The sequence below is a fragment of the Flavobacterium sp. CSZ genome (assembly GCF_015350725.1).
Classification (GTDB): Bacteria; Bacteroidota; Bacteroidia; order Flavobacteriales; family Flavobacteriaceae; genus Flavobacterium.
In genome coordinates this window covers 57,672-115,342 of the sequence record NZ_JADKPQ010000006.1, presented here as the reverse complement: position 1 = coordinate 115,342, position 57,671 = coordinate 57,672, and the positions used below count along the sequence as shown (strand labels likewise).

General features: G+C 35.8%; 42 protein-coding genes (2 of these 42 cut by a window edge). 25 read left to right on the top strand and 17 right to left on the bottom strand.

What is annotated here, in order from left to right:
- The 4 genes from IRZ78_RS08800 to IRZ78_RS08785 form a co-directional block, all read left to right on the top strand.
- Positions 1 to 312, top strand: the 3' end of a protein-coding gene (locus IRZ78_RS08800; RefSeq protein ID WP_194616166.1) for a TonB-dependent receptor. Its footprint begins 1,947 nt before the window's first position; the window shows 312 of its 2,259 coding nt (coding positions 1,948–2,259); the start codon falls outside the window, past its left edge; it ends in the stop codon at positions 310 to 312.
- Between the two features lie 12 nt (positions 313 to 324).
- Positions 325 to 2,637, top strand: a complete 2,313-nt coding sequence (locus IRZ78_RS08795) for a glycoside hydrolase family 3 N-terminal domain-containing protein (RefSeq protein WP_194616165.1) — start codon at positions 325 to 327, stop codon at positions 2,635 to 2,637.
- 233 nt (positions 2,638 to 2,870) lie between these two features.
- Positions 2,871 to 3,758, top strand: coding sequence for an alpha/beta hydrolase (locus IRZ78_RS08790; protein WP_228520414.1), 888 nt, complete (start codon positions 2,871 to 2,873; stop codon positions 3,756 to 3,758).
- Positions 3,759 to 3,785: 27 nt separating this feature from the next.
- Positions 3,786 to 6,236 carry a glycoside hydrolase family 3 C-terminal domain-containing protein gene (locus IRZ78_RS08785; RefSeq protein ID WP_194616164.1) on the top strand — a complete coding sequence of 817 codons (2,451 nt, stop codon included), beginning with the start codon at positions 3,786 to 3,788 and terminating at the stop codon, positions 6,234 to 6,236.
- Positions 6,237 to 6,297: 61 nt separating this feature from the next.
- Here IRZ78_RS08785 and IRZ78_RS08780 read toward each other — a convergent pair whose 3' ends face one another.
- The gene (locus tag IRZ78_RS08780) at positions 6,298 to 7,170 is read right to left on the bottom strand and encodes a LysR substrate-binding domain-containing protein (RefSeq protein ID WP_194616163.1); all 873 of its coding nucleotides are present in this window, start codon (positions 7,168 to 7,170) and stop codon (positions 6,298 to 6,300) included.
- A 97-nt stretch (positions 7,171 to 7,267) separates the two neighbouring features.
- On the opposite strand from IRZ78_RS08780, the gene IRZ78_RS08775 reads away from it, so the two are divergent.
- A complete protein-coding gene (locus tag IRZ78_RS08775) occupies positions 7,268 to 7,987 on the top strand; it encodes an MBL fold metallo-hydrolase (RefSeq protein ID WP_194616162.1) in 720 nt (239 codons plus the stop codon).
- A gap of 213 nt (positions 7,988 to 8,200) precedes the next feature.
- On the opposite strand, the gene IRZ78_RS08770 is transcribed toward IRZ78_RS08775, so the two are convergent.
- Positions 8,201 to 8,803 (bottom strand): RNA polymerase sigma-70 factor, encoded by a 603-nt coding sequence (locus IRZ78_RS08770; RefSeq protein ID WP_194616161.1) that lies wholly within the window; start codon positions 8,801 to 8,803, stop codon positions 8,201 to 8,203.
- 280 nt (positions 8,804 to 9,083) lie between these two features.
- Here IRZ78_RS08770 and IRZ78_RS08765 point away from each other — a divergent pair, with 280 nt between their 5' ends.
- The 8 genes from IRZ78_RS08765 to IRZ78_RS08730 all read left to right on the top strand — a co-directional run bounded on the left by IRZ78_RS08765 (position 9,084) and on the right by IRZ78_RS08730 (position 24,602).
- Positions 9,084 to 10,241: a FecR family protein gene (locus IRZ78_RS08765; protein WP_194616160.1), complete on the top strand. Its 1,158-nt coding sequence runs from the start codon at positions 9,084 to 9,086 to the stop codon at positions 10,239 to 10,241.
- A gap of 202 nt (positions 10,242 to 10,443) precedes the next feature.
- Entirely contained in the window at positions 10,444 to 14,019 is a 3,576-nt protein-coding gene (locus tag IRZ78_RS08760; RefSeq protein ID WP_194616159.1) for a SusC/RagA family TonB-linked outer membrane protein, read from the top strand.
- Positions 14,020 to 14,036: 17 nt separating this feature from the next.
- The gene (locus IRZ78_RS08755; protein WP_194616158.1) at positions 14,037 to 15,443 is read left to right on the top strand and encodes a RagB/SusD family nutrient uptake outer membrane protein; all 1,407 of its coding nucleotides are present in this window, start codon (positions 14,037 to 14,039) and stop codon (positions 15,441 to 15,443) included.
- Between the two features lie 65 nt (positions 15,444 to 15,508).
- A complete protein-coding gene (locus tag IRZ78_RS08750) occupies positions 15,509 to 16,702 on the top strand; it encodes a TlpA disulfide reductase family protein (RefSeq protein WP_194616157.1) in 1,194 nt (397 codons plus the stop codon).
- Positions 16,703 to 16,840: 138 nt separating this feature from the next.
- Entirely contained in the window at positions 16,841 to 17,977 is a 1,137-nt protein-coding gene (locus IRZ78_RS08745) for a TlpA disulfide reductase family protein (protein ID WP_194616156.1), read from the top strand.
- A gap of 88 nt (positions 17,978 to 18,065) precedes the next feature.
- The gene (locus IRZ78_RS08740; protein WP_194616155.1) at positions 18,066 to 20,855 is read left to right on the top strand and encodes a pitrilysin family protein; all 2,790 of its coding nucleotides are present in this window, start codon (positions 18,066 to 18,068) and stop codon (positions 20,853 to 20,855) included.
- Between the two features lie 222 nt (positions 20,856 to 21,077).
- The gene (locus IRZ78_RS08735) at positions 21,078 to 23,078 is read left to right on the top strand and encodes a cytochrome c biogenesis protein CcdA (protein ID WP_194616154.1); all 2,001 of its coding nucleotides are present in this window, start codon (positions 21,078 to 21,080) and stop codon (positions 23,076 to 23,078) included.
- Between the two features lie 24 nt (positions 23,079 to 23,102).
- The gene (locus tag IRZ78_RS08730; RefSeq protein ID WP_194616153.1) at positions 23,103 to 24,602 is read left to right on the top strand and encodes an aminotransferase class V-fold PLP-dependent enzyme; all 1,500 of its coding nucleotides are present in this window, start codon (positions 23,103 to 23,105) and stop codon (positions 24,600 to 24,602) included.
- Positions 24,603 to 24,679: 77 nt separating this feature from the next.
- Here IRZ78_RS08730 and IRZ78_RS08725 read toward each other — a convergent pair whose 3' ends face one another.
- Positions 24,680 to 26,368: a glycoside hydrolase family 28 protein gene (locus IRZ78_RS08725; protein ID WP_194616152.1), complete on the bottom strand. Its 1,689-nt coding sequence runs from the start codon at positions 26,366 to 26,368 to the stop codon at positions 24,680 to 24,682.
- Between the two features lie 572 nt (positions 26,369 to 26,940).
- On the opposite strand from IRZ78_RS08725, the gene IRZ78_RS08720 reads away from it, so the two are divergent.
- Positions 26,941 to 28,164 (top strand): DUF4272 domain-containing protein, encoded by a 1,224-nt coding sequence (locus IRZ78_RS08720; RefSeq protein ID WP_194616151.1) that lies wholly within the window; start codon positions 26,941 to 26,943, stop codon positions 28,162 to 28,164.
- 416 nt (positions 28,165 to 28,580) lie between these two features.
- Here IRZ78_RS08720 and IRZ78_RS08715 read toward each other — a convergent pair whose 3' ends face one another.
- Entirely contained in the window at positions 28,581 to 29,915 is a 1,335-nt protein-coding gene (locus IRZ78_RS08715; protein WP_194616150.1) for a hypothetical protein, read from the bottom strand.
- Between the two features lie 34 nt (positions 29,916 to 29,949).
- Positions 29,950 to 32,352, bottom strand: a complete 2,403-nt coding sequence (locus IRZ78_RS08710) for a TonB-dependent receptor (RefSeq protein WP_194616149.1) — start codon at positions 32,350 to 32,352, stop codon at positions 29,950 to 29,952.
- A gap of 324 nt (positions 32,353 to 32,676) precedes the next feature.
- On the opposite strand from IRZ78_RS08710, the gene IRZ78_RS08705 reads away from it, so the two are divergent.
- Together IRZ78_RS08705 and IRZ78_RS08700 are read left to right on the top strand one after the other, a co-directional pair.
- Positions 32,677 to 33,507: a helix-turn-helix domain-containing protein gene (locus IRZ78_RS08705; RefSeq protein ID WP_194616148.1), complete on the top strand. Its 831-nt coding sequence runs from the start codon at positions 32,677 to 32,679 to the stop codon at positions 33,505 to 33,507.
- Positions 33,508 to 33,547: 40 nt separating this feature from the next.
- Positions 33,548 to 34,765, top strand: a complete 1,218-nt coding sequence (locus IRZ78_RS08700; protein WP_194616147.1) for an MFS transporter — start codon at positions 33,548 to 33,550, stop codon at positions 34,763 to 34,765.
- A 16-nt stretch (positions 34,766 to 34,781) separates the two neighbouring features.
- On the opposite strand, the gene IRZ78_RS08695 is transcribed toward IRZ78_RS08700, so the two are convergent.
- From IRZ78_RS08695 to IRZ78_RS08675, 5 genes are all read right to left on the bottom strand, one after another.
- The gene (locus IRZ78_RS08695) at positions 34,782 to 35,789 is read right to left on the bottom strand and encodes an FAD:protein FMN transferase (protein ID WP_194616146.1); all 1,008 of its coding nucleotides are present in this window, start codon (positions 35,787 to 35,789) and stop codon (positions 34,782 to 34,784) included.
- A gap of 62 nt (positions 35,790 to 35,851) precedes the next feature.
- Entirely contained in the window at positions 35,852 to 38,041 is a 2,190-nt protein-coding gene (locus IRZ78_RS08690; protein ID WP_194616145.1) for a PepSY domain-containing protein, read from the bottom strand.
- 120 nt (positions 38,042 to 38,161) lie between these two features.
- Positions 38,162 to 38,644, bottom strand: a complete 483-nt coding sequence (locus IRZ78_RS08685) for a DUF2271 domain-containing protein (RefSeq protein ID WP_194616144.1) — start codon at positions 38,642 to 38,644, stop codon at positions 38,162 to 38,164.
- A gap of 59 nt (positions 38,645 to 38,703) precedes the next feature.
- Positions 38,704 to 40,194: an ankyrin repeat domain-containing protein gene (locus IRZ78_RS08680; protein WP_194616143.1), complete on the bottom strand. Its 1,491-nt coding sequence runs from the start codon at positions 40,192 to 40,194 to the stop codon at positions 38,704 to 38,706.
- Between the two features lie 333 nt (positions 40,195 to 40,527).
- Complete coding sequence (locus IRZ78_RS08675) at positions 40,528 to 40,908, bottom strand: helix-turn-helix domain-containing protein (protein ID WP_194616142.1); 381 nt, start codon at positions 40,906 to 40,908, stop codon at positions 40,528 to 40,530.
- A gap of 92 nt (positions 40,909 to 41,000) precedes the next feature.
- Between IRZ78_RS08675 and IRZ78_RS08670 the strand changes: the two genes are divergently transcribed.
- From IRZ78_RS08670 to metQ, 6 genes are all read left to right on the top strand, one after another.
- On the top strand, positions 41,001 to 41,999 hold the full coding sequence (locus IRZ78_RS08670) for an NADP-dependent oxidoreductase (RefSeq protein ID WP_194616141.1): 999 nt from the start codon (positions 41,001 to 41,003) through the stop codon (positions 41,997 to 41,999).
- Positions 41,996 to 42,475: a cupin domain-containing protein gene (locus IRZ78_RS08665; RefSeq protein ID WP_194616140.1), complete on the top strand. Its 480-nt coding sequence runs from the start codon at positions 41,996 to 41,998 to the stop codon at positions 42,473 to 42,475. Before IRZ78_RS08670 ends, IRZ78_RS08665 begins: the two co-directional genes overlap by 4 nt.
- 48 nt (positions 42,476 to 42,523) lie before the next feature.
- A complete protein-coding gene (locus IRZ78_RS08660; RefSeq protein ID WP_194616139.1) occupies positions 42,524 to 42,865 on the top strand; it encodes a hypothetical protein in 342 nt (113 codons plus the stop codon).
- Between the two features lie 289 nt (positions 42,866 to 43,154).
- The gene (metN, locus tag IRZ78_RS08655; protein WP_194616138.1) at positions 43,155 to 44,186 is read left to right on the top strand and encodes a methionine ABC transporter ATP-binding protein MetN; all 1,032 of its coding nucleotides are present in this window, start codon (positions 43,155 to 43,157) and stop codon (positions 44,184 to 44,186) included.
- Positions 44,179 to 44,832: a methionine ABC transporter permease MetI gene (locus IRZ78_RS08650; RefSeq protein ID WP_194616137.1), complete on the top strand. Its 654-nt coding sequence runs from the start codon at positions 44,179 to 44,181 to the stop codon at positions 44,830 to 44,832. Before metN ends, IRZ78_RS08650 begins: the two co-directional genes overlap by 8 nt.
- Before the next feature lie 53 nt (positions 44,833 to 44,885).
- Positions 44,886 to 45,704 carry a methionine ABC transporter substrate-binding lipoprotein MetQ gene (gene metQ, locus IRZ78_RS08645; RefSeq protein ID WP_194616136.1) on the top strand — a complete coding sequence of 273 codons (819 nt, stop codon included), beginning with the start codon at positions 44,886 to 44,888 and terminating at the stop codon, positions 45,702 to 45,704.
- A 95-nt stretch (positions 45,705 to 45,799) separates the two neighbouring features.
- On the opposite strand, the gene IRZ78_RS08640 is transcribed toward metQ, so the two are convergent.
- Together IRZ78_RS08640 and IRZ78_RS08635 are read right to left on the bottom strand one after the other, a co-directional pair.
- Complete coding sequence (locus tag IRZ78_RS08640; RefSeq protein ID WP_194616135.1) at positions 45,800 to 47,029, bottom strand: MFS transporter; 1,230 nt, start codon at positions 47,027 to 47,029, stop codon at positions 45,800 to 45,802.
- Between the two features lie 47 nt (positions 47,030 to 47,076).
- Positions 47,077 to 47,739 (bottom strand): FadR/GntR family transcriptional regulator, encoded by a 663-nt coding sequence (locus IRZ78_RS08635; RefSeq protein WP_194616134.1) that lies wholly within the window; start codon positions 47,737 to 47,739, stop codon positions 47,077 to 47,079.
- 435 nt (positions 47,740 to 48,174) lie between these two features.
- Between IRZ78_RS08635 and IRZ78_RS08630 the strand changes: the two genes are divergently transcribed.
- From IRZ78_RS08630 to IRZ78_RS08620, 3 genes are all read left to right on the top strand, one after another.
- The gene (locus IRZ78_RS08630; RefSeq protein ID WP_194616133.1) at positions 48,175 to 49,401 is read left to right on the top strand and encodes a PQQ-dependent sugar dehydrogenase; all 1,227 of its coding nucleotides are present in this window, start codon (positions 48,175 to 48,177) and stop codon (positions 49,399 to 49,401) included.
- A 140-nt stretch (positions 49,402 to 49,541) separates the two neighbouring features.
- Positions 49,542 to 50,402, top strand: a complete 861-nt coding sequence (locus IRZ78_RS08625) for a helix-turn-helix domain-containing protein (RefSeq protein ID WP_194616132.1) — start codon at positions 49,542 to 49,544, stop codon at positions 50,400 to 50,402.
- A 262-nt stretch (positions 50,403 to 50,664) separates the two neighbouring features.
- A complete protein-coding gene (locus IRZ78_RS08620) occupies positions 50,665 to 51,171 on the top strand; it encodes a hypothetical protein (protein WP_194616131.1) in 507 nt (168 codons plus the stop codon).
- Here the strand turns inward: IRZ78_RS08620 and pdeM are convergent.
- From pdeM to IRZ78_RS08595, 5 genes are all read right to left on the bottom strand, one after another.
- Positions 51,163 to 51,798 carry a ligase-associated DNA damage response endonuclease PdeM gene (pdeM, locus tag IRZ78_RS08615; RefSeq protein WP_194616130.1) on the bottom strand — a complete coding sequence of 212 codons (636 nt, stop codon included), beginning with the start codon at positions 51,796 to 51,798 and terminating at the stop codon, positions 51,163 to 51,165. The genes IRZ78_RS08620 and pdeM overlap by 9 nt on opposite strands.
- A 6-nt stretch (positions 51,799 to 51,804) precedes the next feature.
- Positions 51,805 to 54,264, bottom strand: a complete 2,460-nt coding sequence (locus IRZ78_RS08610) for a ligase-associated DNA damage response DEXH box helicase (protein ID WP_194616129.1) — start codon at positions 54,262 to 54,264, stop codon at positions 51,805 to 51,807.
- A gap of 303 nt (positions 54,265 to 54,567) precedes the next feature.
- Positions 54,568 to 56,169: an ATP-dependent DNA ligase gene (locus IRZ78_RS08605; RefSeq protein ID WP_194616128.1), complete on the bottom strand. Its 1,602-nt coding sequence runs from the start codon at positions 56,167 to 56,169 to the stop codon at positions 54,568 to 54,570.
- A gap of 137 nt (positions 56,170 to 56,306) precedes the next feature.
- On the bottom strand, positions 56,307 to 57,350 hold the full coding sequence (locus tag IRZ78_RS08600) for a ligase-associated DNA damage response exonuclease (protein WP_194616127.1): 1,044 nt from the start codon (positions 57,348 to 57,350) through the stop codon (positions 56,307 to 56,309).
- Between the two features lie 7 nt (positions 57,351 to 57,357).
- Positions 57,358 to 57,671, bottom strand: partial view of a hypothetical protein gene (locus IRZ78_RS08595; protein WP_194616126.1) — the 3' portion only. Its footprint extends 292 nt past the window's final position; only the last 314 of its 606 coding nucleotides appear in the window; its start codon lies off the right edge, out of view; it ends in the stop codon at positions 57,358 to 57,360.

The following is a 57,671-nucleotide window of genomic DNA, read 5'->3' as shown; positions in this document are numbered from 1 at the left end:
GATCCAAGTTATACCTACAAAGATTTCAAGGTTTGGGCGAGTTTCCGTTATTTCAGTAAACAATATGCCAACTTAACAAACGCGTTATTCTTTGCGCCAAGATGGGAAACTTTTGGAGGTGTAAACTACAAAATAAACGATCATTTTGATATTGGTTTAACAGCTGTGAACTTCTTAAACCAAACAGGTGCAAAAGGAGCGATTAGTGGTGCGGAGCTGATTACAGATGCTTCAGCTTATTACGACCAGCTTTTGGTAGGATCTTATATTCGTCCGTTTACATTAGAAGCTTCTCTTAATTTCAGGTTCTAAATTTTATCTAAAATGAAAAAAACAATCATAACTGTCGGTTTCGCTTTTTTTATAAGCCTTACAGTACAAGCTCAGCAGGAAAACTTTACCATTATTAAAAATAATAAAGGTGCCGATTTGGGATATTCTCCTGAATCAGGTATTAAAATTTTAACCGTCAACGGAAAGAAATTTAAAGATTTAAATAAAAACGGAAAACTGGATAAATACGAAGACTGGCGACTTTCGGCAGATGAAAGAGCTAAAGATTTAGCTTCTCAAATGTCAGTGGAACAAATTGCAGGATTAATGTTATACAGTCGTCATCAGGCTTTACCGGCAGGAATAGCGGGTTATAATGCAGGAACTTATAACGGAAAAGTATTTCCGGAAAGCAATGCTAAAGCGTACGATTTAACAGATCAGCAAAAGGCTTTTTTGAAAGAAGATAATCTTCGCCATGTTTTGATCACAAATGTAGAAAGTCCTGAAGTAGCTGCTTTATGGAACAACCAAATGCAGGCTTTTGTAGAAGGAATTGGTCTGGGAATTCCGAGTAATACCAGTACAGATCCGCGTCATAATGCAACTGTTACCGCAGAGTTTAATGCAGGAGCAGGAGGAACAATCTCAATGTGGCCGGATGGTTTGGGAATGGCATCAACTTTCGACCCTAAAATTGTAGAACAGTTTGGTCAAATTGCTGCTAAAGAATATCGTGCGTTAGGAATTGCAACGGCCTTATCTCCACAAATCGACTTAGGATCAGAACCAAGATGGTACAGGATTTCGATGACCTTCGGAGAAAGCCCGACTTTAACCAGAGATATGGGACGTGCTTATATTGACGGTTTTCAAACTTCGTACGGAAAGGACGAAATTAAAGACGGTTGGGGTTACAAAAGTGTGAACGCTATGGTAAAACACTGGCCTAGCGGAGGAGCTGAAGAAGGTGGTCGCGATGGACATTGGGCTTACGGAAAATTTGCTGTTTATCCGGGAAATAATTTGCAGCAACATATTGATCCTTTTGTAAATGGAGCTTTCAAACTAAAAGGAAAAACGAGCAAAGCCTCGGCAGTTATGCCCTATTATACAATCACTTTTGATCAGGATAAAAAATACAATGAAAATGTAGCCAACGGGTACAGCAAATACATCATTACTGATTTATTAAGAGATAAATATGGTTACGATGGAGTAGTTTGTACAGATTGGCTGGTAACTGGCGATGAAGGCAAAACACCCAATCTTTTTGCAGGAAAACCGTGGGGAGTTGAGAATCTTTCGATTGTAGAAAGACACTATAAAGCTATTGTTGCCGGAGTAGATCAGTTTGGAGGAAACAATGATAAAAAGCCAGTTCTGGAAGCGTACCAAATGGGAATCAAAGAATTTGGAGAACCTTTTATGAGGGCTCGTTTTGAAAGATCTGCTGTTCGATTATTAAAGAATATTTTCAGGGTTGGAATTTTTGAAAATCCGTATTTGAATGTTGCTGAGACAAAAGCAATTGTTGGAAATCCTGAGTTTATGAAAGCGGGTTATGAGGCTCAGTTAAAATCGGTTGTAATGTTAAAAAACAAAGCTTCATTTCTTCCATTAAAAGAAAAGAAAACCGTTTTTATTCCCAAGATTTATACCGCTTCAACCAAAGACTGGTGGGGCGTTGCGAGTCAGCCAAAATTAGATTATCCTGTAAATTTAGATTTGGTTAAGAAGTATTACAATGTAACCGAAGATCCATCAAAAGCTGATTTTGCTATTGTTTTTGTTACGAGTCCACAGAGTTTAGAAGGTGGTTATGATTTAAAAGACAGAACAAGCGGAAGCAATGGTTATGTGCCAATTTCGCTTCAGTACGGAACCTATACAGCAACCGATGCAAGGGCAAAAAGTATCGCTGCTGGAGATCAGGTTATCGACCCAACCATAACAGACAGAACCTATAAAAACAAAACCGTTACCGTTGCCAACACAATGGATTTGAGAACAATTCTCGATACCAAAGATATGATGAACGGAAAACCGGTAATTGTTTCGGTAACAGCATCTAAACCTATGATCTTTAATGAATTTGAAAATCAAGTTGACGGAATTGTATTGAATTTTGGAGTTTCTACACAAGCGGTTTTAGATATCATTTCCGGAAAAACAGAACCATCAGGATTGTTACCGGTGCAAATGCCGGCAAATATGGAAACAGTCGAAAAGCAATTTGAGGACGTTCCTTTTGATATGGTTTCACATAAAGACAGCGAAGGAAATGTTTACGATTTTGCTTTTGGATTAAACTGGAAAGGTGTTATTACAGATGCCAGAACGGAAACTTATACTAAAGAATAGTTTAATCTCGCAAAGTCGCGAAGTCGCAAAGATTTTATTTAATGCCAAAGATTAAAAAAAGAAGAAAATAAAAATTGTTTCACGCAGATTCTGCAGATTTAAATTTGAAAATAAATAATCTGTGCTTATCAGCTTAATTCTTTTAAAATCTGCGTGAAACAAAAAAACTTTGCGACTTCGCGACTTTGCGAGATTAAATTAAACCATTAATTAAATGAAATACCACAAATGATATGAAAAATAAAATGACACTTTTATTTGCTTTTCTAATGCTTGTATCAACAACTGCAAAAGCGCAGGAAACAGTAAAACTATACGCCGGAAAAGCACCGGGATCTGAAAATTGGACACAAAAAGAAGCCCAAATGTATTCGGATCTTTTTAAAACTGAAGTAGTTTACAATGTAACAGATCCTTCATTATTAGTGTATCAAGTTCCAAAAGGAGTAAAAAATACAGGAACAGCAATTGTAATCGCTCCGGGCGGAGGTTTTCAGAGTTTATCGATTAACAGAGAAGGAAAAGAACTGGCTGAAATCTTAAGTAAAAAAGGAATCACAGCTTTTGTTTTAAAATACCGTTTGAATAAAACTGAAAGTAATGATCCGGCGAGAGAAATGATGGAGGAACTGAAAGACAGAGCTGCTTTCGAAAAAAACTCTCTGGCGACTATAAAATTAGCGGCACAAGACGGAAAGAATGCTTTAAAATATGTTCGTGACAATGCCTCAAAATACAGAATCGATGTAAAGAAAGTTGGAATTATTGGGTTTTCGGCAGGAAGTACCGTTGCGATGGAAACAGTTCTGGAAAATACAGTACATCAATTACCTGATTTTGTAGCCAATATTTACGGAGGTCCAAGACCGGAACTTTTAACGGTTGCAACTCCTGAGAAAAAGATTCCAATGTTTTTGTGTGCAGCCAGCGATGATCAGTTAAAATTGGCACCAAGAAGTATTCAGATGTACAATAAATGGTTAGAAGCCGGACAAAGTGTAGAGCTTCATATGTACTCAAAAGGCGGACATGGTTTCGGCACAGGAAAACAAAATTTGCCTGTTGATTCATGGGAAACTCGTTTTGAAGAATGGCTGACATTGCAGGGATTTCTAAATTAATAAGGGACTATTTAAACTATCTATATTATGAAACATACACTTATAAAAACAGGAAAAATAACGCTGTTGACGGCTTTAGTACTTTCGAATTTATCATGGAATAGCATTCCTAATGATGAAACAAATCCACCGGTTCTTACTGTTAAAGGATTTAAATTTTTCGATTTAAACAGAAATGGAAAATTAGATGTTTGGGAAGATACCCGTCTTTCTGTAGATCAAAGAATTGATGCCATCATCAAACAAATGACCAACGCCGAAAAAGTGGATCTTCTAATAGGAACCGGAATGCCCGGAATTGAAGAACTTACAGGTCCTGTTGGAGATTCTAAACAAGGTCTTGTTCCGGGAGCCGCTGGAGGAACTGCCTCTTTTGAACGATTTGGGATTCCTGCTACTGTTGTAGCCGATGGTCCTGCCGGTTTAAGAATTGCATCAACAAGAGAAAATGACTCAAAGACCTATTATGCGACTGCATTTCCGGTGGGTACAGCTTTAGCTTCAACTTGGAATAAAGCACTTTTAGAAGAGGTTGGAAAAGCAATGGGGAATGAAGTAAAAGAATATGGGGTAGATGTTTTATTGGCACCGGCCCTGAACATTCAGAGAAACCCATTGAACGGAAGAAATTTTGAATATTATTCTGAAGATCCGTTGATTTCAGGGAAAACTGCTGCGGCAATTGTAAACGGAATTCAGTCGCAAGGTGTGGGAACTTCGATCAAACACTTTGCTGTGAATAATGAAGAAACCAATCGTTTAACAATTAATGCTCACGTTTCTGAAAGAGCAATTAGAGAAATTTACCTGAAAGGTTTTGAAATCACGGTAAAAGAATCTCAACCGTGGACTGTAATGTCGTCTTACAACAAACTAAATGGAGAATACACATCTGACAGAAAAGATTTGCTTACAGAGGTTTTAAGAAACGAATGGGGTTTTAAAGGAATTGTGATGACCGACTGGTTTGGTGGTTTTCCGGGTTTTGAATCTATCAAAGACGGATCAAACTCAGATGTTGCCAAACAAATGATTGCTGGAAATGATTTATTAATGCCTGGAATTCCGGTTCAGAAAAAAGCATTATTAGAGGCTTTAAATTCAGGGAAATTATCTCAGGAAGTGGCCAATACAAATGCCAAAAGAATTTTAGAATATATCTTTCGTACGCCTACTTTCGCAAAATACAAATACAGCGATACTCCTAATTTAGCAAAAAATGCTCAAGTAACCCGAAATGCAGCAGCAGAAGGTATGGTTTTACTTAAAAACACTAATAACACATTACCATTTGCTGACAAGCAAAAAGAAGTCTCTTTATTTGGTGTTACTTCTTACGCCTGGATTACTGGTGGTACAGGAAGTGGAAGTGTGAATAATAAACACACCGTTTCTCTTTTAGAAGGATTAACTGCGGCAGGCTACAAATTAGATAAAGAACTGGCTGATTTGTATACACCTCACGCCGAAAAAGAAGTGGTAGCTGAAAAAGAAAGAAGAAAAGCAAGAGGGATTTTGGCTTTGCCGGAAAGACTTCCTGAGATGAAAATGGACGATGCTTTTATCGCCAAAAAAGCAGCAAGTTCTGAAATTGCCTTTGTGACTTTAGGGAGAAATTCCGGAGAGGGCGGGGATAGAGTTGTTGACAATGACTTTAATATGGCTAATGAAGAGATTGAGATGTTAGACAAAATTTCAAAAGCTTTTCATGAAAAAGGAAAAAAAGTAGTTGTTATTTTAAATATCGGTGGTGTAATCGAAACAGCGTCCTGGAAAGACAAAGTTGATGCTATTTTATTAGCCTGGCAACCGGGTCAGGAAGGCGGACATTCTGTTGCAGATGTTGTTTCGGGAAAAATAAATCCGTCAGGTAAACTGACGATGACTTTCCCTGTGAAATATTCAGATACCCCATCAGCGAAGAACTTTCCCGGAATTCCTGCTGATAATCCTAAAGAAGTAACCTATGAAGAAGGCGTTTATGTAGGATACCGTTATTTTAATACATTCAATGTAAAACCTTCTTACGAATTTGGTTTTGGATCTTCGTATACCACTTTTGATTATACCGATGTAAAATTGAGCGTACCAATTTTCAAGGATAAATTGACGGTTTCAGTAACCGTAAAAAATACAGGAAAAGTGGCGGGAAAAGAAGTGGTTCAGCTTTATGTAGCAGCGCCATCAAAATCGATTGATAAACCAAAAGAAGAATTGAAAGCTTTTGCAAAAACAAAAGATCTAAAACCGGGAGAAAGCCAAACGCTGCAACTGACTTTATCTTCTAAAGATTTATCTTCATTTTTAGAAAATAAAAGTGCCTGGATTGCAGAAGCAGGAACCTATAAAGTGTTGGTTGGCGCATCGTCTTTAGACATTAAAAAATCAGCTGAATTTTCAGTAGCAAAAGAAATTACAGTAGAAAAAGTGAAGAAATCTTTCGAATTAGATTCGAAGTTTACTGAACTTAAACCGTAATTATTAGTTAATTATTGTTAGTAAAAAAGCCTTTGAAACAATTTGTTTGAAAGGCTTTTTTTTAAACCAGTGATTTCAAAATATCCAGAAACATCTTCACCGCTTTCTTTTCATAAACTTCTTTTATCGAAATAATCATAGCCGTTCGCGTCATATTTTTTCCTTCAATCGGAATACACGAAATTCCTTTTTCGTTTTTGATAGTCGCCTGAGTAAGGATGGTATACCATTTTCCACTTTTTACAAGTTCTAATAAGGTGGGAATATCATTGATTTCGATCGCCACTTTTGGGTGTAACTTATTTTTATCAAAAGCTTCACTAATAAACTGTGTTGTGCTATATCCTTTTGAAGGAAGTGCAAGAGAAAGCCGGCTTATTTCTTTTAATGAAATTGACATTTTATTTTTTAAAGCCGATTCTGTCGAAGTAACCAAAGTCATGGGCGAGGTAAAAAGTGCCTGGTATTTAAAATGATTTTCGGTGATAATTTCTTCGAAAGTTAGAATGACATCCAATTCAAAATGGTTCAGTTTTTCGATCAGTTCCTTTGAAGTTCCAAAAACAATTTTGAACTCTATTTCAGGATATTGATTGGCGAATTCAATCACTGTTTGGGTTAGTATATTGCGTAAAGCATAAGTAACGCCAATGGCAATTTTTCCGGTATTCAGATTGTTTAAGTCTTTTAATAATGCAAGCCCTTCATTGGCTTTACTAATACTCTGCAAGGCAAAACCTGAGAATAATTCTCCAGCTTCGGTTAAGGTAATTCGCTTGCCAATTCGGTTAAAAAGCGAAATTTGCAATTCATCTTCGAGTTGTTTAATCTGTTGCGATAAAGTACTCTGGCTAATGTTTAAAGCATTGGCAGCCTCGGTAAAGTTGAGTAATTCTTTGGCTTTAAGGAAATATCTAAGTTGTCTGAGTTCCATGTTTTAAATCGGTTTTATCGATTGATGCTATCGAAAAATAAGGTTTTACAAATATAGAAATTCTTTAGACCTTTGTAGAAAATAATGAACAAGTAAAATGAAAATAATACCACTACAGGAAGGGAATTATGTTGTAAACAGTGAGAAAGAATTTAAACTCATCAATGAATTTCCTTTAGATTCAGGACTTAAAATGGCCATTCAGCCTTTTTTGATCATTACTCAACATGATTATATACTACTGGATTTGGGTTTGGGATTTAACAAAAACGGAAAGCCTTTTATTCATCATTTGCTGCAAACTCACAATATAGTACCGGAACAAATTACAAAAGTTCTGATTTCGCATTTTCATAAAGATCATATCGAAGGAATTGGTTATTTTGTTGGAGATAATTTTATCCAAAATTTTCCAAACGCCATAATTTATATGCAGGAAAGAGAACTTGATTTTGCTTTAACCCAACAACATCCTTCTTATAATCTGGATATACTCAATCAATTTAAATTGTTTCCTAATGTTGAATTCCTTGAGGATGATAAAGGTGAAATAACCAATGAGATTTTCTATGAAGTTTCTGGAGGACATTCGCCATTTCACCAGGTTTTCTGGATTAAGGAAAATAACGGGATTACCTTTTATGGAGCGGATGATTTACCACAGGAAGCGTATCTAAAAATGCATGTAGCTTATAAGACAGATTATAACGGTAAACGCGCCATGGAATCAAGAAAAAAATGGGAACAGGAAGCTAAAGAAGGACATTGGAAAGTGCTTTTGTATCATGATATGAAAAAGCCTGTTTTGGAATTTTAAATTTTTTTATAAAGAATAAAGAATAAAGAATAAAGAGAATAGAAAAAAGAGGATAGAAAAAAGATGTTTTCTGCACAACGCTATGTGAATTTATATAAAGTGAAACGCCTTTTTTAAGTTACAAAATCCTATGTTTCTATGTGTTTAAAAAAAAACACTGCTAATTACAAAGAATAAATAACTAAAAAAGGATGTTCGTTAGAGTATCCTTTTTTAGTTTAATTTCAGTTTTTTTCTTTTTCGAAATAATACAAACAAAACACTTCTTACTTTTTCTTCTAATGAAGATCGCAGAATCGAGAATGCTTTGGTAATCTGGGCTTCGACCGTTTTTATTGAAACATCAAGATGTTCGGCAATTTCGATATTGGTTAAGCCTTCTTTTTTACTTAAAATAAAAACCTCTTTGCATTTTGGCGGCAGGTTTTGAATCTCTCTGTTGACCACATTCAAAACACGCTGTAATGACTCGGAATCTTCTTCCTGAATGACAGAATCTAAAGCGTCGTAATACGATTTTTCTAATGAAAACAGAGATTGGTTTTTTCGATACAAATCAATGAATTCGTTGTAGACTAATTTGTAAAGAAAACTCTTTAAAGCATGATCCGTTTTTAATCTCGTGCGCTGTTCCCAAACTTTAATAAAAACATTCTGCACGATATCTTCGGCACTGTAAATGTTTTTCACCAAACTATTGGCATACACACAAAGTTTATGATGATAAGTGTCGATAAGATAGTTATATGCTCTTTCATCTCCTTTACTAAGAGACTCAATTAATGTGGCATTATCGTTATAATCATTCATCTTCATAGAAACAAATATATAAATTAATAGTTTTTAAGGTCAAAATGCACGCTTTATTTCGTCAAATTGAGCTTTTTTATCCTTTTCTATTTGAAAATTATTACAAATAAAATGAGGTAAAAAAGGCAAAGATAAAAACATTTACTATTCTAATTCTATAAAGTTAGTATAGTTTATTGAGGGGGAAGACTTGTGAAAAATAAAAAAACCATCAAAATGAAAAAAACTTTATCAAATTGTTAGGGTTTTGTTTTTTGGCTTCGTAATAATATTAAAAACAAGTAAAATGACAGTGAAAAAGTCAGAGCGATTAATTGTTAAGTTTATCACAAATCAGGCAAGTAAGGACGAAATTGAGACCTTAACTGAGTGGCTTAAAGAAGAGGAGAATAAAATTGTATTTAAAGAATTTGTAAAAACAAATTATGCAATTGATGCTGCAATGTACACTTTTGATTCAACCGAAGTTAAAAAACAACTAACAGCAAGAATCCAAAAAGATAATAACGTTTTTCAGAAAAAAAGATTTTCATCGTATTACAAATATGCGGCAATTTTGATTTTGGCTTTAGGAGGATTTTATTTTTATCAAAATTCAAATTTATTTCATGCTAAACAAAATGTGATTGTTCCAAGACAAGATGATATTGTTTTACAGTCAGGCAATGGATCGGCAGAAACAATAGATACTTCTGAAACACGTGATGTAACAGACAAAGACGGAAAAGTAATTGGAAAACAGGAGAAAAACAGATTGGTGTATTTCAATACGGATTCAAATTCTAATACAAAATTGGTTTACAATACTTTGAAAATTCCGTATGGTAAAAAGTTCGAGGTTCAATTATCAGATGGTACAATTGTGTATTTGAATGCTGGAACATCATTACGATATCCTGTTCAGTTCGTAAAAAATCAAAGCCGTCAGGTGTATCTCACCGGCGAAGCTTTTTTTGAAGTATCAAAAGATAAAGCACATCCGTTTACAGTAAATGCACAAGAAGTGAATGTAGAAGTTCTGGGAACTAAGTTTAATGTGAACTCGTATGTAGAAGATGCAAGCACTAATGTTGTTTTGGTAGAGGGGAAAGTGTCGCTCTATAAAGATAAAAAAACAGCAGAAAATCAAGTTTATTTAACTCCGGGGTTAAAAGGTTCGAATGTAAAAGGACAACAAAAAATTACAACAGAAATCGTAAATACAGATTATTATACAGCCTGGGTAAAAGGAAGCTTAGTATTTAAAAATGCATCTTTTGATGCTATTATCAAAACACTCGAACGTCATTATAATGTGACTTTTATCAATGAAAACAAAGCATTGGGCAAAGAAATTTTCAACGCCCGTTTTGACAATGAACCTATCGAAGTAGTTCTGAAATATTTCAACGATAGTTATGCTATAGATTATAAGATAAATGAAGATCAGATTACTATTAAGTAGAGAGGTGTTAAGAGAATAGAATAAAGAGAATAGAAGCAGGAATCTAAAATCAGAAATCTAAAATAAAAACCGCCTATGTAACAAAACATCCAGAAAACAAGGATCGTTATTTAGAAAAAAACCGGAAAATGCGCCAACATTTCCCGGTATAATAAAATGCGATCAGTACACTAACCAACCACAATTAAAAACATTTAAAAGTATGAAAAAACTATTGAACAAAATCAGGTTCGACAAGCCTTTTTTGAAATTTGATTTGAAGATGAAATTGACTACTCTATTTTTATTTACCACACTGACAGTTATGCAGGCGGGAGTTTCGTATTCTCAGAAAGCAAAAATGTCATTGAATGCCAGCGACATGACCGTTGGAAAAATCATTGAGAAACTGGAATATACTACAGATTATAGATTTGTTTATAATGTAAGATCAGTAGATTTAGATCGAAAAATAGACGTTAGTCTGAATGATGTTTCTATAGAAACAATTCTAAATTCGATCTTTAAAAATACCGGTACTGATTATAAAGTTTCAGGATCTCATATCATTTTAACGCCTAAAAAAACATCAGAAGCTGTACAGGCTGTTGCTGAAAAACCAGTTGCGGATTTTATTGTAAAAGGTAAAGTAACGGATGAAAAAGGAAATCCTCTAGTGGGAGCAGCAATTTCTGACAATGGATCAGGTAATGGTGTTCAGACAGATTTTAATGGTGACTATCAAATCATTACCGTTAGTAAAGAAACAACTTTAGCCTTTGCTTATTTGGGATATGTAAGACAAGAAATAAAAGTAGCGGGCAGAGCTGTAATTAATGTGGTACTTAAGGAAGATACACTGGAGCTAGGCGAAGTAATATTGACTACAGGTTATCAAAATATTTCGGCTGAAAAATCTACAGGATCATTCTCGAACCTAAAAGCAAAAGATTTTCAGGAACAGCGTTTGAGCAGTTTAGATAAAATATTAGAAGGGCGTATTGTAGGTTACCAGAATGGAAAAATTCGTGGAACTACTTCTATGAATGGTTTAACGACTCCATTATATGTAATAGACGGTTTCCCGATAGAGAACACAAAGTATGATGAAAATTTTCGCTTATCGGAAAATCTTCCCAACTTAAACTTAGAAGATATTGAAACGATTACAGTTTTGAAAGATGCGGCAGCGTCTTCTATTTATGGTGCGCGTGCAGCAAATGGTGTCGTAGTAATTACAACTAAAAAAGCCAAAGCCGGAAAAATAAATATTTCGTTTTCAAGTAATTTAACAGTGACTCCCTATAGAAATTATACCGGAAATCTTACAGATGCAGGTGATATTATTGGTCTGGAAAGAGGTTGGGCAGATGCAAACCCAAGTTTAAAAGGTGCAAATGCAAGTACTTATGCAAAATCTTTGTTAAGCAATGCAGTATTTACAAGTCAGGGAATGCAAACGCTGTTAAATGGTTATGCAGGAAATATTTCTCAAAGTGATATGAATAATCGTTTAAATCAATTGGGTTCGCAAGGATACAGATATTATGATGATATCGCGAAATATGCAAAACGTGATCAATACTTTATTCAGCACAACGTAAGTTTAGGCAAAGCAACTGAATCAAATACTTTTAATGCATCGTTAACTTATAAAGGAAATAAATTTGAAGACCGTTATTCTGATAACCAATCTGTTGGAATCAATTTAAAAAATTCAACAGATATTACAAGCTGGTTATCTTTAGATTTAGGTACTTATATCAATTATGGCGAAAGTGATACACAAACATATAATGCTTTAACTCAAAAAAGTTATAAAGCTCAGATGTACAATCAATTAGTAAATAATGATGGATCAAATTTTACTTCTACAGCAGCATCACGATATAATAATTTTACACTTCAATCCATGAATACATATGGTCTTTATAACATGGATATTACACCAATGGATGAATTGGGTAATAATATAAATAAAACTAAAAGCTTTTTAAATAGAACTTTTGCAAAATTTAATGTAAAATTCAATAAAGCACTTACGTATAATGCAATGTTCCAGTACGAATATGGTGTAGATCGTGGTAATTTATTAAGTGATAAAGAATCTTTTTATGTTAGATCTAAAGTAAATGGTTTAGTGACTATTGCTAATAACAAAGCTGTTTATAATTTGCCTTATGGTGACATTTTAAAAGAATCAAATCAATTTACGAATGCTTACAACTTCCGTCAGCAATTAAATTTTGATAAGACTTTTAATAATGTTCATGATGTAACAGCCATTGCAGGTATGGAAATCCGTCACTCAAAAGTAGAATATGGCGATAAAACACGTTACGGCTGGGACGACCAAACTTTGTCATACGCACCGGTAAATCAGGCTGATTTGTTAAAAGTGTACGGAACTGTTTTTTCAGGTTCAATGGGAATTAATGATTTTGCGGCAGATCGTGAATTTGTAAACCGTTATGTTTCTTTTTACGGAACAGGAGGTTATACTTATGATAAAAGATATTCAGTAACAGGAAGTTTACGTTGGGATCGTTCTAACCTTTGGGGTACCGACAATAAATATCAAAATAAACCAACCTGGTCTACAGGAGCAGCGTGGAATATTGACAAAGAATCGTTTTTTAATGTTGATTGGATAAATTCACTTAAACTTCGTGGTTCCTATGGTATTGGTGGAAACGTTGCCAAAGATGCTGCACCTTATTTAACCGCTAGCTATTATGCCAATCCAAACGTAGGAGGAAATCAGGGATATGTTAATTCGAGACCAAATCCTGAATTATCCTGGGAAAAAACAACAACAACCAATATAGGTTTAGATTTTTCATTCTTCAACAATAGATTAAGCGGAACTTTTGATGTTTACAACAAAAAAGGGCAGGATTTATTAGCAAGCAGTAACGGAGTTCCAACAGAAGGATTTGGTTATTCTACCTATAGAATAAACAATGGAGAAATGACCAACAAAGGTATCGAAGCTACTTTAAGGGGAACAATTGTAAAAACAGCTTCTTTCTCTTGGGATGCCTCGGTTTTATATGCCTATAACAAAAACAAAGTCGATTACGTAAAAGTAGCAGCTCCGGTATATTACCTACAGTTAGATTATCCATCTGCTTATCCTAGAGTAGGGAACGATTATAATACTATTTACGGTTATAAATGGGCAGGTTTAAATGAGAAAGGTTTACCTCAGGTTTATAATGCAAAAGGCGAAAAAACGATTTACAATCCATCTGATTTAGATGCAATTCAGGACTATGGTTCAACTGTACCTACACACAGCGGTTCATTTCATACGGCTGTAAACTATAAAAATTTCTCTCTTTCGGCATTGTTTATTTATGAGTTAGGACATAAAATAAGAAATACATTTTTACCAATGTTAGAAAATAATTATTCTAGCGGATTAGGTACTTATGTAACAGATATTACAACTGTAAACAAAAATATCGTAAACCGTTGGCAACAGCCAGGCGACGAATCTTTTACTAATATACCTCGCGCGGTATACGAATACGAATCAGATTATATTTCAGATTCTCGTGACATTTATCGTTATGCAGATATCAATATTCTTGATGCTTCAAATATTAGATTGAGCAATGTTTCTTTAGCGTATAGATTGCCTTCTGCGGTTCTAAAAACAGTAAAATTACAAGATGTACGTTTCAATCTGAATGCCGAAAATGTTTTTACTATAGCTAAAAGCAGAGATGCTAAATATCTTTTAAATGGCTTTCAATCTCCAAGTTTAGTTTTTGGTGTAAACATTAATTTCTAATTTAAAAAGACTATACTATGAAAAATATATATATAAACATACTATGCATTTTAGCATTAGGATTGGTTTTAGCATCTTGCGAGAATTATTTAGATGACGCGCCAAAAGGATCTAAAATACCAACAACTTTGGCAGATTATGAAGCTTTTATGCGTGATGAATACACGAACCAAAGTGTAGATGCTGCGCAAGCATTAAATTTGATGAACGATAAATTTATCGATATCGCCACTTTGGCTGCAGAGCGTTTGACTAAAGCCAATTATATGTGGGATGAAACTGCAGACCGTATCGAATTAAAACAGTCAGACGAAAGATTGTATTACGGGCAGTATTCAGGAATTTCAACCTTCAATTTGATTGTTGAAAATGCTTTAACAACAACTGAAGCAACTGAAGATCAAAAACGAGCGGTTTGGGCCGAGGCAAAAATTTTACGTGCTATGTCTTACTATAATCTGGTTAATTTTTATGCAGATACGTATGATGCATCAACAGCAGGGACAAAGTTATCAGTACCACTAATTACAAGCGCCGATATTAATGCACCAAGCAAGCAAGTAACCATTCAGGAACTCTATAATTTTATTTTGAATGATGTAAAAGAAGCTTTGCCCTATTTACCTAAAGTTTCGCAAACGGCTTTGCATCCAAATTTAGGAGCAGGGTATGCTTTTTATTCACGTGTTTTCTTGCAAATGAGTAATTATACCGAGGCTTTAAAATATGCAAATTTGGCTTTGGCTGAAAACAATAAACTATTTGATTGGAATGCTTATTATATTGCTAATAAAACGATAATTGACCTTCCAAATTCTTATACTAATACGCCATCCCCAATGGGATATGATTATGTTGAGAATTATACTTTTCGTCATGGAGCTACAACTTATTTATCTACAGAATTTAGTATTCCGGTAGAGCGTGCACAGCGTTTTGAAGTTGGAGATGTTCGTTTTAAATCACGTTGGAAAATCAGAACGGTTGGTATTGAAACGTACTACAGAAGAACCTTGTCTGGTATGTTTAATTACGGTGGAATTACAACTGTTGAAGTTTATTTGATTAAAGCAGAATGTTTGGCTCGTGCAGGACAAATAAGCGATGCCCTGACTGCATTAAATACAGTACGTAAAACTCGTATTGAGCCATCATCGTATCAGGATATTGTAACTGCAGATAAAACGACTGCTTTGAATGCTATTTTTAAAACTAAAAATAATGAGCTTATCCTGACATTAATTCCTTTTGCAGATGCGCGCCGTTTAAATGCCGAAGGTATTTATAAAGTAAGTTTCTCAAAAGTAGATGCGGGAACAACGTATACTTTATCATCAACGTCTCATTTATGGACAATGCCATTTCCTCAGGGCGCTACTAAAAACCCAGGAAACGGAACGATAACTCAAAACGTAGCCAAATAAAACCTCAAAAGCTTCCTGATTAGAAATTCCGAAAGGGAAGCTTTTTCTAAAAATATCAATCAAAAATGAATACAATTAAATATAAAATATTCGGATTATGTCTGGGTTTGTCGCTGGTTTCGTATACCAATCAGGCACAGGCTAAAAAAGCAATTTCGCAATCCTATACCCTTCAAGGAAGTATAAAAGGTCTGCAAGACGGAACCACAATTGAGTTAATTCCCGGTGCAACACATTCATCAGAAGCTGCAGTTGCCCAAACAACAAGTAAAGACGGCAAGTTTAGCTTTACAGGAAAATTAAAAGAACCACGTTTATTTTATATTTCGTTTGGAAAAAACAAAGGATATATTCCGGTTCTGGTCGAAAATGCTAAAATAAAAGTAACTGCCGAAGCAGAAATTTCAAAAAAAGAAGATCAAAAAATCGAGTTTAAAAATGAAATCATAACAGGATCAAAATCAAATGATTATTTCAAAAAAGAAACTGCTTTTAGAGAAGAACTAAATAACGATTACGTTGCCTATCATAAAGGTACTGAGGAGCTTTCAAAATTATATTCGAAAGCAAGAACAACAGGCAACAAAAAACAAATGGATTCTATTGGAAATACTCCGGAATGGAAAAAATTTGAAGCAGATGAAAAAGCTTTTTTTGCAAAAGTACAATCAAGTTCAGAAAATTTGATTTCCAAACATAAAGCAACCTGGTGGGGACCGTTTTTTATGATGACGCAATACAGTTATTTCACACCAGATCAAAAAACCGTTTTTGCACAATTCTCAGAAACGGCTCAAAAAAGTTATTATGGACAATTGGTAGACAAAGAGGTAAATCCTAAATCGTTGGTAGGTACAAATGTTTCCAATTTTACATTGAATGATAAAGACGGAAAAGGATTTAATGTCAAAGATATTATCGCGGGCAAAAAATACATTCTAATTGATTTTTGGGCAAGCTGGTGCGCACCTTGCCGTAAAGAAATTCCAAACCTAAAAACAGCTTACACAACTTATTCAGACAAAGGTTTTGAAATTCTAAGCATCTCAATCGACAAAGATCAAAAAGCCTGGCAAAAAGCATTAGGGCAGGAAAATATGCAATGGCATAATCTTTTAGATGACAATAAAGTAAGTAATGCATTTAATGTAAAAACCATTCCAGCCACCTATTTAGTTGATAGTAAAGGTGTAATTATTAGCGACAATTTAAGGGGGGAAGCATTAGAAGAAAAATTGAAAGAATTATTGAAATCTTAATTTATTAAAAATTGAGAATTAAAAATTTCAAGTGCCATATAGCTATTTGAATTTAAATAAAGAAACGCCTTATTTTAAGTTTTCAATAACTATGTCTCTAGGTGTTTAAAAAAGATACGTAACAAAAAAAATAACAACATGAAAAGTATACTCTTAAAATCAGGTTTAGCCGCATTAGCGCTGATGACCACATTCGCTTCCTGCTCAAAAAAGGAAGGTTTTACGATCAATGGTACAATTGCCGGATTAGATAAAGGAACCGTTTATCTGGAAAATACAGATGAAAAAGGAAACAAACAAATTGTAGATTCTGCTCAGATAAAAGAGGGAGCTTTTACCTTTGAAGGAAAAGTAAATGAGCCCTTACTATATACCATAAAACTGAAGGGGCAGGATTATGGCGCTTTTTTGTTATTAGATAACGAAGATATTAAAATTGAAGCTAAAAAAGACTCTATTTTTAAAGCTAAAATTACAGGAGCAACTCAAAACGATATTTATCAGTCGTATTATAAAAATGAATTCAAAAAAATACAAGCGATTGCCGGACCTATTTATAAATTATCTGATTCTTTACAACAAAACGGAAAAGTAAAACTAACACCGGAACAGCAAACAATGATGGATAAAAAATGGAAAGATCTTCAGACTTTCGCTGATGATTTAACAGATAAATATATTACTAAAAATAAAGATAAAGTAGGTGCAGCTTTAGTAATCAGTGACCGAATTGTATCTTATGGAACACCGGAACAGGTAAAAAAGTACTACGGAGTTTTATCTCCTGAAATTCAAAAATCAGTTTACGGAAAACAATTAAAAGCAGCCATTGATCTTGATGATAAAACGGCTCCCGGTGCTGTAGCTTTAGATTTTTCTCAAACAGATGTAAACGGAAAAATCGTAAAACTATCGGATTATAAAGGCAAGTATGTTTTGGTAGATTTCTGGGCAAGCTGGTGCGGACCATGTCGTAAAGAAAATCCCAATGTTGTTTTGGCATACAAAACATATCACGATAAAGGATTTGATGTGTTGGGAGTTTCACTAGATGACAAAAAGAAACTTTGGGAAAAAGCAATCGAAAAAGACGGATTAACCTGGACGCATGTTTCGGACTTAAAAGGATGGAAAAATGATGTTGCCGTTTTATACGGAGTAAAATTAGTCCCTACCAATTACTTAATTGGACCTGATGGAAAAATCATTGCTAAAAACCTTAGAGAAGCTGAACTACAATCAAAACTGAAGGAAATTTTCAGTAAATCTATTTAGTCTCAGTCTCGGTCACAGTTCTCAAAGACTGCGAACTGCGACTGAATACCGCAACTGAATACTGAAAACTAAAAAAATATCACAACAAATGAAAAAATACATCTTTCTGGGCTATTGCTCACTAGCTTTCTGTACGCTTGTTTCAGCGCAGAATAAATCGGTTAACTTCAAGAAAATAAAAGAATTAGGGGGAATCGAAGAGTATTTGTATCAGCCAAATGGTATGAATGTTTTGCTCTTGCAGGACAATGCTTCGCCGGTGGCAACCGTACAAATTGTGTATCGTGTAGGTTCTAAAAATGAAGTTTTAGGAAATACGGGTTCAACGCATCTTTTAGAACATTTAATGTTTAAAGGAACGCCGGCTTTCAACAAGAAAAACGGAAATACGATTACAGATGTACTTCAAAATACAGGAGCGCAATTAAACGCTACAACCTGGTACGATCGTACGAATTACTTCGAAACCCTGCCAAGTGATAAAATTGCATTGGCACTTCAGATCGAGGCGGACAGAATGAGAAATTCTTTATTATTAAAAGAAGATAAAGAAGCCGAAATGACCGTAGTTCGTAATGAATTCGAACGTGGAGAAAACAATCCAAATAGTTTATTAGATAAAGAAATATGGGCTTCGGCATATATTGCACATCCTTATCATCATTCGACAATTGGCTGGAAATCGGATATTGAAAAAGCACCAATCGAAGTATTGCGTAATTTTTATAATACTTATTATTGGCCAGATAATGCAACTTTGACTATTATTGGAGATTTCAAAAAAGAAAATGTATTCGAACTAATCGAGCAGTATTTCGGTAAAATTACCAAAGCGCCAAATGTAATGCCACAACCTTATACCGAAGAACCACAACAATACGGACCTCGTAAAATTGTAATAAAAAAACATGGAGAGTTGGGCGTTGTAAACAAAGCCTATAAAATTCCCGGAGCTTTGCACGAAGATCTTCCTGCCTTAAATATTTTAGGCGAAATAATAGGTTCAGGACCTTCAGCGATTTTAAGCAAAACTTTTGTAGACACTCGTATGGGGATTTACGCTTATGCAAATGCCACAAATTTTAAAGAAGTGGGACTTTTTACCATTGGAGTTGGTTTTCCTGCCATTTCTAAACACGAGGATATTGATGCTAAAATAAGTGAAGTTGTAGCAAAAATTCAAAAAGATGGCGTAACCCAGGATGAGGTAAATCGTGTTGTGGCAAAAATTAGCGCACAAACTATTTTAGCGCGAGACGGCTCAGGAGTTATTGCATCAGAATTGACAGAAGCCATTGCTGCCGGAGACTGGACAGATTATATAACCGGAGTTGACAGATTAAAAAAAGTAACTCCTGCAGATGTTCTTAAAGTGGCACAAAAGTATTTAGTCGAAGACCAAAGTACAACCGGATATTTTATCCCGAAACAAAATGGTACACAAAATCCGGATGCAGTTCAAGCCAATAATTTTATGCCTGAAAATGGGCCATTTTATTACAGAGATCCAAAAGACGTACACGATCACGAAGAGCCTTCAAAAAATATTTCATCGGTACAAATAATAGACGCTGTAGAAAGTTTAAAAGAAAGTGTTAGCGAAAAAACACCTTCGGCTTATAAAAGAGAAAAAGTAACAGGAATAGATATTGTTTCAGTAAAAACTTCGGCTAAAGATTTTGTTACCGTTTCAGCAAGTATTTCATTGGGGAATTACGCAAACGAGACGAAGAATTCTGCTATTCCTTCACTAACGGCAGCCATGCTATCAAAAGGAACAACGCTGAACGATAAGTTTAAGTTTTCAGAAAAATTGCAAAAATTAGGCGTAAACTTAAATGTAAATGCATCGACTTTTAAAGTAAATATTGGTTTTAAATGTTTGAAGAAAGATTTAGATCAGGTCATTATGTTATTGGCAGAAGAGTTAAGAAATCCGTTGTTTGATGCAAAAGAATTCGAAAACTTAAAGCAACAATTTGTAGGAAACATACAGCAAAATTTAAATGATCCTGGCGAAAGAGGAACCATTGCTTTGTTGCAGGCTATTTATCCAAAGGCGAACCCCAACTACAGCTTAAGTGTAGAAGATGATATTGCAAATATCAAGAATGCAACTCTTGATGAAGTGAAAGCTTTCCATAAAAAATATTTCGGACCAGCTTCTATGCATTTGGTAATTGTAGGAGATACCGAAGGAGCCAATTTAAATGCATCTTTAAAAAAATCATTCAAAAACTGGACTGGTGGAGTAGTAGAAAACATGAAGTTTGAAGAAGCTGTAAAATCACCATCAAAAACAGAGGTTATTACAATCCCGGAAAAACCAAGCGCCGAATTATTCATCGGACAGTATACAGGTTTAAAAAGATCGGATGCTGATTATATTCCGTTTTATATTGCCAATTATACATTAGGTGCAGGTTTTGCCGGACGTTTAATGCAAACGGTTCGAGATAATGATGGTTTAACGTACAGTATTTCATCCGGAACGGGAGGAAATATCAGCACTGGAGGTTACTGGATGGTTAATGCATCTTTCAATCCAACTTTGTTTCAAAAGGGATTAGATGCTACCATGGTTCAAATTGATAAATGGGTCAAAGATGGAATTACCGCAGCAGAATTAGAAAATAAGAAAACCAATTTAATTGGAAGTTTTAAAGTGGGAATGTCAACCACAAACGGAATGACCAGAACAATTTTAAGCTTTATCGAAAGAGGCTTAGAACCAGACTATATCGAGCAATACCCAAAAGATATCGAAAAAGTGACTTTGGAACAAGTTAACAACGCAGTCAAAAAATACATTCAGTTAGATAAGATGATTGTAATAAAATCGGGTTCGCTTGATAAAGAAGGGAAACCGTTGAAATAGATTTCAAGGTAGGGATTCAACTTTGTGAAAGTTTTAAACTTTGACAAAGTTAGAACGACTGCGACTGCAAAACTGAAACAAAAAAACAAAAAATTTTAATAGTCCGTCTTTCATTTTTTTCATATTAGAAACTGAATTAGTAAGCAATTTTCTAAGAAAGACCCTAAAAGAGCTGTTTGCCAGCAGCTCTTTTTTTTCAAAAATATCAAACCTAAATAACCAATGAAAAAAGTATTAATAACCTTAATGTTACTGCTGAGTTGTAGCATATTTGGACAAATGTACAATCCGGTAAAATGGACAACTACTGTAGAAAAAATATCAGATAAAGAATATATTCTAAAAGCTCAGGCAACCATACAATCTGGCTGGCATTTGTACGGCCAATATATCGAAGAAGGCGGGCCTTCGCCAACCGCTTTTACATTTAAAAACACGCAGAAAAAAATTGAATTAATTGGAAAAACAACCGAAGATAAAGGACATGAAACTGTAGACAAAATCTTTGATATGAAAATCAAGTATTTTGAAGAGAAAGCTGTTTTTGCACAAAAGATAAAATTTACATCAGATGAAATTGTAAATATCGCTGCCGAAGTGGAATTTATGGTTTGTGATGACAGTAATTGTTTACCTCCTTCATCAGAAGAATTGTCTTTTAAGATCCCGAATGCTAAAAAACTGGCTTCCGCCGAAGGAACACCTGACCTTAATACTGATACCATTTCTATAGCAAAAACAGTTGCAGTACCAAAAGAAAAAGAGAACAAAGTCAATATAAATCCGATTAAAAAAAATGAATCACGCGGATTAATAAGCATTTTTATCATTGCTTTTTTATCCGGTTTTGCGGCGTTGTTAACTCCTTGTGTTTTCCCGATGATCCCCATGACGGTGAGTTATTTTACCAAACAAAGCAAAACCAAAGCAGACGGTATTAGAAATGCTCTGATTTACGGGTTTTCAATCGTGATTATTTATGTATTATTAGGTTCAATTGTAACGGCAGTTTTTGGTGCAGATTCACTAAATGCACTTTCAACAAATGTTTGGTTCAACCTGATATTTTTTATTTTATTAGTGGTTTTTGCCTGCTCTTTTTTAGGCGCTTTCGAAATAATGTTACCCCACTCTCTTGCGAACAAAGTCGATTCTCAAGCCGATAGAGGAGGACTAATTGGGATTTTTTTTATGGCTTTGGCTTTAGCCATAGTATCTTTTTCATGCACAGGTCCAATTGTTGGAACATTGTTGGTAGAAGCAGCCTCAAAAGGCGGAATCGCGCCAATAGTCGGGATGTTAGGATTTTCGATTGCCATTGCATTGCCTTTTTCATTATTTGCGGCATTTCCGGGCTGGTTAAATGCGTTGCCAAAATCAGGCGGATGGCTCAATACGGTAAAAGTAGTTTTAGGATTTCTGGAATTGGCTTTGGCTTTTAAATTTTTATCCAATGCCGATTTGGTTTTGCAATTGCATTGGCTGGAAAGAGAAGTGTTCCTAACGATTTGGATTGCTGTTTTTGGAGTTTTGGCCTTTTATTTATTCGGAAAAATTACTTTGCCGCATGATTCTCCGCTTAATCATATTTCGGTTGGGAGATTAACTTTCGGATTACTTGTTTTGAGTTTTACCATTTACCTGATTCCCGGACTTTTCGGAGCGCCTTTAAAATTAATCAGCGGATTCCCTCCGCCCATGCATTACAGCGAATCGCCAGACGGATTTGGAGGTTCTAAAAGTTCAGATGAAACAAAAGTAGTTTTACCGGAAGGAGCAGAGCTTGGTCCGCAAAACATTATCACTTTTCACGATTATAACAAAGGAATGGAATTTGCCAAAAAAGCGAGAAAACCTGTCTTACTAGACTTTACAGGTTATGCGTGCGTGAATTGCAGAAAAATGGAAGAACTCGTTTGGTCAGATTCGAAAGTACTGGGAGTTTTAAAAAACGATCTGGTTTTGATTTCGTTGTATGTTGATGATAAAAAAGAATTGCCTGAAAACGAACAATATGTTTCTGAAACGACAGGAAAGAAAATCAAAACGATTGGAAACAAATGGAGCGATTTACAAATCAAAACCTACAAGGCAAATGCTCAGCCATTTTATGTAATTGTAGATCATAACAGCGCCAATTTAGCCGAACCTTCAGCTTATAATCCGGATATCGGGAATTATTATAATTGGCTGAATTCGGGAATCAAAAACTTCAAAAAATAAGTTTTCTTTAAAAGAGATAAAAGAATGAATGCTATTTTAAACAAAACAGAAATAAGTCCATTAGAATCTTATTTTTCTAAATTTAGAGGAAATATGATTGGTGTACATCATACTTTCGAATCGGTTTATGGTACACAAAAACTATTATATGCCGATTGGATTGCCAGCGGAAGATTGTATGTTCCGATAGAAGATATTGTACTAAATAAGATAGGTCCAATGATCGCCAATACGCATTCGTTTTCAAGTGAAACTGGCAAAGCTTCGACCTATGCGTATCAACATGCCAGAGATCTAATCAAAAAACATGTAAACGCAAATGATCAGGATTGTCTTGTAGCAACGGGAACCGGAATGACCGCTGCTTTATCCAAGCTGCAACGTATTATGGGGTTGCGTGCTAAAGATAATATTTACAACGTAAAACTAAATTTTAATGATCAAAGGCCAGTAGTTTTTATCACACATATGGAGCATCATTCCAATCAGGTTCCGTGGTATGAAACCATTGCCGATGTGGTTATTTTGCCCGCAGATGAAAATAATCTGGTTGATCCTGAAATATTGTCAAAAGAAATTAAAAAGTATGCCAACAGAACCCTGAAAATTGGTTCATTTACCGCATGTTCAAACGTTACAGGAATCATTACGCCGTATGACGAACTGGCAAAAATAATGCATCAAAACGGAGGTTTTTGTTTTGTCGATTTTGCAGCTTCGGCGCCATATGTTCAAATCGATATGCATCCCGAAAACCCTGAAGAGCAACTAGACGCGATATTCTTTTCTCCTCATAAATTTCTTGGTGGCCCCGGAACTTGCGGAATTTTGGTTTTTAATGAAAAATTATATCAGGCAAATTTCCCCGATAATCCGGGTGGAGGGAATGTAAAATACACAAATCCCTGGGGCGGTTATCATTATAGTGATGCCATCGAAGTAAAAGAAGATGGCGGAACTCCGGGTTTTCTGCAAGTCATGCGAACGGCTTTATGTCTGGAATTGAAAAACCAAATGGGAATTGAAAACATGAAAAACAGAGAAAAAGAATTATTGGATGTCTGTTTTTCGGAACTTCAAAAAATAAAAGGATTATCAATTATGGGTGATTTAAATACGGAAAGAATTGGGTGCGTTTCTTTCACTATCGAAAAAATACACTACAACTTAATTGTCAGGCTTTTAAATGATCGTTTCGGAATTCAGGTTCGTGGAGGGTGGTCCTGCGCAAGTACCTACGCACATTATTTGATGGGTATTGATGAAGAGGAATCTAAAACAATGACAAAAGAACTTCTTCAGAAAAATTTAATTAATAAACCGGGTTGGGTTCGTGTATCATTACATCCAACAATGACAAATGAAGAACTTTTGTTTATTTGTGATGCGATACAAAAAGTAGCTATGAATTATGAAGAATGGCAGGAAGTGTATCGCTATAATCCATCAAATAATGAGTTCGAAAGCGTTGTAAATCAGCAAACGATTGCCGAAGATGTGAAGGAATGGTTTTGTTTGGACTAAATTTTCGGAAGTTATAAAATTAAAAAGGGTTGAATCAAAATGTATCTGACTCAACCCTTTTTATGAATTACATCAATTTAGAACTTCACGGCTCCTTTAGGAACAGTTTCTCCCACTGTAGTTTTATTGCTAAGATTAAAATTAGCCGATGAAACAAATTCTATATTCTGGCTGTTTTCTCCATTAACTGTAATCGCTTTAGGAGAAGTAGAATTGAATTCTACATTTTTAAGAGACATGTTTTTAGTATTGAAAATTTCAAATACAGTAGTCTCTTCGATGTCTAGTTTAGCATTGCTTATTTTTATTCCGTTAGCATCAATGATAGAAAAACCTTTTTTTGCATTTCCTGTCAGATTAGAAATTTCGATATTTTCAAGATTCATTTCAGGCAAACCTTGTAAAAACACAGCTTGTTGAGCTCCTTTTATAGTTACATTTTTGATTGAAATATTTTTAAACTGAGGCGTTTCTTCGTTCACTGGCATCGCTTTAGAACTTAATGTGTTTCCACCTTCGGCCAAAGTTTCTTCGATTGATTTTCCTCCATAATATAAATTGAATGAAATCGCCTGCGAAGGAATATTAGTCATGAAAATATCCGAAATAAAGATATTCTCCACCACACCGCCACGTCCGCGGTTACTTTTAAAACGCAATCCAACATCCGTTCCCATAAAAGTACAATTAGATACGTGCATGTTTTTTACACCACTGGACATTTCGCTTCCAACAGTTACGCCTCCGTGACCATGATACACTATATTATTTTTGATGATGATATTTTCGCAGGGAACGCCGCGATCACGTCCGTCTTTATCTTTACCTGATTTAATACAAATGGCATCATCACCAACATCAAAACTAGAGTTTTCGATAATTACATTTTTGCAGGATTCTACATCAAGGCCATCTCCGTTTTGAGAATACCAAGGGTTACGAACCGTTACATTACGCACAATTAAATCTTCGACCATCAAAGGGTGAATGTTCCAGGCCGGTGAATTTTGAAATACCGGACCATCAAACAATACTCTTTTACTGTTTTGAATACTTACCATTACAGGACGTAAAAAATCATGAATGGTTTCAAACTCTTCTTTGGTTTTTAAATCCAGACGTACGTTTTGATCAGCGCCTTTAGAAGCATTCATAAAAGTTTCTGACGGATACCAGCTCGTTTTATCTTTGTTTAAAACACCGCCCGAAGCAATCACTTTCTTCCATTGGCTATCGGTTAGTTTATTCTTTTTAACTTGTCTCCAAACCTCTCCTGATCCGTCCCAGACACCATTACCGGTAAAAGCAATGTTCTGAAGGTTTTTACCATAAATAGGAGAGATACATCTCCAGGTATTCAATCCTTCAAAACTGGTTTCTATAATAGGATATAAACTTTTATCCGGCGAGAAAATGATTAGCGCGCCTGTCTCTGCATGAAGTTCAAGATTACTTTTTAATAAGATTGGACCTGTAAGCCAGATTCCCGGAGGAACAATAACTTTTCCACCGCCTTTTTTTGAAACGGCATCTATAGCATCGGCGAAAGCCTTTGTATTTAAAAAATACCCGCCATTTACTGCACCAAAATCTTTTAGGTTTACGCTGTTTTTTGGAATTACAGGTTCTTTGACTTTAGCCATTTTGAATTCAATGTTCTTGTAAGTGTCATAAGACTTTGAATTTTGAGCAATACTGTTTTGCGCACAACTTGCTATTATAACCGCCAGAGCAATACGTAAAAAGTTAATTGGGTTAGTTTTCATTCTAATTGTATTATGGTTAAAAATTTCAGTCCTAACAGAGAGACTTTATTGCTAAATGCATTTATTGATCCTTGTTTTTTTGATAATTCAGAAAAAAAGAACGTCGATCGATTAATATATGTAAATGTAATCGATTACACAAATCTATAAAAAATTATTTAGAAAAGGAAATAAAGTTGATCGTTGCCACAAAATAAAACAGATTCGTTAAGAAAGCCTATTTCATTGGTTTATTTTAATAGCGTCAGGAAAGTACGGGATAGATTTGTAGAATTTAAGATTTATTTTATTTTTAAATTTTTAGAGGCATAGTGGTAAATTTCGGCGAAAGCCAATTAAAAATATTTCACACCCATTTAATAGGGATTGAAGCTGAGAATGAAGATTGATTGAAAGGAAAGAATCTTAAATTTTAATCTGCCCAAATCAGTAAAATCTGCGTGAAACTTTTTTTTGTACCGCATAATTTCATCCTGATTACGTTTGTATTTTTTACTTAAATAAACCTATATTAGCGTAAATAAACCAATTGTATACGCCTGAATATTTAATCACAAATAGAAAATAACAGCATGATTTGTACCATTTACTCACACCAATCCGGGTTTGATGATATTAAAGAAATAATACTGTCTAATTTCCCAAAAGCAGACATCGCACTAAGTAAGGAAGAGGAGTCTGAGATCATCGACTTAGAAATTAAGGGAAGTAATTTAGATTTTTCACAAAAAATAAAAATTTTATACCGCGAAAGAGCCGAGCCTTCTTATCAAATTCCTGAAATCGATGATTCTGCGCTAACAGCGAATTTAAAAGGACTTTACGGTTTTGTATATGCATTGCCCACTGTAAATGAAAAAGTTAAGAATTTGTTTCTGCGAAAAATAGAAACTTTAAATTCTGAATTTACGATTATTCAGCAAGTGGGAGAAGTAGCCGATTTGAAAACAATAATAGCAAATATCGCCAGCGCACTTGATGCAGTTTTGTTTGTTCAGCCTGATACTGTTATCAGTAAATCGGGCGGACAGCATTTTCTGGACAAAAATTTAGATTTGATTATTGATACTGAAGGAAATTGCGAAATCGACGAATTAGATGTTAGGATTAACTCGGTTTATTTTGATGGAGATCAGAATGAGTTGAAAGGAGATCAGTTGCAAAGAAAAGAGAATAACGAAAATATTCTGGAAGAAAATAATATCAAAATTAACAGCAACCTGCCTTGCATAGAATCTGAAGAGGAGACAACTTTAAGAACACCAAAAGAAATTGCCCAAAGAGTGAGTGCTCTGGCAGTGGTCAATTTAGTAGCGTTTAATAGTATTTCGCCTGAGGAAGCCACAGAATATTTGCAAAACTATAATCTTTGGGATTTTACGACCGGGAATGAGAAAGAATTTCTGGCCAACCCAACAGATGATAAAAAGGCAAATGAAAGCTGGAAATGCGAAGGAATCTGGGTTTTAATGTGGGCTTTGAATAAAATTGATACACTGGATTTTCCGGATGAGTTTTGTGATCTGGAAAACATTGATCCTGATAATTATCCTGTTGGTCAGGACAAAGACCCCAATGTTTTTATTGATTCGATAGTTGCTATTCGATCTAAAAGTGAAATTTTAGACGCCAATGATTTATATTACAGATTCAATTGGGCTTGTGTTGACGAAAGAATCAACGGCAGGGAAATCGAAGGGATTAATCCGGGTATTGTTTATGAAAGACAATATGCCTTAAACTGGCTGATTAATTATATGGAGCAGGATTGGGATTCTGTTACTTGTGATACTTAAGATGTAAAGGTTGGTTTTCATTGAGCATAATTTTACAGCAAAGAACGCAAAGTTTATAAATCTATTGTGGTTAATATTTTACCGCAAAGTGCGCAAGGTTTTTTTATTGGGTTGAAATAATCTCGCAAAGCCGCAGAGTCGCAAAGTTTTTTAAGCTTTATGTTCTTATTTTGCAATTAATTTTGCTAAGATGCTGAAGTGTCATTAATGATAAAAACGTTGCACCCTTGCGAGTTTGCGAGATTAAAATATTAAAACTTATAAATTAACTTTGCGCACTCTTTGCTGTTAATTCCCAACCTAAGACTCAATATTAAACAAACATTCCGCTCCAAAAATATGAAGCGGAATGTTCTAATTAAAAAAAAAACTCAAGTAATAGCATTTTTGCAATTGCATTTCTGCTATTGTTATTTTTAGAATACACCAATGTAATGGTTTCCGGCTTTGTTAACCAATTTAGCACCTTTAGTTACAGCACCGGTTACAGCATCAATGATATAAATGTTTCCATCTTTACCAACCGGAGTAACTGCGATGTACAATTCATTTTTATCAACTACAAATCCTTGGTACTGGCCAAAGTCTAAATCAGCATCATAAGCAATTCCTTCTACTTTTTTAGCTGTTTTTGCATTAAGGTCGATTCTTGCTACAAATCCTTGATTGTTAGCATCGTCATGAGTATAAACGGCATAAGCAATTCCGTTTCCTACATATCTCCAGGCATCAATGTACGATCCTTTTACTCCAAGAGCAGTATCTAAACTAAATAGATAAGAGTTGTCATATTCATTGCTTTGGTTGATTCTTAAGATGTATGAACCATTTTTCGTGTCCCTTTGTGTAGCCTGATAAATGTTACCATCGTTAGCCACAAAACTATTAAAACTACGGTATCCGCTTGTGTCTCCAAAACCTACTGTAGAAGTAATAATTTTCGGATTTAATAATGACGGATAATCAACCACAAGAGATTTAGAACCTAAACGCTCAAATGCAGTTTCATTTTCTGCGGTAAGAGGATTTGTTTTACGCATCCATGTTCCGATGATTAATTTATCTCCGGCTTTGTTTAATGTTGGAGCATCTAAACGAAAGATATGATGTCCTTGAGCTTCTTCTTCAGGAGTTAACGGAATTTCGTATTGTTTTGCAGCAGAAATTAATATTTTTTGTAAATCTAAGCTTAGTACAGTTGCAGAACCTCTGGTATGCTTGTACGTTTTATCTGGATTAGTTACAATTACCGGCGCAGTAACGTTTACCGCTACACCCGTTTTATCTCCGTCAAAAAGTTTAGTCCATCTTGGTGACGTTCCGGCATATTGCGAGATGTTTACTGTAGCTCCTGATTGTGCAAAATTATTACCGCCATTTACTTTGTAGGTCATAAACTCACCACCGTTTGCACCTGTGTAAGTAATATTAAAAAGAGTGCTTCCGTCTACAGATGATTGTAAACGAGCTGTTCTGGCCGATTGTACAGGAGTTCCGTTGTCGTAAACGTTGATCGAAATATTAGGGTTTTTAGCATCTTCTTTACTAACAGAAAAAACTTTAGTACCGCCATTCCCGTCTCCGGGAGCAGTTTGCATTAAGGCTCCTGCAACGGTTATCCAGCGGCTTTCCGTTTCAGGTAATGTAGGGGTTATCGGGTCTTCATTATCATTACTGCTGCAGCTTGTCGTTAAGGCAAATGTGGTAAAAACCAAAACCAATGCCATTAATTTAAATGTACTTTTTTTCATATTCATGGTATTTAAAAAAATTAATTATATAGATTTAAAACTTATTCAGTATGTAATTGAATTTCAGATAAAATGCTACGCCCGGTTTTTGAACTCCAAAGTTGTCGTAAACCTGTTCGTTGGTGATGTTCTTGGCATCAAAGCTCACAATGTATTTTTTGTTTGGGAAAGTATAACTCAAACCTAAGTCATGGGGAAACTGAGAAGGTACTTTGTCGATTTGAGTTTCTTGCCAAGTGGTAAAAAAATCGCCCACATAAGTAAAATTGTAATATAAATTCAGCTCAGAATTGGACTGCAAAACATTTTTAAAATTATACTGAGCATTTCCGTTAATAATAAAATAAGGCTCATTAGGATATTGCTTGTTATAGTAATCGAGTATTTTCCCGTTTTTATCGTATTTATCTTTAAAGAGTGAATTGAATTTAGACATATTCATTCCGATAAATAATCGTTTGTTATATGAATATTCTAATGAAGCTTCATATCCTAAAGATTGGGCTGTTCCTAAGTTTACAGAAGGTGTAGTTTGTAAAGCTTCATTAAGACGATTACTAAACTCACGAATGATTTTATCTTTGGAATTTCTCCAAAATCCGGAACCTCCAAAACTAAATTTATGCTGATTAATGATGTAAGGGCCAAAACGTAATCCTACATTGAGATTATCACTTTCTTCAGGTTTTAATGCGCTGTTGCTGGTTTGATTTTCGCCCGGATTACCAAAAATTTCATTTTCTGAAGGAAGCCGTATCGCTTTTTCTGCAGATAAAGAGAACATCAATTTGGGTAAAACAAAATAAGATCCTGCAAAACCGTAACCGTAAAAAGTAGTATTATTATTCTCTAATTTTTCAACTATTGCTGACTGTCCGCCTGTAGTAATGATCTGCGGGGTTCTTTGTTCTGTTTTCTGGTTATAGCGCTTACCAAATAAATTGGTTCTTAAGCGCGAATCAAAGGCCTGAAGTTCGTAAGCAAAGGATAGAACACTTTTTTGAAGATCCCGTTTTTGCTGAAAATTTCTTTCCATTTCAGACTTCATTTCATCATAATCATCCCTGTCGAACGAATAAAGCATACTGCTGAATACAAATTTGTGATTATCGTTTAAGGTATAATTTAATCCGCCTCGTGTACTGAATATTTTGTTGTTGATGTGCAAAATTGTAGCTGCACCTTGTTGCGCTCCGGTTGGTGATAAAAAATGCTGACCATCAATACCAATTGCTTTTTCGTTAAACCAATTGTAATTCCATTTTACCGTATCGTTTAAAACTTCTGCTCGTTGGCTAAAAACAGAATTTACGGTGAATTCAAGCCCTTTTACAATAAAATCTTTTTTAGCATAATTGATACTTATAACCTGCGCATCAGCTTCCGTAAACCGGCCTTTGTAGGGCTTTGACATCGCCTGTCCGTGCTGAATTTCGTTGTAATCATCAGAAGCATTAAAACCAATTAAGAAAGTATCGGCCCATTTTACATCTGTAAAACCAGCTTCAACACGGCCTCCGTAAGAACGATAAGCATCATTAAAACGTTTGGCTTTAATTTGTGTCATAACTCCGTTAGGTGCAATATTATAGGCGAATTTTCCCCAAATTTCATAATCGTTATCAGAGTAATTATAGAACCCTGAACCTTTTAAGGTAAAACCTGATTTATCGCGGTAAGTTGTATTAAAGTTGGATTGAGTGGTATTAAACGAACCGTAAGATATCGAGGCATTCAGAGTATTTTTAGCACCTTTTTTCAAAATTACATTTATGGCTCCTCCTAAAGCATCATCTGCCAAATGTGCCGGAATTACTCCTTTGTACACTTCGATTCGTTCGATTAATGCAGGCGGAATACTATTTAAATTGAATGAAGAACCATAAGTAGAAATAGGAATTCCGTCTATAAATATTCGAATGGCGTTGCCCGACATTCCGTTCAAATTATAATTAATGCTCGATCCCAAACCTCCGTTTTGTCTGATACGAACTCCAGCCGATTGCCCTAAAAGATCATTGGTCTGAATATTACGTTTGGCCGCTTCCTGAGTTTCTATGACATTTACAGAGAAACCTTTCTCCATAATTTCTTTCTTTACAGTCGTTTTCTGAATCACAACTTCTTTCAAAGCTTTAGGATCATTTTTTTCTAAAGCAATGCTAATATGATGAGAAGGCTGGTGTACGTGAATGGTGTGGGTTTTAGTTTTGACCTCAGTCGAGGAAATTTCTAAAGTATAATTTCCGTAAGCTACTGCTTTGATTTCGAAGTTTCCGTTATGATCTGCAACAGCAAAATTCTGTGTTCCTAATACCAGTACTGTAGCACCCAAAGCGGGTTCATTATGAGAAAAGGTAACTTTTCCTGAAATGTTTCCCTTTTGAGACCAAACTGAAACATGAACAAACAAAAACAAAACGACTAAAAATCTCATATTTTTTTACTTACCAATAGGAGCGCAAACTTATGTTATTGTTTATATTTAATCTAAATAAACGAATTAGAAGATCATTAGAATTGCATTAGAAATTCTAATGTTGAATTATTCGCAATCAGATTCCGTAATCTTGTGATCTCGAAAAAGGAGAGATCACACTCGTATTTGCGTTCAGATATTCGCCCATCTTTGTCGAGTTTCTAGTGTGATCTCTCCTTCGTCGAGATGACAAACTTTCTAGTTCGCTTAATAATCAAACTATAATGTGGTCGGGTTTTTTCATATATTCTTCTTTATCTTTGTCTGCATTAAACTTGTTATATGCTTAATTACAAACTGCACCATCTCGAATTCGAACCTCGTGAAGAGTTGCAGGATAGCATTAAGTGTTTTTGGTACGACAGAAGAGACTCCGCTGAAGAGCCATCTAATTTTGAGGTTATGCCTGATGGTTACGCCGAAATTATTTTTTATTTTGGAAGTACCTGCAGCGTTTCCTACAATGGTGTTTTACAGCCGTTACCATCACCTTTTATAATGGGGTTGCTTAATCAGCCTGTTATTTTAAACTCCAATAATCGTTTAGAGATTATTGCCATTCGATGTTTTCCCTGGACCGTTTTTGATTTACTCGGATTGCCATCAGGAAAGGGTAAAGGCGGAGTACATATTTTCGAACATCCTATTGCTCAGCTTCAATCGCGTTTGAATGATCTAATTGAAGCCAATAAAATAGAAGAGGCGATTGCACAAGTTCAGCAGTTTTTCTTGAATGCGCACTCACAAATTCCTCCTGACAGTTTGTTGTTTAAAGCAGGATTGGCCATGCGAAATGCCAAAGGAATTATTCCGGTAAGCGAAGTAGCGTCGGCGGCTCATGCAACAGTTCGTACATTAGAAAGAAACTTCAAGCAATCATCCGGTCATAGCGTAAAAGATGTATCTGGTTTGATGCGTTTTGAACAGGTACGCAATCATTTATGGCATTTTCCTGATACTAACATTGCCGGTTTGGCCCAGGAATTAGGTTACACAGATCAATCCCATCTCAGTAGGGAATTTAAACGTTACAGCGGTACCACACCGGGCGCATTTGCGCGAAAAGCAAAACAGACCATCAGCAACGATTTTGTCGCGTTTGTACAATCCTAAAGAACATGCTTTTTAGAATTTTGTCTTTCAATTATTATATATGAAAACAAAATCAAAAAAACACATATTTTGGATTATCATCGGGATTGTACTCCTGAATTCTATTGGCATGTCGGTTGTATTACCATTGCTGCCGTTTATTGTAGGCAAATATCTTCCTTCGGAGCAAATTGTTGTAGGTATGAGCGCACTCATGTCAGTATTTGCAGCCTGTACATTTTTTGCAGCACCCATTTTTGGAGCATTAAGCGATCGATACGGACGAAAAAATATTTTGATATTAAGTTTACTCGGTTCAGTGATGGGCTATGTATTATTCGGAATAGGAGGAGCATTATGGATTCTTTTCCTTGCTCGTATTATCGACGGACTTACGGCGGGGAATATAAGTATTTTATTTGCCTATATATCTGATACTACAGAACCAAAAGAAAGAGCCAAATGGTTTGGTTATATTGGTTCTGCCATGGGAATTGGCAAATTAGGAGGTCCCGCATTGGGCGGATTGTTAGGCGGTATTTCCCTTTCATTGCCGTTTTTTGTTACCGGCGCACTGATATTTCTCTCTGGTTTGGCGACGTACTTTTTGTTGCCGGAATCTTTGGCTCGGGAGAAAAGAATCCAACATTTATCTCTTAATAGTTTTAATGTCTTTTCTCATTTTAAAGATATTTTTAGTCTCAAACAAATTAAGTTACTGCTAGTACTGGGCATTCTTTTCTATGCCGGATTAGGAGTTTTCCAGTTTAATTTTACCATTTTTCTAAAAGATATTTACAAATGGGGACCTGTCTTTATCGGCACAATGCTAACGCTTGTTGGGATTTGCGAAATTTTTTCACGCGCCGTATTACTACCCTGGTTATTGAAACGCTGTAACGAAAAAAGTATCGGAATCACAGGTTTAATTGGTTTTGGAATTGGTTTAGCATTAATCTTGTTGAGTATATTTATTCCGTCAGTATTCATTATTGCACTTGGTGTGATCTTTATAATTTCCGGAGAAGGTTTATTCGATCCAACATACAACGCCAAATTATCACAATCTGTAGACGAAAGCCAACAGGGAAAATTACAAGGGGTGAATCAAAGCTTGCAGGCGGCCAATAATATGTTGATTCCTCTGGGCGCTGCGGCTATTTATTTTTACAGCCCGGCTATTTTGTATGCAACAGCAACATTTATCGTTTTGGTGGCCGTTTTTATATATGCGAAATACATTCCTAAAACAAAGCACAATCAAAATTCCAATGAATAATCTAAGATTGAAAAGACTAAAGTTTAGCTTTGAATTTTTTGATTTTGAAGTTCTTCGATTTTACTAATTTCCCGTTATCGGTAATCATGACACAACTGTAATGGGGATATTTTTTAAGTAAAAGCAAGCCTTCCTTTTGTCCTAAAACCATTAGAGAAGTGCTTAGTCCATTAGCAGTTTCAGCGTTTGGACCAAAAACCGATACGCTGCACAATCCGGTTGCTGGATAACCTGTTGCCGGATTTATAATGTGTGAGTAGCGTTTTCCCTTAAAAACAACAAACTTTTCATAGCTTCCGGAAGTAGTTACAGCGCCATTGTTTAAAGGAACTACAGCAAATAACTCATCAGGATGAAACGGATTGGTCATACCAATATTCCAGTCTTTACCGTTGGGCTGTCTTCCCCAGGCAGTCATATCTCCGGATCCGTTTACGATTCCGGCTTTTATACCTTTTGCCAGCATCATATTTCGGCATCTATCGGTTGCGTATCCTTCGCCTAGAGCACCAAAACCAATTTTCATTCCTTTCAATTTTAGAAAAATGGTCGATTGAACCGAATCCAGAATGATATTTTTATATCCCACTTTTTCAACTGATTTTTTTATGGCTTCCGCCGAAGGCATTCCAGTCATCGATCCGTCAAATTTCCAGATTCTGTCCATGGCGGCAAAACTCACATCAAAACCGCCTTTTGTAGCTTCAGAAAATTGTATGGCTCTTTGGGTCAGTTCAAATACCTCACGATCGACTTTGATAGGTTTAATTCCCGCATTCTGATTGACTTGCGAAACTTGCGAATCCGGTTTCCAATCAGATATTAAATTTTCGATTCTGGTAATTTCCGCAATAACTTCGTCAATATTTTGTTCTGCCGAAAGAGAGTCTTTTGCCACGATCGTAATATCAAAACGTCCTCCCATAAGTAAAGTCGTTCGCTTTCGTAAAACTTGCGCATTAACAGATAAACCGCAAATTATGACAGCGAAAAACAGGAGTTTATATAGGATTGATTTGTGCATGAAAATCATTTTAGTTATTCGTTTTATTAAGATTTGAAATGTACCTAACGGTACGATTTTACCTAATAACAATCCGTCAGCAATTGACCATTTTCTTTATAATCTGCAATGCTTTTTATTTTTCTTTCCAGACATAATTTATCGAGAATAGCTTCTACATCTTTTTGCATGGCAAGAGATCCACAAATCATGATGACACCGCCTTCTTTTAATAAATCAATAAAAAAATCAGCATCTCGTTTGATAAGATCCATTACATAAAAATGTTCGGCTTCGCGTGATAAAGCCAAATGGAAACTTTGCAGTTTTTGTTTCTCCATCATTTCAGCAGTAAACTTTTTATATCCTGAAACAGTTTCAGTTTCCATACGGAATCCAGCATACAAATGCGTTTCTGTTTTGGTTTTATTCTGCTCGATCATTCCAAGGAAAGGCGCAATACCGGTTCCGTTTGAAATTAGCGCTACTTTAGAAATCTTTTTAGGGAAATGAAAAGCCTTATTATTGATGATTCTGGCCTTGATCGTATTTCCGGGAGTAAGGTTATTTAGAAACTCAGAACCCAATCCGTGTGGATGTAGTTTTACGACCAATTGTATGTTACCCGAATGATTCCCGATAGAGTAGAGGCGTTCTCTTGTATCGTTTGCCGGATAAATAGCCAGTAAATCGCCTGAACTGAATTTAGCCCTTGCATTGGCCCTTAAAGTCAGGATAAAAGTTTGTTCGTTCTCAGAAACCAGTGTTTTATCTAAAACCATTAGCTTTTGCAGCCCTTTTGGAACATGATTGTATAAAGAAGGCGTAGTCGATAACGGAATGCCGGTTTTGGCGCTCCATAATTTTATCCATTCTACAAATTCTGTTGCCGATTTATCGTTTACGGTTTGGACATCCAGGAAACGCTCCGCCCAATTATGATTTTCTAATTGCCTGTCGGTTTCAAAAGCAAATTCGCAAAAATCCGGATAAGCTTTCGAGCCAAAACCTACTACTGAATAATTGATTTTTTGCTCTTGAGGATATTTCTGTATAAGCGACACAAATTTACTTCCGTTAGAAGGCGCATCTCCCAAACCATGAGTAGAGGAGAATACGATAATATGTTCTGCTTTCGGGAAAGTAGTATAGCTGTTCAATTCGGTGATAAAAGCTTTTTCGCCATGGCCAATCAATTGCTTAAGGATGGCATTAGCAAAATGCAAAGAACTTCCGTTTTCAGAACCTGCCAGAAGTATAAATTTACTTTCACTGGCTTGGAATTTATTTTTAATGCGGCTCGACCTTCTTTTTAAGGTAATAGCAAAACCGGAATAGATAAAAAAGAGAATATTAAGGCTCGCAATAGCCAATATAAAAGCCCAGATTGCGTTGGTTTTTCCGGTATGCAGATTAAGGCTTAAATCCGATAACTGAACGATCATTAGAGAACGCTTTTGTGTTGCCACAGCGCCCGTAACCTGATTGACTTCGATCTCGCGATCGTTTAACTCAATGATATAATATTCCTCGGGATCATCTGTAAAAGGAAATTCTATTTTCTTAACATCAGCCAAAAGTGTTGTTGTAAATACAGAAACAGTTTTGTCTTTTGAAGGCGTTACGATTTCTGTTTTTTCTTTTTTCTTTTCTTCTTTATCCATAAAAAAGTTGAATCTTTCTAGGGATAAATACGTTCCGGTAAGGGCAATAATCAAAATCGGAATCAGCGCCAGTCTCCCTAAAACAACATGATAATATTGGGCAAAATAGTCTTTGACCACTTTCGAAAAGAAATTACGGATTCCTCTTTGTCTGTTTAAAACAAGGGCAAAACCAGAAATGGCAATCAGCAATAATAAAAAAGAAATTACACCAACAAAAAATCGTCCGGTTTCGTGAAGAAACAGCGAACGATGAAAACCCGTAACCCATTGAATAAATTCACTTTTCTTGACCGGCGTTCCTAATTGTTTCCCCGTTTTAGGATTGATGTAAGCATTGATATCATTACCATCTTTATCAATGGCCTGGAGGGTAACAAATTGATTATGATCTACATTTAACTCTGTAATTTCAGTGTACTGTTTTTTTAAGACGGTTAAGGTTTCTCCCAGCGTTATTTTGTCGAAATTTTCTACCTTATACGGAAGTGTTTTTTCCTGCATCGCATCCAGCGCCAGGATAATTCCTGTAGTCGAAGCTAAAATTAAAAATAAAGAAGAAAACAAAGCCAGAGCCAAGTGTGCGTAACGCCAAAAAGAAAGAGTCATTGAGTGTAATCTATTGAAATGTAATTGTTTTTTCCCACTGATTAAAATGATTAATCTATTTAATTTGTGGCAACTTTGTCAAAGTTTTAAACCTTGACAAAGTTTACTCAGAGCGAAATATTAAATCTTGCTTAACCTCACGTATCTAATATAACCTTTTCCTTCTGTTTTATCAGCAAGACCTTCAGTTGTAAGCGGAATTTCAACATCATTTACATGATACTTCTGATCTTCTACAGCCGATTCAAAACGTAGTTTATATCCTTTATTAATTTTCGAATCATCGATTTCTATGGTCGTAATGCTGCGATCTCCACCCGTAACAGATGCTCCGGTTTTGGCACTAATATCAGCAGGTTTTGCTGTCTGGAATTTGTTCCATTCTTTTAGTGATTTGTACCATTTTTTATCGTCGCCCATTACATAAAGCGTTTTTTCGTACTCCCCCTTGGTATTAATAAGCGAAACTACAATGTAAGCGCCTTCACCCATATAGTTTGACATTTGCAGCATGCATTTGTATTTGCTTGCCTGGGCATTTGCCTGAAAAGAGATTAAACAAATTAATGCGCTTGTAAGAGCTATTTTAAGTATTGATTTCATGCGGATATTAGATTTTATAATATGGATTTTAGATTGGAATTTGGAATTTAAATTTTAAACTATTGTTTTAAAAATTCAACAGAAACATTATTTTTAGTCAGTGACTCATTTTCTTTGGCCAATGCGTAAGGAGTTTCGTCGAATTCGGTATTGATGTCTTTTTTAGCTCCAATTGAAACCAGGTATTTTAAGATCGTATCATCTTTGGCAACCATTGCAGCTTTGTGCAGCGCTGTCATTCCATCTTTATTTTTAGCATTAACATCGATGTTTAAAGCAGCTAGTTTTTTTAGTAAAGTCAAATCATTTTTAGCAATAGCGAAGTGATATAAATTACTTCCGTCTTTTTGAGCGGCAGCAAGGTTTAAGCCCTTATCCTGAAGTAATTTTGCTTTTGCATCAAAAGAATCTTGTGCATTGGCTTCACGTCCGGCTGGCCTGTAAGATTGTACTAAATAAACTCCCAGATTATTTCCGTCCTTATCTTTTACGTTTACATCTGCACCTTTTGTTAAAAGTAGTGCAACAGCTTCAGGAGTTCCTGATCTTACTGCAAAAGTCAAAGCTGATTCTCCTTTTGCATTTTGTAAATTGATGTTTTTGGTTACAGGAATTAATTTTTCTAATGTGCTAATTTCTCTTCCCGCAGCAATAATCAATGGCGTATTTCCGTCTTTATTTACTTTGTTAGCGTCGACGCCTTTGGCTAAAAAGTAATTGATAATTTCAGACTGGTTTTGTTTAGCTGCCAAAAGATGCAATACATTATCTCCAGATTTATTTACAGCCGATGGTTTTATTTTAACCTCATCAACAAGATATTTGTAGGTTTCAAGAGGAGTGGTTTCTCTGCGTGTTCCTTGTGTGGCGATTAAAAGCGCGTTGTCTGTGTGTTTAACTCCTTTTGCTGCAATTTTTTTCAAAAGCGTAACATTTCCTGTTCTTGCAGCATAATCAAAAGCAGTATTTCCGTTACTGTTAACATCTTTTAAGGATAATCCTTTTGTGATAAGATAGTCAGAGAAAGACAGGTCTTTGTCAAACGGAATAGCCAAAAGTAATAGGTTGGCACCATCATTATATTTTTTCTTAGGATCTATTCCTGCCTTAAAAAAAGCTTCGGCAACACCTTGATTAAGCAATCCGTTACCAGCAGCAAAAACAAGAGGAGTAGTACCGTGACTATCTTCAAAATTAACATCAGAACCTTTTGCAATTAAATATTCTACCAGTTCTGTATTTCCTCTGTAAGCAGCCCAATGAAGATAAATACGATTATCATGAGTGGATTTAGAAACGGGGTTTCCGGATTGGTCTAATAAGAATTTGATACTTGCCAGAGGCGCATCATTATTTATCGCCATTACAACAACATCAAAAGCATTTGCATTGGCCTCTGCCGGGTTATTGCCTTTTGCTATTTCTGCTTTAAGGGCAGTAACATCAGGTGCGGTTTTCCAAAAAGACTGTTCTAATAAGATATTTTTTTGTTGGGCACTAACAAATAAAGTTGCGGCTAATGCAAAAGAGATAAAAATATTCTTTTTCATATGGAGGTATTTATTGTTTTGAAATTCGTTTAAGGTTATTTTTTCCTTTACCCTAATATCTTCTTTATACAAAATCTATTTAGAATAATTAAAAATAACGCAAATGTAAAAATTAATATCAGTAAACCAACTTTATTTAGGGAAGAAACTGTAATTCTAATGATTTTTTAAGATTGGAAAAAGCATTAGGATAACTTTAGAAAACTGCAATCTTTTTGTAATTTTTACTGATTTGGATATTGAACATTAAAAAGCTAAACAGGCAATAGGTCTTTTATTGCTGGTTTTAAGGATTTGCAAATAAAGAATTTGAAGAAATTAAATAAATCCTAATTATTTATTAATCGCCTCTATAATCTTTTCGCGATGGCTTAGACCCCAGTTTACCAAAGTTTCTGTAACGGGAAGAACAGATTTTCCGTATTCTGTAATGGCATACACTACCGTTATTGGTTTTGTTTGCTGTTCCGTTCTTGAAACCAGTAAATTGGTTTCCAGTTCCTTCAATTCTTTACTCAGCATCTTGGCCGATATTCCATCGATCTCGCGTTGCATTTTCTTGAAATTAATTACCTGATGCGTTCTGTTCGTCAGGAAACGCAGGATCATCAGTTTCCATTTTCCTCCTAAAACATCCAGACTATCACGCATGGCCATAAGTTCTTCTGAACAATTGGCTTCGCGAAGCGTTCCGTTATCATTAATTTTTGCCATAGTAGTTTCTATTCGGTAACCGGTAACCTTGGGTTAACCCATAGCAAAAATAAAGTATTTGCACTGTAATTTCGTAAGATAAAAGAAGAAAAATGAAAGCAATCGTTTTACATCAAAAGGGAGAATTTAAACTTGAAGAAGTAGATACTCCACAACCAAAAGAGCAGCAGGTTCAGGTAAAAATAGCCGCAGCAGGATTTAACCCAATCGATTATCAGATGACTGAAAATGCGATGGAACGCAAGTTGCTGCATTCGTCAATATTGGGCAGGGAATTTTCAGGGATCATTTCAGCTATTGGAGAAAGAGTAACTGATTTTAAAATAGGAGATCCTGTTTTTTGCGGTTCAGGAAGCATGGGATCAAATGGTACTTATGCCGAATATATTTGTGTTCCCGCCGCTATTGTAATGCACCTGCCAAAGAATATTTCATTTGAAGAAAGTGCAGGAATATCTTCTGTTGGATTAACAGCGTTGCAATCGATAAACAGGATGAAAGCGAATCTGACAGATTCTATTCTTGTAACCGGCGGCGCTGGCGGAGTAGGGAATATGCTCCTTAAATTACTTCTGTCAAAAGGATATGTAAATCTTATTGTAACAGCCGGAAACGAAAATAGTATTGCTGCCCTATTAGATCTTGGCTTAAAGCCAAGGCAGATTATCAATTACAGAAAAGATCAGGTTTACGAAACGGCTTTGGCTTTGAACAATAACAAATATTTTGATTTTGCTGTGGATCTGGTGGGGAATGAAATCGGACTTACGGCAGCAAAACTTTTAAAAATAAACGGAACTTATGTTGATGTTACTAATTTTTCTACACCAGATTCCCGTGAAGTTCTTTTTAGCAGAGGCGCCACAATTCTTAATATCTCCAATTATGCTTTTGGCTTAGAAAAGCAATATGATTATTATAAAAAGGGATTGAATGAATTGAGAATTTTACTCGAAAACAAATCGATCACACCACCAATGATTGAAATAGTCGGCAATTTAGAAGATGAAACTGTTTTGAAAGCGCTTAATATTCTTCGTGAAAACAAAACCAATGGAAAGAAATTAATCATGCAAATCAATCCACTATGAAGACAATTCCCAGAAGAATCGTTACAGGAATAAAAAGTGGAAAATCAATAATCGAAAAAGATACAATTGTATCGAATGTTTCGGAACATTTTCCGGGTTTGGTCATCTCTGATATTTGGTCTACAGATTCTATGCCCGTAAAATTAGAAGAAGAAAAAGTAATCGAAAATACCGCTTTCCCAAATATACCCAAAAACGGAAGTTATTTTAGATACGTTCAGATTCCACCTGACAAGGATCTTGGTATTGTAGCGCCCGAGGGTCAGCCACATCCGCTGATGCATCAAACTGATACATTAGATTATATCGTAATTCTTTCGGGAGAAATCTGGCTTATTGTGGATGAAGGGGAAACTTTATTGCAAGCTGGAGATATTGTTGTACAAAGAGGCGCCAATCATGCCTGGAGTAATCGATCTGATTTATCTTGTATTCAGTTGGCTATACTATTGGATGCTGGAAAAGTAGAGGTGTAAATTTATGACCCACGTATAATACAGATTCGCTTTGCGAAAACTCGAATTTTGACGGATTTTTTTGTACAAAAGATAGAATATGTGGGTTGTTGTAAGGCTGAGGGAAGTCGAAGCCCGTTGCGCCCTTCGGCTTCGCTCAGGATGGCTGGCGTTAGTAATCTGCGTGAAAACTTTGTCAAAGTTCGAAACTTTGACAAAGTGATAAAAACAAAAGAAATCCACTCAAATCGATTTAAATCCTTACCATCGGGTGCGCCATCAAAAAAAAGTCATTATGAAAACAAGTGCCCTAGCCCTGATGGGAGCGGCATCTTTTGCTTACTTTCTTTAAGCAAAGATATAGCGGACAGCAGCAAACAGCTTCAAGTCCTTAAAAAAGAAGTCTATTAAATTGATAGGGTTAAAAAAGTTTGTGATTTTGCATTGAAATTCAAATTATCTCTTTAAATTTGCCGCAGCAATGAAAAACGATAACCAGAATACCAATTATTATAGCTGCAGCATAATGTGTTGCACTTCTATGCGATGGTATGAACTGGCTTATATATAAAAATAAAATGATTTATTTCTCAAGCCTTTCATAATCTATTGAAAGGCTTTTTGATTTTAAATTTTAGAATTTCAGAAGCGTTAAGTATTGATATCTGTGGATGTAGCAGATTTAATTTGAATTTAAAAAATGATTGAATTAAAAAATGTCACCAAGAATTTTCATCAGAAAAACCGAATTGTTTCGGCTTTATCAGATGTTTCGCTTAAAGTTCCGCCGGGGAAAATCTTTGGTGTAATTGGAACTTCGGGAGCTGGAAAAAGTACCTTGATTCGATGTGTGAACTTATTGGAAAGACCAACTTCGGGAGAAATTATCGTTGACGGGAAATCGTTGATACAATTATCGAATGCGCAATTGGCAATCGAAAGAAGACAAATTGGGATGATTTTTCAGCATTTTAATTTGCTTTCCTCAAGAACGGTTTTTGATAATGTAGCTTTTCCGCTGGAATTGGTTGGGGCATCAAAGGACGATATTCGAAAACGTGTTTTTGAATTATTGGAATTAGTAGGTTTGGCCGAAAAAGCAAACGATTATCCTGCAAGCCTTTCCGGAGGTCAGAAACAAAGGGTGGCTATTGCGAGAACTTTGGCGAATAACCCGAAAGTATTGTTGTGTGATGAAGCTACAAGTGCTTTGGACCCTGCGACTACAAGATCGATTCTAAACTTATTGAAAGATATTAATCGTCGCCTGAACATCACAATTTTATTGATTACACACCAAATGGAAGTGGTAAAATCAATTTGCGATGAGGTCGCGGTAATCAGTCACGGAAAATTGATCGAGCAGGGAAGTGTGGGAGAAATTTTTGCCGATCCTAAGCATAAATTAACCAAAGAATTTATTGCTTCTTCTCTGCATCTTGATATCCCGAGAGTGTATCAGGAAAGATTACAAAAGGAAGATGGTGAAGGTCTGAGTCCGTTATTGAGACTTGAAATGACTGGAAAATCGGTAAATGAGCCTGTAATTTCTGAAGTTTCGAGATTGTTTGATACCAACTTTAAAATCGTAAGTGCTCAAATGGATCAGGCGGGAGATGTAAACTTTGGTGTGATGCTGATCGAATTATCTGGCAAACGCGAGAATTACGAAGCTGCAATTGAATATTTTATTTCTAAACATATTAAAACAGAAATCATAGGTTATGTCTGATTCTACTATTACCTTATTATTAAACGGTACCTGGGAAACCATCGTAATGACATTTGTGTCGGGCTTTTTTGGTTTTGCATTAGGGCTTCCTACAGGTATTTTGCTTTTCCTTACGAGAAAAAATCAAATTCTGGAGCAACCCGTTTTAAACAGAACTTTATCGGTTTTGGTGAATATTTTTCGTTCGATTCCGTTTATTATATTAATTGTTTGGATGATTCCGTTTACACGTGCCCTGGTAGGAACTTCTATTGGCGTAAGTGCAGCGCTAGTTCCGTTAAGTATTGGAGCAGCTCCATTTATTGCCCGACTTGTTGAGAATAGTCTTCTTGGTTTGCCTTCGGGATTAATCGAAGCGGCAAGAGCTTTGGGCGCAACGCCTTTGCAAATTGTATATAAAGTACTGCTTCCAGAAGCATTACCTTCTTTAATAAACGCTGCATCCATTACCTTAATTACTCTTGTAGGTTATTCTGCAATGGGTGGCGCTGTTGGTGCTGGTGGTTTAGGACAAGTGGGATATCAGTACGGATATATTGGTTATGATGCCGTAATCATGAATTCGGTTTTGGCGTTGTTGGTAATTTTGGTATTCGTGATTCAGTTTGCGGGTGACTTTTTATCAAAACGATTTGATCATAGATAATACTTTGCGGTTAAATTTTAGGCAACAGATAAATAATAATTAAAAACTAAAATATGATTACTAAAAATAATTTTTTAAAAGCAATCGGAATTTTAACCTTGACACTTTCATTGGTTAATTGTGGAAAAAGCAAAAACAACGATCCGCACCACATAAAAGTAGGGGTTGCAACAGGACCGGAATATAAAGTAGCAGAAGCGGCTAAGAAAGTAGCAAAAGAAAAATACGGACTAGAAGTAGAGTTGATTTCTTTTAATGATTACGTGATTCCTAACGAAGCTTTGAGCCAGGGAGATATTGATGCAAATGCTTTTCAGCACAAACCTTATCTTGATGAGCAATCGAAACAACGCGGATACAAATTAGCAATCATTGGTAAAACATTTATTTATCCTATTGCAGCCTACTCTAAAAAAATAAAAAGTCTTGCAGATTTGAAAGATGAAAGCACCATTATTATCCCAAATGATCCAACAAACGGTGGTCGTTCGTTATTGCTTTTAGAAAAAAATGGTTTGCTAAAACTAAAAGAGAGAATTGGATTATTGCCTAAAGTAACCGATATTGTAAGTAATCCTAAAAAGCTTAAAATCTTAGAATTAGAAGCACCTCAATTACCAAGAGCTCTTGATGATGCCAACGTAACAATTGCTATTATTAATAATACTTTTGCTTCTCAGGCTGGATTGGTTCCTTCGCGTGATGCTTTGTTTGTTGAGGATAAAGATTCTCCTTACGTAAACTTGGTAGTAAGCCGTGAGGACAATAAAAACGAAGAAAAAGTAAAACAGTTTTTACAAGCTTTTCAATCTCCAGAAGTTGAAGCAGCAGCTCTTAAAGAATTTAAAGGCGGAGCTGTAAAAGGCTGGTAAAAAATAGTTGTATTCTTTTAGTACAATCAAAAAAGCGCTAAATCATTAGATTCAGCGCTTTTTTTATATAAATAATCGAATTAGTAAAAAACAATTTAATCTTCTGCAGCAGCTTTTTTCCTTCCTTCGATATTTGGAAGAAAGCTTGTCAAAATCCCTATTAAAGGCAAAAATGCACAAACTTTAAAAACATACTCAATGCTTGTTGAGTCTGCTAATTTGCCTAATATAGCAGAACCTAATCCGCCCATCCCAAAAGCCAATCCAAAGAAAAGACCTGCTATTAAACCCACTTTTCCAGGAACAAGTTCTGTAGCATAAACCAAGATTGCAGAGAAAGCAGACGATATAATCAAACCAATAATTACAGATAAAATTCCGGTCCAGAAAAGAGAAGCGTATGGCAATAATAAGGTAAAAGGAGCAACGCCTAATATAGAGATCCAAATGATGTATTTTCGACCAAAACGATCTCCTAATGCTCCGCCAAACAATGTTCCGGCAGCAACAGCACCAAGAAAAGCAAAAAGATAAATTTGAGATTCCTGTACAGAGACATGAAATTTATCAATAAGATAAAAAGTATAATAACTGGTCATACTGGCCATATAAAAGTATTTCGAGAAAATTAATACTAATAAAATAACCAACGAAAATATAACTTTTTGTTTTGAAAGTGAATGATGAACTTCCTCAGCTACGGCAGATTTATTTTTAGCTTTAAGATTTAAATGCTCCTGATACCATTTTGCAACACCTGAGAGAATAATAATTCCTACAGCAGCTGCAAGACAAAACCAGATAATATTAAACTGTCCATAAGGCACTACAATAATAGCCGCAAGCAAAGGCCCAATGGCGCTTCCTGCATTTCCTCCTAATTGAAAAATAGATTGTGCCAAACCTCTTTTTCCTCCGGAAGCCATGTGAGCAACCCTTGAAGCTTCGGGATGAAATATAGAAGATCCAACACCAATTAGACTAACGGCAAGTAAAATATTGATAAAACTTGAAGCAACTGCTACAGCTGCCAACCCCAAAAGTGTAAAAACCATGGCAACGGCTAGTGAATAGGGGCGTGGTCTTTTATCAGTATAAAATCCAACAAAAGGTTGTAAAATAGATGCAGTAAGTTGATAAGTCAGGGTGATTAAACCAATTTCGGTAAAGGTCAAATGAAATTTATCTTTTATAATAGGATAAACTGCAGGAACCACAGCCTGAAGCATATCATTAATAAAATGCGTTAAGCTAATAGTAAATAAAATAGAGAAAACAGTTTGCTGGGCCAACTGCTTCGAATGGGTAATGGTGTTTGTTTTCATAATGAATTAAAAAAAAATCAGATCATCTGATGAATTGGAGTAAAAAATTAGTAATTAGTATGTCCTATTATTTTGGCAACAGTATTCCATGTTTTTTTAGGGTCTTTTGCAATGATATTGTCTAAAAGTTGTTCGTGTATTGCGTATGTATCCTGAAATATTTTCGTGTTAGGATAGATTCTAAGAAACTCCTTTTTTAAATGTTTCGATACAGATTTATATAAATCGGCCAAAATTTCATTTTTTGATGCTTGAGCAATCGCGATATGAAATTGTATATCCGCTTTGACACATTCTTCGAGTAAACCTTCATTGGCCGTTTTCATTCTATCGGCCAAATGCTGTTTCATGGCAATGATATCCTCTTCTGTTCGGTTAATGGCCGCTTTTTCAGCAATTTTCAGCTCTAGTAATTGTCTTACTTCATCTAAATCCTCAAGACTTGCACGCTTTAATCGCTGGTCCATTGGCTCTTGTATGCTGGTCACTTCCTGAACAAAAGTACCGACCCCTTGCTGAATCCGGAGCAAACCTGAATTAGCGAGTAGCTTCATCGCTTCTCTTATCGAGGATCTTCCAACACCAAAACTCTTCATCAATTCTGCTTCAATAGGCAATTTCTCGTTGATCTTATAATGACCAAGAGATATTTGCTCCTGTAATTTTGAAGCAACTTCTTCTGCGAGAGATTTTTTATTGATTAATGTCATAATTGAGTTATCATATCATCTGATGAATGCAAAAGTATAAAAAAAATTTAAATAACCGCTAAGAGCTCAAAATTTTTAAGTGCAAAGTTTTTTTACCGCAGAGAACACCAAGGGAGAAAACACAAAGTAACACAAGTTTTTAATTCTCTGTAAAAATCTCTGTGTCCTCTGTGGTTAAATAAAAATTTGCGATAATTTGTGACTCGAGCGATAGCGAATAGGCGAAGCAAATTTGTATTTAAAAAAAATACAATATAGACTTTGCGTCCTTGCGCCTTTGAGATTATTTCAGCCCAGTAAAAAAATCCTCGCATTCTTTGCGGTTAAGTACTTAACAAATCTTATAATGGTATAACTTTTCCCATAAATTATATAATAGTTTTTGTTTTATTTTTAAGATTTTTGATTTATTCTAATTATAAAAATCCCAAAACTATGAGAAATATTAACCAGATTGCTATTGTTTCGAGTATGCTAATCACCTTATTGAGCTGCTCTAGTGATAAAGATGTCGATGTAAATCCAGGCACCACTACCAATCCTGTTGAAGGAAATGCTGCCAATACAACTTATAAACCTGCTTTTGCAGGACAAACCAGAGTTAGCGGTGTGCAAACCAATACACCATATGAGGGAGTTGCTATTGCTACAGGGCTAAGCAGTCCATGGGGAATTAAAAGTCTTCCTGACGGAAGATTATTGATTACCGAAAAAACAGGAACGATGCGTATTGCTACAACAGCCGGAGTTTTGAGTACTCCAATTACAGGTATTCCTACTGTTAATGCTGCTAATCAGGGAGGTTTATTAGGTTTAACTATCGATCCTGATTTTACAACAAACAGAATGATTTACTGGGTATATGCCGAAGCGACAACAGGCGGAAATAATACCGCTGTAGCGAAAGGAAAACTTTCAGCCGATGAAAAAACCATCGAAGGAGCAACGGTAATTTACAGAGCAAAACCGGCCAATGCAAGTACGCTTCATTATGGCGGACGTATTCTTTTTGATAAATCTGGTTTTCTTGTAGTAAGTACCGGAGAACGTTCTGTATTAGAAACAAGACCATTGGCACAATCTGTTGCATCAGGTTTAGGAAAAGTAGTTCGATTAACAAAAGAAGGTCAGCCTGCAAGTGGAAATCCTACTTTTACAGGAACGGGAGCTTTACCTGAATTATATACTATCGGACACAGAAATCCGCAAGGTTTGGCACTTAATCCTAATACAGGAGAAATTTGGTTGTCAGAACATGGACCACGCGGAGGTGACGAAATCAATCGCCTTAAAGCGGGTTCAAATTACGGATGGCCAACAATTACGTACGGAATTGAATATAGCGGAGAAAAAGTAGGAGCAGGAATTCAGCAGCAAGATGGTTTAGAGCAACCAGTTTACTATTGGGATCCGGTAGTTTCACCAAGTGGAATGACGTTCTACACAGGAAATCGCGTTCCGGAGTGGCAAAATAACCTATTCATAGGCGCTTTAAGCGGAATGCACATTGTACGTCTTGCTATAAAAGACAATAAAGTGATTGGCGAAGAAAGACTTTTGGCTTCGGAAAACCAACGTTTTAGAGATGTAACACAAGGAAATGACGGTGCATTATACGCTGTTACAGATGCAGGAAAACTTTATAAAATTGATAAAAAATAAATTGAAGAAGAATATAGAGGAAAGAAAATAGAGTCAAGAGAATAGACTGTAGAATGATAAGATAATGGCGCTGTATGGCGCCATTTTTTTGTTATGGGTAAATGGTTAACTATATTTGGTATGGATTAAAGCAAAAAGAATTGAAGAATAAAATTACAACATACTCACTCGAGGATCATAAAAGTTTGTTTAATGCCGACAATAATAAAGACTACTTTTATATTCAGGCAAAAGGTCATCCCTATATAAGTGAACCTTACCGGGCAGAAAGTTATGCAATAGAATTTCTTCGAAAAGGGAGTATTGTAATGCAAACGAAACTAAAGAAAATGGTGATTCATGCTCCCGCAATACTCACGCTAGGCCCTTCGGTAATTAGAAGTTTTACAAAAGACAGTGACGAAATTTTAATCGATATTATTTTTTTCAAATCACCATTTTTTCTGCACAATCAGGCCAATGTGTTTTTTCTTTCACAATATGAGTTTTTCGACAATAGTGAAATGCATGTGTTTCATCTGGAGAAAAAAAACAAAGTTAAGTTTGAGCAAATTTTTAGTTTATTAAGACAATCCATCGAACATAATAATGACAATCAACCCTCTATTCTAAGAGCGTATCTTTATATTCTGATTTACGAATTAGATGCTATAAAGCAAACCAATATCAATGGTAGTAAGCAAAATCCCTTGTTCGAAAAATTCAAAGAAATGCTATCCAGAGATTTTTTAAGCCAAAGATCTGTTCAGTATTATGCCGATATTCTGAATGTAACACGCAAATATTTATCAGAAGTAATTAAAAATAATAGCGGTAAAACAGCCAGCGACTGGATCGAAGAAATTGTGATTTTAGAAGCCAAAATATTACTCCAAAACAAAGATTTAACAATCAATCAAATCAGCGATACCTTAAACTTCCCCAATCAATCCGGTTTTGGCAGATTCTTTAAAAAATGCGAAGGAATTTCACCCTTAGAATATCGCAGAAAGAAGGTGTAATTTATAATCTTGTATTTCAAATAATATTGTATCACCATAAAGTTTGTCATCTCGACCGAAGGGAGAGATCACACTCGTAAATCGACAAAGATTGGTGAGTTTCTTGGCGGAATTTCTAGCGCGATGTCTCCCTTCGGTCGAAATGACACAAAAAGATGGGTAAATAAACCCAACCGCCTTTTCGAACAAAATACAAGACATTTAGCTCTTTTCTAATCCATCAAATCATCTCAACTTTGCACTATCATAAAAAATAAAAGATATGTCAAAAATTGCAAAATTCGTAGTAATCATAAATGATAATGTAATCTGGATGCAAGAGAAAGCCCTGAAATTCTATTCGGATTTATTTGGAGCAAAGAAAGAAATCGGAGAGAAGTATGCAAGTGAAAACCTCTCAAGTCAGAAATTATTCAAAATACAGAATGATTTTTCGGTCGAAATGCTTATGGTTTATGAAGGCGAAAATCCGTTGTCTTTCATGAAACTGAATTCATCCCGACTTTCGAATCAAAATTTGGATGCCAATAAACCAATGGGAGTAGATCATATTGTTTACTTTAATCCAGAGGATATAACAGTACTTTTTAAACGTGCCGAAGAAGTGGCTTTGCAGAGAAGATACGATTTAATTTGGGCAAAAGCTTTTGAAATTAATACTGTACTAATAGAGACATTGAAGTCTTTGGGTTACGAAGAATTCAATTACGAAAGTGATACCACTCGCGACACCAATCAAAAACAGCTTTACTTTAAGAAATCAGTTTAAATTAATTCTAATAACTTCATCATTTGCAATAGCATATACAATATCGTTTTGCTGGGGTTTTAAAATATGTTTTCCTGTAAATTCACCAAAAGCGGCCAGAATCATTTGATTTTCTTTTTGAAAGAAACACGGTAATTTTAAAAATTGAGCGCCAAAACCACGCAGCATAATTCCGGGATGAATATGCCCCGAAAAATTAAAGAAACCTTCTTTTATGGTGGGATGATGCGTGAGTAAAAAGTCATCAATTTCAAGGGATTCTACAACCTCGATATTAAGTTTGAGATAATTTTTTTTATCAATTATATCGTGATTTCCGGCAATCAGGATAATGGTATTAGTGCAGCATTTTACCCATTCTTCGAATAAATCCCATTCGGTATTTTTAGAACTATGAAATAAATCGCCCAGAAAAATAATTTTTTCAGGTTTAAAGTTTTCCACGATATTGGTTAAACGTTTAAAATTTTCGGAAACCACATTATTGGGAATCGCCACGCCGTGTTTTCTGAAATGAGATACTTTCCCTAAATGCACATCAGAAATGAGAAGCAATTTTCTGGTTTCCCAAAATAAAGCCCCACTCGGATGCAATGTAAAGGTCTGATTTTGTATGGTAATCGTCATAAATATTTACTTCATATACGAAGCCGTCATTTTTTTAATTCGTTCTGCTAATGTCTCGCTGGATAATTTTTCACGTAATCTGTCTGTGATTAACGGAAAACTAAAAGGTGTTGGTTTCAAACACGATTTCCAGATGATTTCCTGATTGTTTATTCGTTCCAAAGCCATAATCAAACGACCTTCTTCCAGCTGATGTTCAAAGGTTTCGCGATATGCTTGCTGAAACAATAAGTTATCAGGTTCGTAATCCCTAAAAACTTCAAACAACAATTGAGAACCGCTTTGCAAATGTTTTGTTTTGACCATTTTACCCGGAAAACCAGTAAAAACCAAACCTGCAATGACAGCAATATCCCTGAATTTCCGTCTCGCCATTTCAGTCGCATTCAAACTTTTTTGCAAATCATGATGTACATATTCTGTCGAAAATAAATTGTTATCCAGAACATTCTGCATATCAATTTCCTGATCAGAAAGTAATTCGAATCCGTAATCATTATAAGCCAAAGAAAAACTAATAGGCAACAATAAACTAATTCTATAAGCCAGTAAACTTGCCAGGGCTTCATGTACAAAACGCCCTTCAAAAGGATAAAAAATAGCATGATAACCTTCTCTCGTTTTAAAAGTTTCAATCAAAAACTGATTATCTCCTGGAACGATAGATTCTTTTCTTTGTCTCGCGAATAAAGGTTGTAATGCCTTTAATTCAGGCGATAAATCATCGGTATTGGCACGATACAATTCTTGCCGCAACAATTCGCTCATTTGAGCCGAAAGCGCCATTCGGCCACCCATCCAGCTTACTACTTTAGATTTCTTTTTAGGATCAGCCTTTCGAACCAAAACCTGCATATTTCTTATTCGGAACAATTCGAGTTGTTTTCCTGCAAAGATAAAAGTATCGCCCGGTTTTAATTTTGAAACAAACCATTCCTCGATAGTCCCAATATAACCGCCGCTCATGAATTTTACGTTTACAACAGCATCGCCCACAATAGTTCCTATTTGCATTCGATGATGCATCGCAATTAATCTACTGTTGATTTTAAAACGTCCGTCTTCATCAACTTCTACTTTTTTATATTCATCATATGCTTGTAAACTTTGACTTCCGTTAGTGATGAAATTCAGTATCCAGTTCCAGTTTTCTTCTGTAATAGCCTGATAACAAAAAGTTCCTTTTACTTCTTTAAAAATTTCGTCAGGAAGAAATCCATCCGAAACTGCTAAAGTATTAAGGTATTGTACCAAAACGTCCCAACTGTTTAAATACGGAACACGATCTTCGATGACATTCTCTTCAACTGCTTTTTTTAGTGCCGAAGCTTCGATCAATTCGATAGCATGTGTTGCCAGAAAATAAATCACACTTTCTTTTCCCGGTTGGTGTCCGCTTCGTCCGGCTCTTTGCAAAAAACGCGCAACACCTTTTGGTCCGCCAACCTGAATAATAGTTTCTACAGGAGCAAAATCAACACCCAGATCCAGACTCGAGGTACAAACCACGACTTTTAGTTCTTCATCTCTAATAGCCTGTTCGACCCAAAGTCTTGTTTCGCGATTAATACTTCCGTGATGCATCGCCATTTCTCCGGCAAACTCAGGATATTTTTCGAGCAAACGCTGAAACCAGATTTCACAAGCTGACCGTACATTGGTAAAAATCAAAGTCGTTTTGCTTGCTTTTATAATTTTTGCGACTTCATCAATCAAATGCAAGCCCATGTGTCCACGCCAAGGATAGGTTTCCATTTTATCCGGAATAATCGAAATGACTTTTATTTTTTTATGAATCTGAGCCTTTACCAAAACCGAATTATGATACGCTTCTGAATCCACTCCCAATAGAACTTCCTGTGCTTGTTGCAGATTCCCAATCGTAGCAGAGATTCCCCAAATACGCATTTTGGGCGCAATCGCTTTGAGTCGGGACAAACCAAGTTCAGTTTGTACCCCACGTTTTGTACCTAATAATTCATGCCATTCGTCAATAACAATTGCGGTACAATTGCTAAAGATTTTATCGTAGCCTTTGGTGGCTAAAAGCAATTGCAAACTCTCTGGAGTCGTGACCAATAAATCAGGCATTTTCCCTTTTTGTTTGGCTCTCTCGCTGGCTGATGTGTCTCCGGAACGAATACCAATAGTCATTTTTGTTCCCAAATCATTAACCACTCTTTCCGCAGCTTGTTTGATTTCAACTGAAAGAGAACGCAAAGGTGTAATCCAGATTGCTTTAAGTCCAGGTGTATGTTTGGTTTTATAATTTGGATTGTCTTTTATGTAGTTCAAAACAATAGGGAGCCAGAGTGCGTAGGTTTTTCCGCTTCCGGTTGGAGCGTTGAGTAAGCCGTTTTTTCCTTGCAAAAAAGCAGTCCAGGTCTGAGTCTGAAACGCAAACGGTTTCCATCCCTGATTGTGAAACCAGTCATTTGCTACCGCAAAAAGTTGCTCTCTGTTCATTTATTATTTTTTTAAACCCTTATTTTTTTTACCATTAAGATATTAAGGTTCATTAAGTTTTACTGTGCGAAAGAAAATTAAGTAATCGGTTTTTAAATTAAGCCCCAGCGGGACGTCATATTTATAGAAATTTATAGATTTATTAGTAGGGCCCCATAGGGGTGACATATTATGCATCAACTAAAAAATTATATATCGCTCCTCTGGAGCTTTAAAATTATCCTATAAAAATCCGTGCCCAATCCGTGTTTTCGCTTGCGAATAGGTATCATCCGTGTGCCATTTACGGGTAATATAACAATCCTATAAAATCATACTCTTCAAATCTTCAATAGAATTGGCGTCATCGATTTTTTTATCATGTCGCCATCTCAAAATCCTCGGAAATCGTGTTGCAATGCCGCTTTTATGCCTTTTTGAAAGCGCAATTCCTTCAAAACCAATTTCGAAAACCAATTGAGGGGTTACACTTCGAACAGGACCAAATCGTTCCAGCGTATTCTTTTTAATCCAATCATCCACCATTCTAAATTCCGCATCTGTTAAACCGGAATAGGCTTTCGCAAATGTGACCAATTCACGTTTGTTATTTTCGTTATTTTGCCATAAGGCAAAAGTATAATCGGTAAATAAATTCGAACGTCGTCCGTGACCGCGCATGGCGTAGGTGAGGACGGCATCAATCACTAAAGGTTCAATTTTCCATTTCCACCAATCGCCTTTTTTTCTTCCTACGAGGTAAGGCGAATCTTTTCGTTTGATCATCAAACCCTCGCTTTTCATTTCGCGGGAACGCAATCTTTCTTCTTTCAATTCTTGCCAGGTTGAAAATTTCACCCTTTCTGAAAGTTGCAGCGGAATATCATGGTGTTTGATATCTTCATACAATTTCTCCAATACTATACGTCTTTCTTCAAAAGGAAGATTCCGAATATCCTGACCTTTCCATTCTAATAAATCGTAGGCTTTTATAATTACAGGGGATTTTTTAAGGATCGCAGCCGAAACTGTTTTTCGTCCAATTCGCGTTTGCAGATCATTAAAAGTTCCAATTTCGTTTTCTATGTACGGAAGAATTTCTCCGTCGATAACTGTTCCGTCAGGAATAATTCCGATGAAAGAAGCGAACTCAGGATATTTATCGGTTACCAATTCTTCTCCGCGGCTCCAGATAAAAATTTCATTATCACGAATAATAGTTTGAGACCGAATTCCGTCCCATTTGTGCTCCGCGCTCCAATCGTTAGGATCTCCAAGATTGCAGGGTTCGCCTTCGATAGGATAAGCCAGGTAAAACGGAAAAGGTTTCGATAAATAATCGCTGTTTTGTTCGTCTAAAATTAATTCCTGAAACGTAATTGTATTCGGATTCCAGTCGCCCATTAATTTATGTGCCAGGGAATCTTCATCAATGTTTTCGGCTTTAGAAAGTGCGCGCGTCATTAATTTTTGGCTTACGCCGATTCTGAAACTTCCGGTAATTAATTTAGTGAAAACAAAACGTTCATAATAATTGAGTGCCAGCCAGTTTTTGTGCAGATATTCTTTTTTTTCGATATCTGTTTTCTTTTTCAGGGCAATAATTTCCTGAAGATATTCGGTTAAACTTTTATCAGAATGTTCTTTTGTAGTGGGAATCACCAGTGCAATGGTTTCGGCAAGATCACCCACAATATGGTAACTTTCCTCAAACAGCCAAAGCGGAATATTAGCCAGTTCATTTGCCCATAATCGCAATAAAGTGGTATTTACAGGCCTTGGCGGACGACGATGCGAAAGAATGGCAATCGTCCAGACTTTATCTTCATTACTGGCATTGATGAAATATTTGGTCAAAGCATCCACTTTTACCGAAGTTTTATTAGAACTGTCTAGCGCTTTTATTAGTTCGGCAAAGTTTTTCATTTTTTCTTGTTTTTTTAAAGAGAGGAAAGATGCAAGAGACAAGAAACATTACTGAAGATTCAAGAGAGAAAACGAACGGATTAAAAGTATTCTCTTCCTTCTAGCTTCTTGGCTCTTTAATCTATTCTCTATATTCTTTATTCTATTTTCTCTGTCTCAATTTCTTCCTCAACATCTTTCTTAGAATCCATTTCCCCCAATTCCCCTTCATATTGTGTGTGAGCCGTTCTTGCATCGTAACCAATTTCCTGAAGGTATTTTGAGAATATATCCGAATATCCATGGGTGCAAATTACCTTTTCGGCTCCGGTGGCTTTAATGCTTTCGAGTAAACCTGTCCAGTCGCAATGATCGCTTAAAACAAAACCTCTGTCTACGGCACGTCGGCGTCTGGCACCGCGAAAAATCATCCATCCGCTGGCAGAGCCTGTAACAAACGGAGTCATTTTTCTGATCCATGTCGAGCCGTGTGCACTTGGCGGAGCAAGGACAATGCTGCCCAATAAATCTTCTTTTTTAGTTTCTGATGTTACTCTTATTGTGGCTGGAAAATCTACCAATGGTCGTAAAACTTCGGTCATATTTTCGATCGCTCCATGGGTATATATTTTTCCGATATTAGGATCCAGGTATTTTAATAAACGTTGTGCTTTTCCTAGCGAATAGCCAAAGAGAACAGACGTTTTTCCTTCGGCACGATTTTCTGCCCACCAATTATTGATATCGGTCATAACTTCGGCCTGAGGAGTCCATTTAAAAGCAGGTAATCCAAAAGTACATTCGGTTATAAACGAATTGCATTTTACCACTTCGTATGGCACAGAGATCCCGTCGTCTTCGGTTTTATAATCTCCGGTAAAAACCCATACTTCGCCTTTGTATTCTACGCGTATTTGTGCAGAACCAATAACGTGGCCGGCAGGATGCAGCGAAAATTTTACACCATTTACGATAAACGTTTCGTTCCAGTTTTTTCCGGTAACCTTGATATCGCCCAAACGGTGTTTTATGATAGGCACATTGTCATAATGTGTAATGTAATTTTTGTGTCCCCAACGCGCATGATCAGCATGTCCGTGTGTAATGATGGCGTTGGTAACCGGACGCCACGGATCGAGGTATACATCGGCCTGCTGGCAATATATTCCTTTGTCATTGAAAGCTAATAGTGGGACTTTCATAACCTGATTAAGCTATTTGAGCAATTCTTGCACTTTTATACAAGGGATAGGTATGCATAAAATCAGATACGCCATCTTTCATAGTCTCGAAAGATTTTCCGTAAAAATACAATGCAGTAGTAGCATTTCCTTTCCAATGTCTTTCCTGAGACGTACTGGTTAATTTCGAAATTTCTGACTGTACGAAATCAACATTATAATCTTCGTGATTTTTTTCGTGATTATTTTCTCCATCAAAATAAATGGCGATTCCTTCATTTTTACCAAACGGAATTTCCTGATGTGTTTTTTCGATTATAATTTTTGATCCTTTTGGAGCGC

What these genes read in the sequence shown, in the direction of transcription:
- IRZ78_RS08650 (WP_194616137.1), top strand. Translation starts at nt 44,179, where the DNA reads ATGTCTGATTCTACTATTACCTTATTATTAAACGGTACCTGGGAAACC.
- IRZ78_RS08635 (WP_194616134.1), bottom strand. Translation starts at nt 47,739, where the DNA reads ATGACATTAATCAATAAAAAATCTCTCGCAGAAGAAGTTGCTTCAAAA.
- IRZ78_RS08725 (WP_194616152.1), bottom strand. Translation starts at nt 26,368, where the DNA reads ATGAAAACTAACCCAATTAACTTTTTACGTATTGCTCTGGCGGTTATA.
- IRZ78_RS08755 (WP_194616158.1), top strand. Translation starts at nt 14,037, where the DNA reads ATGAAAAATATATATATAAACATACTATGCATTTTAGCATTAGGATTG.
- IRZ78_RS08715 (WP_194616150.1), bottom strand. Translation starts at nt 29,915, where the DNA reads ATGAAAAAAAGTACATTTAAATTAATGGCATTGGTTTTGGTTTTTACC.
- IRZ78_RS08695 (WP_194616146.1), bottom strand. Translation starts at nt 35,789, where the DNA reads ATGCACAAATCAATCCTATATAAACTCCTGTTTTTCGCTGTCATAATT.
- metN (WP_194616138.1), top strand. Translation starts at nt 43,155, where the DNA reads ATGATTGAATTAAAAAATGTCACCAAGAATTTTCATCAGAAAAACCGA.
- IRZ78_RS08700 (WP_194616147.1), top strand. Translation starts at nt 33,548, where the DNA reads ATGAAAACAAAATCAAAAAAACACATATTTTGGATTATCATCGGGATT.
- IRZ78_RS08780 (WP_194616163.1), bottom strand. Translation starts at nt 7,170, where the DNA reads ATGGAACTCAGACAACTTAGATATTTCCTTAAAGCCAAAGAATTACTC.
- IRZ78_RS08775 (WP_194616162.1), top strand. Translation starts at nt 7,268, where the DNA reads ATGAAAATAATACCACTACAGGAAGGGAATTATGTTGTAAACAGTGAG.
- metQ (WP_194616136.1), top strand. Translation starts at nt 44,886, where the DNA reads ATGATTACTAAAAATAATTTTTTAAAAGCAATCGGAATTTTAACCTTG.
- IRZ78_RS08620 (WP_194616131.1), top strand. Translation starts at nt 50,665, where the DNA reads ATGTCAAAAATTGCAAAATTCGTAGTAATCATAAATGATAATGTAATC.
- IRZ78_RS08610 (WP_194616129.1), bottom strand. Translation starts at nt 54,264, where the DNA reads ATGAACAGAGAGCAACTTTTTGCGGTAGCAAATGACTGGTTTCACAAT.
- IRZ78_RS08790 (WP_228520414.1), top strand. Translation starts at nt 2,871, where the DNA reads ATGAAAAATAAAATGACACTTTTATTTGCTTTTCTAATGCTTGTATCA.
- IRZ78_RS08730 (WP_194616153.1), top strand. Translation starts at nt 23,103, where the DNA reads ATGAATGCTATTTTAAACAAAACAGAAATAAGTCCATTAGAATCTTAT.
- IRZ78_RS08750 (WP_194616157.1), top strand. Translation starts at nt 15,509, where the DNA reads ATGAATACAATTAAATATAAAATATTCGGATTATGTCTGGGTTTGTCG.
- IRZ78_RS08675 (WP_194616142.1), bottom strand. Translation starts at nt 40,908, where the DNA reads ATGGCAAAAATTAATGATAACGGAACGCTTCGCGAAGCCAATTGTTCA.
- IRZ78_RS08765 (WP_194616160.1), top strand. Translation starts at nt 9,084, where the DNA reads ATGACAGTGAAAAAGTCAGAGCGATTAATTGTTAAGTTTATCACAAAT.
- IRZ78_RS08795 (WP_194616165.1), top strand. Translation starts at nt 325, where the DNA reads ATGAAAAAAACAATCATAACTGTCGGTTTCGCTTTTTTTATAAGCCTT.
- IRZ78_RS08735 (WP_194616154.1), top strand. Translation starts at nt 21,078, where the DNA reads ATGAAAAAAGTATTAATAACCTTAATGTTACTGCTGAGTTGTAGCATA.
- IRZ78_RS08680 (WP_194616143.1), bottom strand. Translation starts at nt 40,194, where the DNA reads ATGAAAAAGAATATTTTTATCTCTTTTGCATTAGCCGCAACTTTATTT.
- IRZ78_RS08720 (WP_194616151.1), top strand. Translation starts at nt 26,941, where the DNA reads ATGATTTGTACCATTTACTCACACCAATCCGGGTTTGATGATATTAAA.
- IRZ78_RS08665 (WP_194616140.1), top strand. Translation starts at nt 41,996, where the DNA reads ATGAAGACAATTCCCAGAAGAATCGTTACAGGAATAAAAAGTGGAAAA.
- IRZ78_RS08785 (WP_194616164.1), top strand. Translation starts at nt 3,786, where the DNA reads ATGAAACATACACTTATAAAAACAGGAAAAATAACGCTGTTGACGGCT.
- IRZ78_RS08705 (WP_194616148.1), top strand. Translation starts at nt 32,677, where the DNA reads ATGCTTAATTACAAACTGCACCATCTCGAATTCGAACCTCGTGAAGAG.
- IRZ78_RS08630 (WP_194616133.1), top strand. Translation starts at nt 48,175, where the DNA reads ATGAGAAATATTAACCAGATTGCTATTGTTTCGAGTATGCTAATCACC.
- IRZ78_RS08670 (WP_194616141.1), top strand. Translation starts at nt 41,001, where the DNA reads ATGAAAGCAATCGTTTTACATCAAAAGGGAGAATTTAAACTTGAAGAA.
- IRZ78_RS08740 (WP_194616155.1), top strand. Translation starts at nt 18,066, where the DNA reads ATGAAAAAATACATCTTTCTGGGCTATTGCTCACTAGCTTTCTGTACG.
- IRZ78_RS08605 (WP_194616128.1), bottom strand. Translation starts at nt 56,169, where the DNA reads ATGAAAAACTTTGCCGAACTAATAAAAGCGCTAGACAGTTCTAATAAA.
- IRZ78_RS08640 (WP_194616135.1), bottom strand. Translation starts at nt 47,029, where the DNA reads ATGAAAACAAACACCATTACCCATTCGAAGCAGTTGGCCCAGCAAACT.
- IRZ78_RS08760 (WP_194616159.1), top strand. Translation starts at nt 10,444, where the DNA reads ATGAAAAAACTATTGAACAAAATCAGGTTCGACAAGCCTTTTTTGAAA.
- IRZ78_RS08770 (WP_194616161.1), bottom strand. Translation starts at nt 8,803, where the DNA reads ATGAAGATGAATGATTATAACGATAATGCCACATTAATTGAGTCTCTT.
- IRZ78_RS08685 (WP_194616144.1), bottom strand. Translation starts at nt 38,644, where the DNA reads ATGAAATCAATACTTAAAATAGCTCTTACAAGCGCATTAATTTGTTTA.
- IRZ78_RS08710 (WP_194616149.1), bottom strand. Translation starts at nt 32,352, where the DNA reads ATGAGATTTTTAGTCGTTTTGTTTTTGTTTGTTCATGTTTCAGTTTGG.
- IRZ78_RS08745 (WP_194616156.1), top strand. Translation starts at nt 16,841, where the DNA reads ATGAAAAGTATACTCTTAAAATCAGGTTTAGCCGCATTAGCGCTGATG.
- IRZ78_RS08600 (WP_194616127.1), bottom strand. Translation starts at nt 57,350, where the DNA reads ATGAAAGTCCCACTATTAGCTTTCAATGACAAAGGAATATATTGCCAG.
- pdeM (WP_194616130.1), bottom strand. Translation starts at nt 51,798, where the DNA reads ATGACGATTACCATACAAAATCAGACCTTTACATTGCATCCGAGTGGG.
- IRZ78_RS08690 (WP_194616145.1), bottom strand. Translation starts at nt 38,041, where the DNA reads ATGACTCTTTCTTTTTGGCGTTACGCACACTTGGCTCTGGCTTTGTTT.